This is a genomic window from Nonomuraea sp. NPDC001699 (assembly GCF_053596455.1).
In genome coordinates this window covers 13,726-70,113 of the sequence record NZ_JBSFGF010000014.1, presented here as the reverse complement: position 1 = coordinate 70,113, position 56,388 = coordinate 13,726, and the positions used below count along the sequence as shown (strand labels likewise).

The following is a 56,388-nucleotide window of genomic DNA, read 5'->3' as shown; positions in this document are numbered from 1 at the left end:
AGACCAGGCCGATGGCAGAGAACTTCTCGCGCAGCAGCGCCAGCACCCGATGCGCGCCGTCGCGATCTTGTACCGACGCGGCGGTCACCATCACAGACAGCAGCAGCCCGAGCGTGTCCACCACCACAGGCCGTTTCTGCCCCTTGAGCTTCTTTCCCGCGTCATACCCGCAGGCCGCAGCGCCGACGGTTTCGGCCGGACCGTCTGAGAGTCCATACACCCGGCCGTCGGCAACTCCTCCCGGCCGGCCAGAACCCGCAGCCGGCCGCGCAGCCGGCCGCGCAACCGTCCGGCCAGCCGTTCGGGCAGACGACGCCGCGACCAGCGCACGAAGAACGCATACACCGCCTCGTGCGGCGGGAAATCCACCGGCAGGGGCCGCCACTCGATCCCGTACCGGGTCACATAGTTGACCGCGTCCAGCACCGCGCGCAGGTCATGCACCATCGGCCGGTCCGCGACCGCGACCAGCTCAGCCATCGCGCCCCGCGCCTCAGGCTCCAGCACCGACCACTGAGCATCGGTCAGATCCGACGGGTATGCCGGTTTCCGGCCCCGACATGCACCTCCCGGTGAGGCGCAACCGCCGGCGTTCGCGGCTGCGGGCGTGCAGACGGACTACCACGGGCTCCTGGCCGCTGAGCTGCTTAGAGGCTGAGGACGAAGGGGACGTCGATGCCGTGGGTCGCGCCGGCCGGGCCTCGCCAGGTGAAGTCGTACAGCCAGGTACGGCCACCCGCCCGGGCGTGGGCGCGATCGATGTGGACGGGATCGGCCTCCTTGACGCGATCGCGCACACAACGCGCGGCACACAGAGCGCCGCAGCGACCGCCGTCGCCGCGATCGAACGGTGTCGGCGTCACCGCAGGCGCTCGCTCAGGGTTCACGCATGGCCGTGTTCCCAGGCCCAGGCGGCTATGCCCACGCGGTTGCGCACACCGAGCTTGCGCTGGACGTTGGCCACGTGGGTCCTGGCGGTGCCCGCCGAGATGAACAACTCGGCGGCGATCTCGGGGTTGGATCTCCCTGCGGCGACCAGCTTGACGATCTCCAGCTCGCGGTCGCTCAGCGGCTGTTCACCCGGTACGCCGGTACGAGCGGGTGACGGGGTGAGATGGCGCAGCAGCCGTACGGTCACCGAAGGGCTGATCAAGGCATCGCCGGCGGCTGCCGCTCTGATGCCCTCCACGAGGAGCACCGGCCCCGCGTGTTTGAGCAGAAAACCGCAGGCTCCTGCGCGGAGGGCGGCGTGCACGTACTCATCGAGGTCGTAGGTGGTCACGACGATCACCCGCATCGGCGATGGCGTCTCGGGGCCGGCCAGGCGCCGGGTGAGTTCGAGCCCGTCCATGCGCGGCATGCGGATGTCGGCGACGACCACGTCCGGCCGGAGCTCGCGGGCGAGGTCGAGCGCGGCCACGCCGTCCGCTGCCTCGCCCACCACCTCCAAGTCCGGCTGGGCGGCGAGGATCGTGCGGAAGCTGCGCCGGACGGCCGGCTGATCGTCGGCGATCAGAACCCGGATGGTCATGGGAACACCGCCTTCACGACCCAGCCGCCGCCGACGGCGCGGCCCGAGGTGAACTTGCCGCCCAGCGCCTCCACCCGCTCGGCCAGCCCGGCCAGGCCGACGCCGGCGCGTTCGGCGGACGGCAGGCGCGGCAGGGCCTGGTCGCGTGCATGGTCGGCCACGGTCACGACGACCGGCCCCGTCTCGTCGCTCACCTGAATGGCGACGCTCGACCCGGCCGGCGCGTGCTTCCTGACGTTGGTGAGCGCCTCCACGACGATGCGGTAGGTCGTGGTCGCGACCTCGCGCGGCACCGGGCCGGACGGTTCGACGCGCATCTCGGTGTCGGGGAAGCCCGCGTCGGCGAAACGCCGTACCAGATCGGGCAGGTCGTCGAGGCCAGGCAGCGGCTCGGCGGGGGCGCTGTCGCCCTCCAGCTCGCGCAGCGTGCGTACGGTCCGGTCCATCGACGCCAGCGCCCGCGAGCCGTCCTCCTCGATCGCCCGCAGTGCAGCTACGGCCTCGGACGGATCGCGGTCAAGCAGGATCTGCGCCGCCTGTGCCTGCAGGACCATGGCGCTGACGTCGTGGGCGACGAAATCGTGCAGGTCGCGGGCAAGCTGCAGCCGCTGGGCGCGGCGGGCCTGCCTGACCGCCTCGACCCGGCGCCGATCGAGAGCACGGAGATAGGCGCCGAGGCCGACTGCGCCTGCCGTGCCGATGGACCAGAAGAGAGTGAGGGCGACCGCGTCGAGGCCCGACGGCGGTGGCTGGGTGATCTGCAACGCCAGGAGCGCTTCGGAGATCGCGGCCACCCCCACCGCCGGGACCGCCTGCCGTACGGCGGCCCAGCGCACGGTCAGCGTCATCAATGCGAGCACGGCGACCGTGTGAACGTAGGTCGACGGGCCGCCCGCGGTGCCGGGATCGGCCAACCAGACGAGCGTGCACGCCGCGCCGGTCACACCGGCGGCCGCCGTGATCGCCGCGAGGCGGGGGCGTGCCCTCGGCCACCAGACAAGCCACATGGCTGCGGCCGTGAGCACCGCGGGCACGACGACGAGCGGGCTCGGGAGCGGCCACAGGACGAACGCGAGCGCGAGCGCGCCAGCCGCCACCAGCCCGCCTGCGAGAAGTCTCATGGGCGGCACCTTAGAGCAGCGCCGGTGCCGGCGAATCAGCCGATCGGCAGATGTCTTCCTCGCCGCGCGAGCGCAGTCTGGGTGCTGATTCCAGAGGCCAGGAGGCTGCGATGGTACGGAAACCGATGTCCGGCGTGCTGCTGTCAAGCGCCGTTCACGGAGCACTCGGGCAGGGCGCGGGCCGGCAGAAGCAGACGCGGGAGAGATGGCTGCTGGCCGGTCTCGCCGCCGACGGCCAGATGAATCACCAAGATCGAGCACACGCCGGCCACTCATCCGGACAGTCCTGGAGGTAGAACCATGACGATCAACTTGCTGCACAAAGCTCCGGCCGCCAGCGACACCGAACGGCCCGTCCCGCGCTGGGCGCTGCGTGCCGCCTACGGGCTTCCCTGGCTGGTGCTTCCTTCTTGTTTGTGGAGGCTGCCGTTCGCCTTCAACTTCCCGATGGGCCAAGTCCACGACACGGACATGCCGGCGCTGTGGATCATCAGGCTTCCGTACATCTTCGGGCTCAGCGTGTTGTCGGAGCTGGCGGCCTTGCTGTGCATCGGCCTCGTGCGCCGATGGGGAGAGGTCGTCCCGAACTGGATCCCGTTCCTCGGGGGGCGTCGCGTACGGCCGATGGCCGCGATCATCCCCGCGGTGGCCGGGGGTGCGATCTTGTCGATACTGCCGGTACAGACGGTGTTTCAATGGGTCGGAACCGTTGACCAGGTCGCTTACGAGAACGTCTGGTGGGAAATCCTGGCCGCGGCATGCATCAGCCCGCTGAACCTGTGGGGCCCGATCGTGCTCGCCCTGGCCTACGCCTACTATCGGCGCCGCCGCCACACCTAAGCCTCTGTTGGCAGGCTCTTAGAGCCTGTGCGGAGTTCGGATCTCTAGGCTGGTCGGAGGCTTCGGATCCATAAGACGGCCCCGCGTAGGTGCAAGCCGGCCAGATAGCTTTCGGGCGTTTTGTCGAACCGGAAAGCCAGCCCACGCCACTGTTTGATCCGGTTGATGCAGCGTTCGGCCGTGTTGCGCTGCTTGTAGAGCTCGGGATCATGGGTGACCGGCCGGCCACCGGCAGATCCGCGCTTCTTGCGGTTGGCCGCCTGGTCGGCCTTCTCCGGAATGACCGCCTTGATCCGGCGTCGACGCAGGTAGGCGCGGTTGCCGCGCGAGGAGTACGCCTTGTCCGCGGCCACCGCGCCCGGCCGGGTACGCGGACGGCCGATCGGCAGCCGGACCTTGATGCGCTCCAGCACCGGGCGGAACTGCGGGCTGTCTCCGGCCTGGCCGGCGGTCAGGACGAAGGACAGCGGACGGCATCGGCCATCGGCCGCCAGATGCACCTTGCTGGTCAACCCGCCCCGCGAGCGGCCCAGCTTGGCCGCCTTCAGCCGGAACCGGTGCCGGCGTCGTAGCCGTCGCCGTCCGTTCCCCCCGTCGTCATCGCCGTCATCGCCGGGATCGCTATCGGGGGCGTTTTGCCCCTTTGGCGTAGCCCCCTTTCCCGCTCGACAGCTTCTTCCAGCGCTGCGCTCAGCTCACCGTCCAAGACCATCCCTGCAGCATGATGGTGAGCGCGTGCGGTGGTGGAGTCGACGCTGACCAGGACGAGGTCGGCCTGTCCCCGGGCTGCGGCCTCAGCGATCATGGCCTGCATCAGCTGCTCGAACACGCCGTCCAGTGCCCAGGTGCGGAACCGGTCGTAGGCGGTGGACCATGGCCCGTACTCCTCCGGCAGATCACGCCACGGGCTGCCGGTACGAAACCGCCACATCACCGCATTGAACAACCGCCGCAGATCCGGGATGGGACCCCGCTCACCCAGAGGTAAGTGAGGCTCGATCAAGGACCATTCTTCGTCGGTGAGGTCTCCACGCGCCATGTTCGATGGCCTACCAGGGCGACCGGCCATACCGCAGGCAATCCCTCTGATCTCAACTCCGTACAGTCCCTAGGGACGAGCATCGGTTCGTACAGAACTGCCGACGCTCAGGATCGGCCCGCACGGGCACAGGTGTAGGGGTGGCGCCCGCGCGGGCCGAAGTGGAGGAGCCAGTAGGTGCCCGCGCGGGCAAAATGGAGGGGGTTTCTAAAGTGCCCGCGCGGGTGTCTGTGGGATCCGCTATCGGATCAGTCTCGTCCTACATTGAACGGTTAAGTGTGGCAACCGTTCGTGTTTCGGCTTGCTCAGGGTGAAGATTACTAGCCGGTGGCCTAGTTGTGGGGCCGAATGCTTATGTTGATGCTGGTGGAGTGCTGAGGGTGGACAGTTCGGGGATAGTGGGATAAGCGTCCCATTTTGCGTCCCTCATGGGTGCTCGAGGGCGTGGGGTGGTTGTCCGTTGGTGTTTGTTCCTTTTTGAGGGCCTTGAATGGGGTGTGGTGGAGGGGGGCTGGTTGCCTGGGAAGGGTTGGGATCTTCTCCGGCTTGTGCTTCCTCTAGGACCCTTGCCCACGTTCCGTCTTCGGTCCAGCGTTTGTATCGTTCGTAGCAGGTTTGCCAGGGGCCGTAGCATTTGGGGATTTCTCGCCAGGTCGCTCCAGTCTCGAAGCGCCACAGGATTCCGTTAACTACTTGCCGGTGTCCCCGCCAAGGGCGGCCGGGGCCTGCGGCAACCGGGAGCAGAGGCGCGATCCGCTCCCATGCTTCGTCGGTCAACTCGCTACGTCTTGCCACGGCTCACTATCTAAGCGGGATCGGGGAGCCGTGGTAAGAGGGATATCGGAGCGTTCTTGGGCTGGAAGTGTGTGCGCGGGGCGGGAATGATGAAAATGTGCGGGTATTTGAGCGGTTGGTCATGAGTGGTGACGGTGTGATGGTCCTTTTGGGGGCGATTAAATGCTGGCGGCATTTCAGAGATTGTGTAGCTTTTAGGCGAAATGTTCCCTGGTGGCTTGATTCAAGTGTTGGTGAGTGCAGATCGAGTATGTTGAATGGCGTGTGAGGGAGAGGCGGTTCTGTCGGTTTCCGTTGGTCCTTGCCTCTGGTGAGGGTGTGGCGGCTCGAGTTTCGAGGCGACTCTCTGGCAGAGGGCAGAGCGTACTGGCCTTGAGGGAGCGTGAGGGGTCAGGTTCGTTTTGGGTCGGTTGGGGAGTGTCTGGCGCCTTTCGTTGTTGTTTGCGCTTCGGGGGCTGAGGGTTCGTGGAGCGGTCAGGTTAGTTTCGGTTGAGGTGTGTTGTTGGTCTGCGGGTCAGTCCCATGGGGGCCGTGGCGCTCTTTCGGGTGTGGCCCCTGGTGGCCGGCTCGTTTCGCGGGCTGGTCAGGGGGCCGCCTGCCAAGTCTCGGGTGGCAGTGAGGAGTGGGCTGGGGCTTGTGCTGTGAGGCGTGTCGGATGGTGTTCCGGCATGGTGCGGGAGGGAGGGTAGGTGGAGGGCCTGGGCGGGGTCTGTGGTGGAGGCATGGTCTCGGAGGCATGGTGAAGGGCGGATGCGGAAGGGGGTGGGGCGGCGGCGTATGGGTGCTCGTGGTGGCGGGGGACGAAAAGTAAATTTGTTCTATGAGCGATGTACGGGTGGTGTTTCGGAAGTACGGCGGGGCGTTGCACTGGAACCATCCGGGCAAGGTGCTCGGAGAAGATCAGCATGGGGTGTGGGTTGCCGTGCCTGGAGGGACGGTTGCGCGCAAGGGGGATGGGCCGGCCATCACCTGGGACACTCACGCCATCATGCTCTTTCCGCGAGATGCCTGGTGGACGGCGTCGTTCAACGCGGCACCGCATCGGACCGAGGTCTATGTGGATGTCACCACGGTTCCCGAGTGGCGTGACGACGAGGTCACCATGTTGGACCTCGATCTCGATGTGATCAGGAAGCGGGATGGGCGGCTCATTCTCGACGATGAGGACGAGTTCGCTGAGCATCAGGTGGTGCTGGGGTATCCGCCGGAGTTGATCGCTGCGGCGGAGGAGAGCGCGCGGTGGCTGATGGATGCGGTTGGGGCTCGTAGAGGGCCGTTCGGGGGAGCGCATCTGGGGTGGCTTGCGATGATGGATTAAGTGGCGTCGGTTCGGGGGTGCGTGGTGGCATTGCTCGGGCTGCGACCACCTGACGGTCGGCGCTGGCGGCCGGTGCGGGTTGTGGGGTGCTGAGGTGGTCAAGTCAGGCGACTGAGGCGCTGGCCAAGTGGTTGATCTTTGGCGCTGGGCCGTGATGGCTGATCTGAGGAATGGCTGACCTCAGGCGCTGGTTGCAGCTCTGTCGTTGCTTGGGCTGGTTGGTGGGTGTCTTTCTGTATCTGGGCTTCGTCTTTGGCGGGCGGTGGTGATCGGCGAAGGCAGTCCGTTGCCTTTGCTGGGCTGGTTGATCGTCCTGGAGTGTCGGCTCTTTGGGGGGAGCTCTCCGGGGACTCGGGTGCGCTGGCTGTCATGTGGGCTTGAGTGCCTGCGGCGATGAGTGTCACGTGCATCTTGATGGGTGGCCCGACGGGGCGTCGCCGGCGAGGGAGTGAGCCGCACCGGATGGGTGCCTCTCCTCGCTGGTGCGGTGTGAGGTGGAGGCTCCTGGTGCAGGTCGTTGGGGCGAGGCTATTGGAGGAGGCGGAGAGCGGTCGCGATGGTGGAGAGGCGGTGCCGGGAGGCCAGACCTGCGTGGTACAGGTGGAATTCTGAGGCGCCGGCCTTGGCGTAGGTCTTCAGTTGGCCGGCCAGCGCGGCTGCGTCGGCGGGGCGGGGTGGGAGGGCCAGGACATAGGCGCCTACTCGTTGGCCAGGGGTGCGCAGGTTCGCCAGAGCTGTGAGGCGGGCGGCGTCGGTGGTGGTGTCGCCCCAGCAGTTGCCCACGAGGACGTCCAGGTCTGGGTCGCCGGAGGGGAGGGCGGCGAAGGCGCCGGTGGCCCATGGGTTCGGGTTGGCGTGCAGGGTGATGGGGATGTTGGGGGCTGTTCGGCGGGCGGCCGAGATGAGGCGGCGGCGGAGGGATGCTGACAGGCTCACGCGGGTTGCACGTATCTCGTTCGCCAAGGGGCCGAGGGCGAGCTCTATCGGGTCTGCGTGGTGGCGGAGGGTGGCATGGCCGCCGGTGTTGTCGGGGGCTGTGAGGGTTCGGAGTGCGGCGTCGGGGTCGGCGTCGGGCGAAGCGTTACCAGCAGGGCCTGCGGTCGGGGCTCCTGGCGCTGCTGTGCCTGTGGCTGGGATGCCTGCGGTTGGGGCTCCTGAGGTCAGGGCGCCTGCGGACGATGTTCCAAGGGTCCGTGTTCCTGAGGTCGGGCCTTCCGACGGCGGGCCCTCCGACTCCGGGTCCCCTGAGGTCGCATCCACTGAGGTCGGCGCGTTTGGGGTGGATGTGCTTGAGGGGGCGGTGGGGGCCTCTGTGGGGGTGGTGGTTGCGGCGGTGGTGCCGCTGGCTGGGGTGGTGAGGGGGCCGGGGGTGGGTTGGGGGCGGTCGATGGTGGTGCGGGCTCTTGCGGCGGTTTCTGGTGGGTACTGCGGTGCGCAGGCGGTGCAGAAGCACAGGGAGAGGAGGTCGGCGTCGGTGGGGGTCCAGTCGGCGCCGGAGGTCTTCTCGTGCACGCTCTGGTGCCCGAAGCCCATCGGGCCGCATGCCTCCAGGATCAGGCCGTCCGGTTCGGCCAGGGTGAGGATTTCCGTGACGAGGGTCTCGCAGTACGCCAGGACGTCCTCGTGGGCGGGGCAGAGGGCGTACGGGTACGGGTCGCCGAAGGCGTTGCGCACGGTCAGGTCGGGGAAGCGGGTTCCCAGGTAGGAGTTGTGGGTGAGGACGGTCCAGGCGTGGACCTTCAGGCCGGCCTTCCGCAGGGCCGTCTGGGCCTGGAGGTAGGCGTCCGGCGGGGTCCAGGTGGGGGCGGCGGGGACCAGGCGGGACCAGGCGCGCGGGCGGATCGGCAGGTAGAACGCAGGATGGGGGACGTCCAGTACGCGGTGTTCGGGGTGGTACGGGGTGGCTGCGCGGGTGGAGTGGTAGCTGGCGGCCAGGGCGATCACGTCCACGCCCAGGTCGGCCAGGCGGGCGGGGGCCGACGGGTCGCCGACGATGTCCCAGGGGTAGACGTAGGCGACGTTCACCAGCGGGGTCTCTTCGCGGAGAAGGCGGGTTCGTGGCGCTGCATGTACGTCGTGTCGTCGCGGGCCCGGATGCCGCAGGTCTCGTACTGCTCGTTCATGACCGCCAGCACGTCGCGGTCCAGTTCGACGCCCAGTCCGGGACCGGCGGGCACCGGTACGGCGCCGTCGGTGAAGCGCAGGCTGCCGGGACGCACGACGTCCTGGCCGTCCTGCCAGGGGGTGTGGGTGTCGCAGGCGAAGGTGAGGTTCGGGGTGGCGGCGGCCAGATGGGTCATCGCGGCCAGGCTGATGCCGAGGTGGGAGTTGGAGTGCATGGACAGGTCCAGGCCGAAGGTGCCGCAGAGGGTGGCGATGTGCGCGGATCGTACGAGACCGCCCCAGTAGTGATGGTCCAGGAGGAGCACGCCGATCGCGCGGGCGGAGATGGCGGGGGGCAGGTGTTCGGGGGTGACGACGCACATGTTCGTGGCGAGCGGCATCGGGACGGCCGCGGCCACCTCGGCCATGCCCGCGATGCCCGGCGTGGGGTCCTCCAGGTACTGGAGGGCGCCGTCGAGCTCGCGGCCGACGCGGATGGAGGTCTCGACACTCCAGGCGGCGTTGGGGTCCAGGCGGAGGGGGATGCCGGGGAACGCCTCGTGCAGGGCGCGGATGCCGGCGACCTCCTGGTCGGGTGGGAGGACGCCGCCCTTCAGCTTGATCGAGGAGAAACCGTACTCCTTGATCAGGAGGGCGGCCTGTGCCACCAGGCTCGCCTCGTCGAGGGCCGGGCCGAAGCGGTCGGGGTCCGCGCCGGGGTGGCCCGCCCACTTGTAGAAGAGGTACGCGCTGTAGGGCACTGCGTCGCGGACGCGGCCGCCGAGCAGGTCCACGACGGGTACGCCGGCCGCTTTGCCGCGGATGTCCAGGCAGGCCACCTCGAAGGGGGAGAAGACCCGGTCGACGCTCTTCTCCTTGGTGCCGACGCCGGTCAGGCCGTGCAGGTCGGTGACGACGTCGCCGACGGTGGCGGCGATGCGGGCGTACATTTCGTTGGTGGCGTGGACGTCGAGCCCGAGCAGGACCTGCGCGCACTCGCGGACCTTGGTGAGGTGGCCGAGGTCGCCGTAGGTCTCGCCGAGGCCGGAGATGCCCTCGTCCGTGATGATCTCGACGATGGTGCGGAGGGCCCACGGCTCGTGGACTCCGGCGGCGTTCAGGAGGGGCGGGTCCCGGAAGGCGACGGGGGTGACGTGGATCTGCCGGATAATCAATTCAGAAACCGCCGTCCATATATGTGAACAATTGCCAGATTTGTGGACAGGTTGCCGCAACTGTAAGAATCGGGCCGAGACAGTGTCAAGACTCCGAAGGGCCACTCGATGATCTACGGATACGACCCCAGGACCGGTGAGACCGTGGGCAGCGCACTGCCCGAGACCGACAGCGCCGGGGTCGACCTGATCGTCTCCGCGGCGGTGGCGGCCGGCGCCGCGTGGCGCGCGACCCCGGCGGACGAGCGGGCGGAGGCGCTGGAGGCCGTCGCCGACGCGCTCACCGCACACGTGGACGAACTGTGGCAACTCGCCGATCAGGAGACCGCGCTCGGAGAGGGACGGCTACGCGGCGAGGTCGCGCGTACGGCCGGCCAGTTCCGGCTGTTCGCCCAGGTCGTCAGGGACGGCGGCTACCTGGAGGCCGTCATCGACCACGCCGACCCGGCGCTCACGCCGCCGCGCCCGGACGTGCGGCGGATGAACCATCCGCTGACCGGGGTCGTCGCGGTGTTCGCGGCGAGCAACTTCCCGTTCGCGTTCTCGGTGGCCGGTGGGGACACCGCCTCGGCGCTGGCGGCGGGATGTGCCGTGGTGGTCAAGGCGCATCCGGGGCATCCGAACACGTCCGAGCGGGTGGCGAAGATCGTACGGAATGCCCTGCCTTACCCGGACCTGCTTGGGCTGGTGCAGGGGATGCAGGCGGGAGCCGACCTGGTACGGCACCCTCGGGTGGTCGCGGCCGGGTTCACCGGGTCGGTGGCGGGCGGCAAGGCGATCCAGAAGCTGATCGACGAGCGGGAGACGCCCATCCCCTTCTACGGGGAGCTGGGCAGCGTCAATCCCGTGGTGGTGCTGCCGTCGGCGGAGGTGGGGGAGGTGGCGAGCGGGTTCGCGGCGTCGCTGACGTTGGGGGTCGGGCAGTTCTGTACGAACCCGGGCCTCCTGTTCGTCCCCGAGGACGACGAGTTGCGCAAGGCACTGGTCGCGGCGGTCGAAGCGACCGGCGGAGGGCCCATGCTGGCCGAGCGCATCCGGGACGGGTACCTGGGCGGGCTCGGACGGCTCGGCGAACTGCCGCTGCTGGCGGAGGGGAAGCCGGGGGAGGGGGCCTGGGCGGTGGCGCCCAAGGTGTTCGCGACCGATCTGGAGTCGTTCGGGGAGAGGCTGCCGGGGATCGCGGAGGAGTGTTTCGGGCCGGCGGCTGTTGTGGTGACTTATCGGGAGATTTCGGAGCTGCGGAGGGTGCTGGAGCGGCTGGAAGGGTCGCTCACGGCGACGGTCCATGGCGGTGATCCGGACGAGGCCGAGGAGATCGTCGAGGTGCTCGGGCGGAAGGCGGGGCGGCTGATCTGGAACGGCTGGCCGACCGGGGTGGCCGTCTGCTGGGCGATGCACCACGGTGGGCCTTGGCCTGCTTCGACGTCGGCGTACACGTCGGTGGGGGCGACGGCGATCGGGCGGTGGGTGGCGCCGGTCGCGTACCAGGACTGGCCGGAGGCGCTGCTGCCGGACGAGCTCAAGGACGCCAACCCCCTCGGGATCCCCCGCCGGGTGGACGGCCGCCTGCAGGCGGGCTGACGGACGCGCCCAAGAACGCCAACCCGCTCGGGGCTCCCCGCTGGGCGGATGGGCCCGCCTGCTGCGGACGCGCCTGATGCGCTCTTGAGGGCGGCGAGCATGCCGGGGCTCAGGCGCGTGGGGGAGGGGCGGGCGCGCAGGAGGTGGAGACCTTAGTCAGGGGTCTTGAGCGGGTTCGGGAGAGAAGCGGGGCGTAAGGGGAGGGGGCGGGGCAGGAGGTTGGTCTATGGCCGGTGAGGGAGGGGGCCGGGGAGAGAGCCTTGGGGTTGGTCAGGTGGCGGCGATTCGCAGGCCCTGCGCTGTGATGCGCTCCAAGGCGGCCAGGTGTTCGGGGGACGGGTCCAGCAGGGGCGGGCGGACGCCGCCCACGTCCAGCCCCCGCATCCGTACGCCCGCCTTGACCAGCGACACCGCATACCCCGGCACCAGATCACGCAGCTCCACCAGCGGCAGGTAGAAACCGGTGAGCAGCCGCCGCACGAGCACCTCGTCCCCGCCCGTCACCGCCTTGTGGAAGGCCAGCGCGATCTCGGGCGCGAAGGCGAACACGGCGCTGGAGTACAGGCTCACCCCGAGCCCGCGGTAGGCGGGCACGGTCAGCTCGGCGGTGGGGAGGCCGTTGAAGAACGTGAACTCCCCGCCGGGCGCGGCCGCCCGCACGGTCAGGATGATGCGCTGGAGCAGGTCGAGGTCGCCCAGCCCGTCCTTGAAGCCGATGACGTTCGGCAGGGCGGCGAGCTCGGCCACGGCGGCGGGGGAGAAGCGCGCGTTCGCCCGCTGGTAGATGATGACCGGCAGGTCTGTGGCGGCCGCCACCTCGCGCACGTACCGCACGAGACCGGATGGTGGGGCGCTGACCAGGTACGGCGGCAGCAGCAGCAACCCGTCGGCCCCGCTGTCGGCGGCGGCCAGCGCGACGGCCCTGGCGGTGGGCAGCGGCCCGCCCGCGCCCCCGAAGACGGGCGCCCGCCCCCGGGCCGCGGCCACCGACGTGGTCATGACCTTGGTGTAGTCGGCCAGGTCGAGGGCGTTGAACTCACCGGTTCCGCACGCGGCGAACACTCCTCCCGCCCCGGCCGCGACCCCGGCGGAGACGTGCTCGGCCAGCACCTGCTCCGAGACGGCCCCGTCGCCGTCGAAGGGGGTCACGGGAAAGAAGAGAACACCGTCCAGCCGCATCGGCAGTCCTTCCAATGAGGGGGTCTAGCGGATGCCTTCCCTGCGCAGAGTGGCAGCCAGCTTGCGGGTGTGCTTGATCACCGCTTCGGTGATCCGCTCGATCTCGGCGGGCGGGAGCGCGACCGGCATCGAGCAGCTGATCGCGTCGGTGGCCGGGATGCGGTAGTCGACCGCCACGGCCACGCAGGCCACGCCGGGGGTGCCCTGTTCGCGTTCGAGGGCCCAGCCGCGGGTGCGCACCTGGTCGAGCTCTCCGGTCAGCTTGGTCAGGTCGGTGATGGTGTGCTCGGTCAGCGCCTTCAGCGGGTCGGGCAGCAGGGCCACGACCTCGTCGTCGGTGAGCTGGGCGAGCAGCACCTGGCCGAGCGCGGTCACGTGGGCGGGCAGCCGCCGGCCCACCCTGGGGATCACGTGGCCCGCCTCGCGGGACTCGCGGGTGGCCAGGTAGAGGACGTGGGCATCGTCCCGGCGGGCGAAGTGCACGGTCTGGCCGATCTCGTCCCGCAGGTCCTCCAGGGTCTGCTGGGCGAAGCGTAGTGCCGGGTCCTTGTCGAGGTAGGCGGTGCCGGTCAGCAGGGCGTGCGGCCCGATGCCGAACGCCGACCTGGTCGTGTCGGTCTCCACCCAGTTGAGCTCGACCAGGGTGCGCATGAGGGCGTGCAGGCTGCTGCGTGGGAAGCCGGTGCGCCGCTGGAGCTCCGAGAGCGTCATGTGGTCGGAGGACTCTGCCAGGGTCTCCAGGATGCGTACGGTCCGCTCGGCGGACTTGACCAGCTGTGGCTCCATACTCGTCCCATCTCGGCGGCGGCTTCAGGGTGTCAGGATATGGGATCCCGTCCAGATACATGGACATCAACCCTTGATCGCCCCACTGGTCAGACCTCGCATGAACTGCCGCTGGAAGGCCAGGAACGCGATGATCGACGGCAGCAGCGCCAGCAGTGAGGCCGCGAGCAGCACGCCGAGGCCGACCTCCTCGTCCGAGCGGAGCGAGCGCAGGGCGATGGGCAGGGTCCAGGTGCTGGAGTCCGTCGAGACGATCAGGGGCAGCAGGTACTGGTCCCAGATCATGGTGAAGCCGAAGACGCCGATCACGCCGAGGGCCGGACGGCACAGCGGCACGATGATCGTCGCGAAGATGCGCAACTCGCCCGCGCCGTCGATGCGGGCCGCCTCCTCCAGCTCGACCGGCACCTCCTTCATGAACTCGGTCATCACCAGGATCGAGAAGCCCCAGGCGCCGACGGGCAGAATCATCCCGGCGTACGTGCCGATCAGGTTCAGGTGCAGGACGGGCAGGTCGGCGAGGACCAGCGACAGCGGGATCGCGATGATCTCCTCGGGCAGCATCATCGTGGCCAGCATGAGCAGCATCACGACCGTCATGCCGCGGAACTTCTTGCGTGCCAGCGAGTACGCCGCGAACACGCTCACCAGCAGTTGCATCAGCAGTCCGAACCCCACGACGACGAAGGAGTTGAACAGGTACAGATAGACGTTCTTCTCCCCGGCCTGGACGAAGTTCTCCAGCGTCAGGTCGTCGGGCCACAACGAGAAGGACGTCGGGTCGAGCGTCCTGCTGAACGCGCTGACCAGCAGCCCCACCAGCGGCCCGGTGAAGACCAGGACCATCGCGGAGTAGAGCGCGACCTTGCCCGCGGTGGCCAGCGGCCCCCTGCGCGCCTCCAGGCCCAGGGCGCTGTCGAACCTCATGTCGCCTGCCTCCTGCGCAGTGCCTGCACGACCAGGGTCAGCGCCAGCGTGGCCAGGAACAGCACGATCCCGCCCGCCGAGGCGACCCCCAGCTCGTTCTTCTGGAAGCCGAGCTTGTAGATCAGCGTCATCAGCACCTCCGACGAGCCGTTGGGGCCGCCGTTGGTCAGGACGTACACCTCGACGAACACCCGCAGCCCACGGATGGCGGCCAGTGTGAACAGGATCCAGAACACCGGACGCAACGCCGGCAGCGTGATGTGCCGCAGCCGGTGCCGGGTGGAGGCGCCGTCGACGGCGGCGGCCTCGTACAGGCTGCGGTCCACGCCGACCAGCCCGGCCAGGAAGATCATCATGTCGTACGGCGTCCCGCGCCAGACGCTCATCAGCATGATCGACCAGAGCGAGGAGTCCTCGCTGCCCAGCCACGGCTGAGGGTCGATGCCGACCCACCCGATGACGACGTTGAGCATGCCGGTGTCGCCCGGATGGAACATGATCCGCCACACCTCGGCCACCGCCGCCATCGTGGTGACGACCGGGAGGAAGGCCACGGTCCTGACGAACCACAGATGGCGGGCGGGCCCCTCGACGAGCAACGCGAGCACGAGCCCGAGCAGGAGCGAGCCGAGCGTGGTGCCGAGCGCCAGCACGAGGCTGTGCCAGATGGCCGCGACGAACGCGTCGTCGGCGATGATCGTGCGGTAGTTGTCGAGGCCGACCCATTCGTCCGAGACGTACTGGACCTTGTTGAAGCTCTTCCACAGGCCCAGGACCATCGGGATGAACTTGAAGTACAGGAAGAGCAGCAGGGCGGGCGCGAGGAACAGCCAGGCGACCAGCGTCCCGCGCCGCCGCACCGGCCTGGCGCGGCGGCGCGGGACGGCCGCCGTGGCTGTGGCCGCCGCCCGGGTGACGGCCGGAGTCATGACGCCTTCTGGCTCTGCAGTTCCTGATTGAGCTTGGTGGTCAGCTCGCCCATCCTGGCCTTGACGTCGGCGCCGCAGTCGGCCCACACGGCATTGATGACGTCGGCCGAGTCCTGCCGGATGGGCGCCCAGTTGGGCACCGGCGGCGCGTAGACGGCATGTTCGTAGGACTCCTGGAACACCTTCCAGCGCGGGTCCTGCCGCTCGGCGGCCAGATCGACGCCCTTGTTCACCGGCAGGCGGACGATGGCGCCGTTGGCGTCCTTGTTCATGCCGATCCGCTGGCCGTCGGGAGAGATCGCGAACTCGGCGAACCTCTTCTGGGCGTCCTCCATGCCGGAGCCGGCCATGAGGTACACGTTCTCGCCCTCGCCGAGGGTCCCGGGGCCGCCGGACGGGCCCTTGGGCACCGGCAGCACCTCGATCCTGTCGGTGCCGACGCTCTTGACGAACCGGGCCAGCACGTACGGTCCGACCAGGTAGATGCCGCCCTGCCCCTTCTCGAACACCTCGTGCGTGACGGTGGTGTCGTTGCTGACCGCGCCCGGGTTGACCGTCTTGCTCCGGCAGAACTGGTCCTGGAGGTACTGGACGGCCTCGACGGTCCTGGGGTCGTCCGTCATCGCGGTGAACCTGCCGGGGCCGGTGGGCTTCACGAAGTCGCCGCCGTTGGCGTAGATGAGGGAGGAGGCGTACCAGGAGGCGTAGCCGCGTTTGGTGCCGGCCGGGATCACGAAGCCTGCGGTGTCCTTCTGGCCGTTGCCGTCGGGGTCCTTCTCGGCGAACGCCCGCGCCAGCTCGGCCAGGTCGGCCCAGGTCCGCGGGGGTTGCATGCCGACCTTCTCCCGCCAGTCCTTGCGGACGACGAGCGCGAAGGCCTGGGCGGAGAAGGGCGCGCCGTAGAACTTGCCGTCGGAGCCGGTGGCCGCCTTCCAGGCCAGGTCGGAGAGCTGGTCGCCGCCGGCCAGCTTGCCCTTGTCGATCTCCCGCAGCCAGCCCTGAGAATGCATGTTGCCGAGTTGCGCGGTGTCGTTGATGACGATGTCGGGAAGCGCCTTCTGCGAGGCCTGCTGGTTCAGTTTCGTCTCGAAGTCGTCGAAGAGCGCGACGACTTTGGTCTTGACCCCGCTGGCCTTGGTGAAGGCCCCGGCGAGTTTCACCGCCGTCTTCGCGGCATCGGAGTCGGGCGGTTGCCTGATCCAGATCTCCAGCGTGTCGTCCTTGCTCGATCCTCCGGAACCGCAGCCCGTCAGCGTGGCGGCCAGGGTCGCGGCGAGCGCGAGTCCCAGCAAACGGCGTGACATCAGACCGCCTCCCGTTCACATACATGGACACATGTCGTGTGTCTGAACTGGTTCCTGTGACGGTAACTATGGCGAGACAATGCGGTCAATATTCGAGTATGTGAATTTGAATCAGAATTGTGTACAACGGTTGGCATGCGCATTCTGATGACCGGCGCGGCGGGAAAAGTCGGCACGCTGCTCCGTCCCCGGCTCGCCCGTCCAGGTCGTACGCTGCGGCTCTCCGACCTCCACCCGGTCGAGCCGGGCCCGGCCGAGGAATGGGCGGCCGCCGACCTCGCCGACCCCGCGGCCATGGCCGCGGCCATGAAGGGCGTGGACGCCGTCCTGCACCTGGGCGGCCAGAGCCGCGAACACCCCTGGGACGACATCGTGCACGCCAACGTCAACGGCACCCAGGTCCTCATGGAGGCCGCCAGGAACGAGGGCGTCCGGCATCTGGTGCTCATGGGCAGCCACCACGCGGCCGGCTTCCACACCAGGCCGCGGGACGGCTCCGTCCTGCCCGACTACGCCTTCCCGCGCCCGGACACCTTCTACGGCGTCAGCAAGGTCGTCATGGAGGCCCTGGGCAGCCTGTACCACGACCGGTTCGGCATGAACGTGACCGTGATCCGGCTGGGCACCTGCAACGAGGGCTCGGCCGACACCCGCGGGCTGGCCACCTGGATCTCGCCCGACGACCTCGCCCGGCTGGTCGAGGCCGCGCTCACGGCGCCCGGCTATCACGTCGTCTGGGGCGTCTCCGACAACGCCCGCCGGTGGTGGTCGCTGGCCGAGGCCCGTCGCATCGGCTACGCCTCCCGTGACAACTCCGAGCCCCAGGCCGCCGCGCTCGTCGCGGAACAGGGCGAGCCCGACCTGTCGGACCCTGTGCACGACCGCGCCGGCGGAGTGTTCACGCTGAAGGAACTCGGCGGCTCCTGGTAAGCAAACGGTTGCAGAAACCTTGACGGCTAGACTGCCGAAGGTCAAGGCTTGGCTCTGGCAACCGTTTGCAAGGAGGACGGGCGATGACGGTGACGATCAAAGACGTCGCACGCGCCTGCGGCGTGCACGTGTCGACCGTCTCGCGCACCTTCTCGGCGCCGCACCTGGTCAATCCTGCCACGCGGAACCGGGTGCTGGCCGCCGCCGACGACCTCGGCTACCGGCCCAACAGGGCGGCCAGGGCGCTGACGACCGGGCGCACGTTCAACCTCGGCCTCATCGTGGCCGACATCGCCAACCCCTTCTTCCCGCCGCTGATCAAGGCCGCGCAGGCGCAGGCGCGAGGGCGCGACTACCACGTCTTCGTGGCCGACACCGATGAGGATCCGCGGGTCGAGGAGGAGCTGATCCGCACGTTCGCCAAGCAGGTCGACGGCGTGCTGCTGTGCAGCCCCCGGCTGTCCAACCGGATGATCGAGCGCCTGGCCGAGGACGTGCCGTCCGTGCTGGTCAACCGGCGGATCAAGGGCATGCCCGCGGTGCTGATGGACGTCGGCAGGGGCGCCAGGCTCGCGCTGGAGCACCTGGCCGGGCTCGGCCACCGCAGGATCGCCCTGCTGTCCGGCCCGCCCGGCTCGTGGACCAGCAACGAGATGCAGGCCGCCGCGGCCGAGATGCCCGGCCTCGACCTGCTCTTCTTCGGCCCCAACCAGCCCACCGAGTCGGGCGGCCTGGCGGTGGCGCCCGACGTGGCCGCCTGCGGGGCGACCGGCGTGCTGGCCTACAACGACCTCGTCGCGCTCGGCCTCATCGAGGGGCTGACGGCGATGGACGTCGACGTGCCGGGCCGGATCAGTGTGATCGGGTTCGACGACATCCTGCCCGGGCGGCTCGGCCGGCCCAAGCTCACCACGGTGGCGATGCCCGCCGCCGCGGCCGGGCGGATGGCGGTCGACCTGCTGCTGCAGTCAGAGGGCGAGGGTGCGGTGATCAACCTGGACACCGACCTCATCGTCCGCGAGTCCACGGGAAGGGCCAACACATGATCTTCGGAACGCTGCCGTCCGGCGAGAGCGTCGAGCGCGTGGAGCTGTCGTCCGGACGGTTGCGCGCCGAGGTGCTCACCTACGGCGCCGTCCTGCGCTCGCTGGAGGTCTCCGGCCTCGATGTCGTGCTCGGCCTGGACACGCTGGAGGACTACCTGACCCGCAGCCGCTACTTCGGCGCCGTGGTCGGCCGCTACGGCAACCGCGTGGCCGGCGGCCGTTTCACCCTCGACGGCCGCGAGCACCGCCTGCCGGTCAACAACGGCCCCAACAGCCTGCACGGCGGCACCCGCGGCTTCGACGCCCAGGTCTGGACGATCACCGCCCGCACCCCCTCCTCGGTCACCCTCGAACTGACCAGCCCCGACGGCGACCAGGGCTACCCCGGCACGCTCACCGCCTCGGTCACCTACACCCTTGAGCACGACGCGATCCGCCTCGACTACGCCGCCGAGACCGACGCGCCCACCGTGCTCAACCTCACCAACCACTCCTACTTCAACCTGACCGGCGGCGGCGACGTGCTCGGCCACGTCGTCCGCATGGACGCCGGCCACTACCTCCCCGTGGACGACGGCAAGATCCCCACGGGCGAGCTCGCGCCGGTCAAGGGCACCCCCTTCGACTTCACCGAGCCGCACGCGGTGGGCGAGCGGATGGACGGCGGCTACGACCACTGCTACGTGCTCGACGGCGACATCGAGGTCAGCGCGGGCGGCCTGACCATGCGGGTGACCACCACCGAGCCCGCCGTGCAGTTCTACGCGGGCGGCATGCTCGACGGGGTCGCCACGCCGTACGGGCCCTTCGCCGGGTTGTGCCTGGAGACCCAGCACTTCCCCGACTCGCCGAACCAGCCGCACTTCCCCTCCACCGTGCTGCGGCCCGGCGAGCGCCACACCTCCTCGACCACCTACCGGTTCACGGCCTGACCCCGCGCAGCTCCGTCGCGGCCTTGATGACCAGCAGCGCCACGTCGTCGTGCGACGGCTCCTGGGCGAACGTCTCGACCGCCTGCCGGACGCGTTCGGCCACCGCGTGGGCGCTCAGCCCCCGGCAGGTGGACAGCAGCGCCGACAGGCCGTCGTCGTCGTCGAGCAGCCGGTCGCCGTCGCGCCGCTCGGTCACGCCGTCGGTGACGCACAGCAGCACCTCCTCCGGCGCCAGCTCGAACGTCTCGACGTAGAACCTGGCGCCGGCCTCGACGCCGAGCAGCAGTTGCGGCGCGGCCACCGTGTCCACCACGCCGTCGGCGCGCAGCAGCAGGGGCGGCGGGTGCCCGGCCGACGCGATCGTGCACAGCGCGCCGCCCTGGGGGAGCGGGGTCAGCTCGCCGCACAGCAGGCTCAGGAAGCGGCCGTCGTCGCCCTCCTCCAGCAGGGCCTGGTTGAGCCGGTCGAAGATGTCGGCCACCGTGTAGTGCTCCTTGGCCAGCAGCCGTACGGCGTGCCGGGCCAGGCCGGTCACCGCGGCCGCCTCGGGGCCGCTGCCGCACACGTCGCCGAGGGCGAAGCACCAGTGGTCGGAGACCGTGAACAGGTCGTAGAAGTCGCCGCCCACGTCGGCGCCCTCCTCGGCCGGCTCGTAGACGACCGCCGACTCCAGGCCCGGCATGGGGGCCACGCGCATGGGCAGCAGGCTGCGTTGCAGCACCCGCGAGGTGGTCGCCTGCCGGGTGTACAGCATGGCGGTGTGCAGGTTGAGCGCGACCAGCCGGCACAGGTCGGCCAGCAGGTCGGCCAGCTCCAGCGGCAGGGTCGGCTCGGCGCGGCCGATCACCAGCGCGCCGTGCGACCTGCCCTGCGTGAGCAGCGGGAACGACAGCACCGTCTCGGCGCCGACCGGCCAGCTCACCTCGTTGAGCGCGGTGCGCGGGATCGCCGGCAGCGACCTGCGCAGGTTGGCGTTGTAGCGCTCCTCGCTGTGCCAGACGTGGGCGAGCCTGGTCATGCCCGCCAGATCGGTCAGGTAGACCGCCGCCCACGTCGCGATCTTGGGCACGACGAGCTGCGCGGTCAGCGCGGCGATCAGCTCCTCGTCGTGCACCCCGGCCAGCAGCTCGCCGGCCTCGGCCAGGAACGACAGCCGGCCGCGGTGGGCGCGCTCGCGCTCGGCCAGCCGTTCGCGCTGCACCGGCACGGCCACCTGGTCGGCGATGTGCTGGAGGCTGACCGTGAGCTCCTGGTCGAACCGTCCCTGCTGGGCCGCGGTCACCACGATGTAGCCGGTCACCTCGCCGCCCACGTTCATCGGCGCGCACGCCAGCGACCTGGCCCGCAGCTGCTGGGCCAGCTCGACGTCGCCGGCCAGCAGGTCGTCGATCATCGACGGTGTCCTGCCGTCGGGGCCGAACACGCCCGCGGCCAGCACGCCCACCAGCCCCGCCGTCGCGCCCGCGCCCGCCGCCACGCCGAACCGGTCGCCGCCGTCGGCGGCCAGCAGCACGTACGCCGCGTCGCCGCCGCTGCTCGTCTGGACGATCCGGGCGATGGTGTCCAGCAACTCCGCGAACGGCATGTCCCGGTCGAGCAGGTCCTTGATGCGCCGTCCGGCCTCCCTGCGCGGCGGCGCCGACGGCGGCGTCAGCACGTAGCGGTGGTCGCCGGCCACCATCATCCAGACCGACCGCCGGTCCTCCGGGCCGCCGCGGCTGCGTACGTGGGAGACGTAGACGGGCATCAGCCGGCCGTCACGGTGGCGCATGCGCGCCTCGCCCCGCCAGCGGCCCAGGGACAGCGTCGCGCCCAGCGACATCGCGTACGGGCCGTGGCCGCGCCAGGCCACCAGGTCGGCCAGCGGCCTGCCGACGGCCTGCTCGGACGTCCAGCCCAGCAGGTGCTCGGCCTCGGAGTTCCACGACAGCACGGTCCCGTCGCCGTCGGCGAGCAGCACCCCGACGTGCAGCGCCTCGATGGGCGCGGCCACGGTGGCGGGCGCCAGGCCGGGCGTGCCGACCATGACCTCCTGGTGGTCGGGCCCGTCGGTCAGCTCCAGGCGCACCCACACCCGCTTGGCGGTCCGGGTGTAGGTGACGCCCCAGGCGTCGGCCAGCATGGCGGCCAGCGCGAGCCCACGCCCGGCCGCGGGTCCGGCGGGAGGTGCGGGGAAGGGGCCGGTGGCGGGCCCGGACGTGCGCACGGCGCCGGTGGACGGGCTCCCGGGCGCCGGGACCGTCCTGGCGGGCCGGTGGTCGTCGACCTCGATCTCCAGCCTGGCCGGGCTCGCCGCCGCGTCGAGACGGCAGGTCAGCTCGATGCCGGTGCCCGCGTGCAGCACGGCGTTGGCGACGAGCTCGCCCGCCAGCAGCACCGCGTCCTCCGCCAGGTGGCTGAGGCGCCACTCGGTGAGCACCTGGCGGATGAAGCGGCGCGCGTGCGCCGGGGCGTGGGGAGTGCCGTCGAAGGCTGTGCTCGACACTCTGGTCGTGTCCACTGTGCGTCCTAGAACATCACTCGTTGTGGCAGTTCGGTCACAGTCAGAGTGTCAGATGGGTGCCGTTGATACCTCCGGTTGTGAAGAAGGTGCTCCCGGCTGACGCACGTCCCGGAGCAGGCCGACCAGCGGCGCGGGCGCGGGCGCGACCGCCGACGGCATCCGCTGGATCCACAGCAGGCGGAAGGCGCGCGCGCCCGCGGGCAGCACCACCCAGAGCACGAGCGCGGCGGCCACCGCCAGTTCGCCCAGGTCGGCGACGAGCCGCAGGTCGGCGACGAGCCGGGCGAGCGCCTGCCGACCGAGGACGCGCTCGCCGAGCGCTACGGCGTCCACCGGCTGACCGCCCGCCAGGCGATGGTGGAGCTGCGCAAGGCCGGCCTGGTCGAGACCCGGCAGGGGCTCGGGAGCTTCGTCAGGCGGGCGCCGCGCCGCATCGAGGTCTCCGTCGACCCCGAGACGCGCCGCCACCGCCCGTCGGACATCGCGGGCCTGGCGAGCATGGCGGGCGTGTTCGGCGGCGGTGAGCGGGTCGTGGAGCGCGCCGAGGCGGCCCATCCGGCGGCGGCCGGCCACCTGCGGCTGCCCGGCGGCGTCGTGCACGAGATCACCACCCTGCTCGGGACGGCCGAGCGGCCCTGCGTGCTCAGCCGCTACCGCCTGGCCCCCGAGCTGGCCGGGCTGCGCCTCGACGCCAAGGCGGGCGTGCTCGCCTCCCTGGAGGCCGCCGGCCACCCCTACCGCTACGCCTGGCACGCCATCTCGGCCGAGCCCGCCGACCTGCACGACCAGAGCATGCTGGAGATGCAGGCGGGCGAGGCGGTGCTGGTGCGGGAGGGGCTGCTCACGCACGACGGGCGGCCCCTGTGCCATGTCGAGCGGCGCTGCCGCGGCGACATGATCTCGTTCGTCACCCGATATGACTGAGCAGCACCTCGGTGTCCGGCTCGTAGACCGGCGGCGCGGCCGACAGCGGCACGAGCGTGGCCGGCGCCGCTGAGGGGCCGACCAGCCGCAGGCCGCCTGCCATCGTGACGGCGTCCCACGAGCCCTGCCCGGCGCGCGGGCGGGCGGCGGCCCCTCGGGCACGACGTGGACGTCGGTGAGATGGATCAGCGGGTACGCCACGACCGAACGATGCGCGGCGCCACGAAACGTGATCAGTCATCTACATGAATAGAACAGGACATTTCGGGCGCACGGCGCGTCTCCGCGCGTGCGGCGGCGTCTCCGACGTACCTTTGGCATCATGGCCACCCGTACGCCGAAAAGCGCATCGAAGGGGCCGGCGAAGCGGTCGACCTCGCCTCGATCGACCCCCGCGAAGCGGCCGGCCACGGCGGCGGGGCGACCGAGGGCGAAGGCCGCGAGCTCCGGCCGCAAGTCCTCCGTGACCCATCCCGACCCGATCAGCTGGGTCTTCACGATGGTCGGCAAGCTGATCGTCGGGCTGTGGATGCTGCTCGCCAACGGCATCGGCAGCACCGCCCGCGCGCTCGGCAAGAACGCCCGCGAGCTCGACCCCGCCCACCGGCGCGACGGCGTGGGCCTGTCGGTGCTGGCCGGCGCGATCGTGCTGGCCGCGATGACCTGGCGCAACCCCGAGGGCACCGTCTCGGGCGTCGTGAACACCGTCGTGCACGCCGTGTTCGGCTCGCTGGCCTGGGCGCTGCCGCTGCTGTTCGGCCTGCTGGCCTGGCGCTACCTGCGCCACCCCGACCAGAACGCCGACACCGGCCGCATGGTCATCGGGTGGAGCGCGCTCATGGTCGGCGTGCTCGGCGTCATCCACGTCGCCAACGACACCCCCTACCCGGCGGGTCAGGGTCAGGGCATGGACAAGGTGTCGGCCGCCGGGGGCATGATCGGGTTCATCGTGTCGGCGCCGCCGATGAGCATCCTGCCGTCCTGGATCACGATCCCGCTGCTGCTGCTCCTGTCGGGGTTCGGCGTGCTGGTGATCACCGCCACGCCCGTCCACCGCATCCCCGAGCGGCTGTCGGAGCTGCGGCACATGCTGTTCGAGCGGCACGCCGAGCCGCTCGCGTCCCGGGAGCCGGCCAAGCGCAGGCCGCGGACGAAGAAGGCGGAGACCGAGGTCGCCGAGACGGTCAAGCCGTACGACACGCCGGTCCTCGCCGAGAAGGACAAGCTGGCCGACCACTCGCCGGAGATCGTGCCGGGGCTCGTCGACGGGCCCGCGGACGAGGAACAGTCCGTGCCGGAGCGCAGGCCGGAGCCGCCGGAGCCGACGCCTGCGCCGCGCAAGGTCGAGCAGCTCGTGCTGTCGCCGCAGGCGGGGCCGTACAGCCTGCCCGACCTTCAGTTCCTCAAGCCCGGCACCGCGCCCAAGCCGCAGACCAAGGCCAACACGACCGTGGTCAACGCGCTGACCAGCGTGCTGGAGCAGTTCACCATCGACGCCCAGGTGATCGGCTTCACCCGCGGCCCGACGGTCACGCGCTACGAGATCGAGCTGGGCCCCGCGGTCAAGGTGGAGAAGGTCACCGCCCTCACCAAGAACATCGCCTACGCCGTCAAGTCGGCCGACGTCCGGATCCTGTCCCCGATCCCCGGCAAGTCGGCGATCGGGGTCGAGATCCCGAACGCCGACAAGGACCTGGTGGCGCTCGGCGACGTGCTGCGCTCCCAGGTGGCCCAGGCCGACCACCACCCGATGATCGTGGGCCTGGGCAAGGACGTCGAGGGCCGCACGATCGTGGCGAACCTCGCCAAGATGCCCCACCTGCTCATCGCCGGTGCGACCGGCGCGGGCAAGTCGGTCTGCGTCAACGGCCTCATCACCAGCATCCTCATGCGCTCGACCCCCGACGAGGTGCGCATGGTGCTGGTCGACCCCAAGCGCGTCGAGCTCAGCGTCTACGAGGGCATCCCCCACCTCATCACGCCCATCATCACCAACCCGAAGAAGGCCGCTGAGGCCCTGGAATGGGTCGTGGGCGAGATGGACCGCCGCTACGACGACCTGGCCGCCAGCGGGTTCCGGCACGTCGACGAGTTCAACAAGGCCGTGCGCGCGGGCAAGCTCGTGCCGCCGCCGGGCAGCGAGCGGGTCTACCAGCCGTACCCGTACCTGCTGGTCATCGTGGACGAGCTGGCCGACCTCATGATGGTGGCCCCGCGCGACGTCGAGGACTCGATCGTGCGCATCACGCAGCTCGCCCGCGCGGCCGGCATCCACCTGGTGATCGCCACCCAGCGGCCCTCGGTCGACGTCGTCACCGGCCTGATCAAGGCCAACGTGCCGTCCAGGCTGGCCTTCGCGGTGTCGTCGCTGACCGACTCGCGGGTCATCCTCGACCAGCCCGGCGCCGACAAACTGGTCGGCCAGGGTGACGCGCTGTTCCTGCCGATGGGCGCGAGCAAGCCCATCCGGATCCAGAACGCGTACGTCTCGGAGAAGGAGATCGCCGAGATCGTCACGCACTGCAAGGAGCAGATGCAGGTCGAATACCGCGACGACGTGGCCGCCGCGCCGGTCAAGCGGGAGATCGACGAGGAGATCGGCGACGACCTCGACCTGCTGATCCAGGCCGCCGAGCTGATCGTGACCACCCAGTTCGGCTCGACCTCGATGTTGCAGCGCAAGCTGCGCGTCGGCTTCGCCAAGGCCGGACGGCTGATGGACCTGCTGGAGAGCCGCAACGTGGTCGGCCCCAGCGAGGGCTCCAAGGCCCGAGAAGTCCTGGTGAAACCGGACGATCTGCCTGGCCTGCTGGCCGACCTGCGTGGCGAATGACCCCAATGCACGGGTCCACGGCGATAACTGATTGAATATGAACCACTACGCACTGTCGTGGTGGGGAGGCGTTCGCTGTGCAGGAACAGAGCATCGGGGCCATGCTGGCAGCGGCCAGGCAGGCGGCGGGATTGACGGTCGCGCAGGTCAGCGCGGCCACGCGCATCAGAGAAACGATCATCAACCGCATCGAGCAGGAAGACTACGACCAGTGCGGGGGCGCCTTCTACGCCCGCGGCCACGTCAAGGCCATCGCCAAGGTCGTCGGCCTCGATCCGGAGGCCACCGTCCATTTGTTCGACCAGCAACACGGCGGGGCGCCGCAGCCCGTGCGCGCGGCCGCCGTGTTCCAGGCCGACCGCACGCTCGCCCTGCGCGAGCGCCGGGGGCCCAACTGGACGATGGCGCTCGGCGTGGCGCTGGCCGTCGTGGTGGTGTTCGGCACGGTACGGGTGCTGGGCGGCGCGAGCGACCAGGTGCGCACCGCCGACGTGCACGCCATCACGCCCAGGCCGAGCGTGCCGCCGAACACGCCCATCACCGAAGGGCCCCGCGCGGCGGCGGCCAAGGCCAAACCGGGCAAGAACATGGTGACCTTGAAGATCAAGGCCAGGCGTACGTCGTACGTGAACGTGCGCGACGGTCAGGGACGCATGCTCTTCGCCGGGATGTTGCAGGAAGGCGACAGCTCGACCTGGCAGGCCGCGGACAGGCTGAGCCTGCTCCTCGCCGACGCCGGAGCGGTGTCCTTGCAGGTCAACGGCAAGAAGGTGGACAAACTCGGTGGCCGGGGGGAGATGGTGAGCCGCTCGTTCGGCCTCGCCACGTCGCCTCCGCGGTAGTCCGGCGGGGAGGCCGTGCATCAGGTGGTGGCCAACTCCCGATACCGTAGTGTTCACCATGTCATCCCGCCGAACCGCATCGCTGATCACTCTGGGCTGCGCGCGCAACGAGGTCGACTCCGAGGAGCTGGCCGCGCGACTTGAGGCTGCCGGCTGGCAGCTGGGCGACGACGACCCCGACGTCGTCGTCGTCAACACGTGTGGCTTCATTGACTCGGCCAAGAAAGACTCCATCGACACGCTGCTCGCCGCCGCCGACACCGGGGTCAAGGTGGTGGCCGCGGGCTGCATGGCCGAGCGCTACGGCAACGAGCTGGCCGAGGCCCTGCCCGAGGCGAGCGCCGTCATCTCCTTCGACGACTACACCGAGATCGGCGGCCGGCTCGACGACGTGCTGGCCGGGCGACCGCTCAAGCCGCACACGCCGCGCGACCGCCGCACGCTGCTGCCCATCTCGCCGGTCGAGCGCGGGAGCGCGCCCAAGACCGGCATCCCGGGCCACGGCGAGCTGCCCGACGGGCTCGCGCCCGCCAGCGGCCCGCGCGTGCTGCGCAAGCGCCTCGACGAGAGCCCGGTCGCCTCGCTCAAGCTGGCCTCCGGCTGCGACCGGCGCTGCACGTTCTGCGCCATTCCGGCCTTCCGCGGCGCCTACGTCTCGCGCAACCCCGACGAGCTGCTCGCCGAGGCCGACTGGCTGGCGCACCGGGGCGTGCGCGAGCTCGTCCTGGTCTCCGAGAACTCCACCTCCTACGGCAAGGACCTGGGCGACCTGCGGGCGCTGGAGAAGCTGCTGCCGCAGCTCGCCGCCGTCCCGGGCATCGACCGGGTGCGGGTCAGCTACCTGCAGCCCGCCGAGCTGCGGCCGGGCCTGATCGACGTCATCACCACCACCGAGGGCGTGGCCGACTACTTCGACCTGTCCTTCCAGCACGCGAGTGGGAGCGTCCTGCGCCGGATGCGCCGCTTCGGCGACCCCGAGCGGTTCCTGGGCCTCCTGGAGAGCGTGCGCAAGGGCGCTCCCGAGGCGGGCGTGCGCTCCAACTTCATCGTCGGCTTCCCCGGCGAGACCGAGGAGGAGTTCGGCGAGCTGGTCGGCTTCCTGGAGAAGGCCAGGCTCGACGTGATCGGCGTGTTCGGCTACTCCGACGAAGACGGCACCGAGGCGGCCAACCTGCCCGGCAAGCTCGACCAGGAGGTCATCGACGAGCGCGTGCGCGTGCTCACCGAGCTGGCGGAGGAGCTGACCGCCCAGCGCGCGGAGGAGCGCATCGGCACGGAGGTCGACGTGCTCATCGACGACGACCTGGGCGACGGCGGCTACGAGGGCCGGGCCGCCCACCAGGGCCCGGAGGTCGACGGCTCGGTGACGGTCCAGGGCATCGGCCTGGTCAAGGGGCAGATCGTGCGCGCGGTCGTGGTCGACGCCGAGGGGGTTGACCTGATCGCGCGCATCAAGGCCAGTCCATGACCAGGGACGAGCGCCGCGTGGTAAGCCCGTGGAACATCGCCAACGTCCTCACGGTCCTCCGGTTGGTGCTCGTCCCCTTCTTCGTCGCATGCCTGTTCCTGCCCGGCACCGGCTGGCGGCTGGCCGCGCTGGGGGTGTTCGGGATCGCCTCGATCACCGACCATCTCGACGGCGAGCTGGCCCGGCGCTACGGGCTGATCACCGATTTCGGCAAGATCGCCGACCCGATCGCCGACAAGGCGCTCACCGGGGCGGCGCTGGTGTGCCTGTCGATCCTCGACGAGCTGCCGTGGTGGGTCACGCTCGTGATCCTGGGCCGCGAGCTGGGCATCACCCTGCTCCGGCTGGTCCTGCTGCGGCACGCGGTCATCCCGGCCAGCTACGGTGGCAAGGTCAAGACCGTGCTGCAGATCGCCGCCATCGTGCTCTACATCCTGCCCGGGGTGCCGGAGCCGCTGCGGTGGGTGGTGATGGGCGCGGCGCTGGTCGTGACGGTCGTGACGGGCGGCGACTATCTCGTACGGGCGGTCAAGCTGCGCCAGGTGGCCAGACGGGCGCGTGGGGAGTGATCTGAGCGATGGCGGACGTGGCCGAGGTTCTGGCCCTGCTGGTGCGGCAGGAGGCCACCGTGGCGGTGGCCGAGTCGCTGACGGGCGGGCTCATCGGGGCCGCGTTCACCTCGGTCCCGGGGGCGTCCAAGGCGTTCAGGGGCGGGGTGATCTCCTACGCCACCGATCTCAAGCACGACCTGCTGGGCGTGCCGGACGAGCTGCTTCGGCGCGAGGGGGCCGTGCATCCCGAGGTGGCCGCGGCGATGGCCAGGGGGGTCGCCCGGGTGTGCGGGGCCGGCTACGGGCTGGCCGTGACGGGCGTGGCCGGCCCCGAACCGCAGGACGGAAAGCCCGTGGGGCGGGTGTACGCGGCCGTCCACGGTCCCGGCGGGGAGAACTCGGTGCGGGAGTTGACCTTCGAGGGGTCGCGGGAACGTATCAGGGTAAGGACGGTGCACGAGGCAGTCGATCTCCTCGCAGGTGTGCTGAAGGCTAACAAAGGGGAACATTCCGGATGATTACCGTGTTACGTCCCGAGCGAACATGCGAAGCACGGTCTGACGCGGTGTCGGTGGATACGGGTACGGTGGAGCTGTGAGTGAGGTCCGTGAGCCAACTGCAAGCACCGAGCGCCCGGCAGGCGGGCCTGATGAGTCGCGCGACCAGGCACGAGCGGCAGACCCGGGGCGGCGACGCCCCATGATGACGGCGAGGAGTATGTACGAAGCCAAGAAGACCAATGTGCGGCACGATCCGATCGCGCGGGGCGTGGTGAAGACGTCCACGCCGGGGAGGGAGCGACAGATGATTCTGCTGCGTCAGCTGCTCGGTGACGTGCTGAGGCGGTTGCGGGTGCGTCAGGGGCGCACGCTTCGCGAGGTGTCCACGCTGGCGCGTGTCTCGCTCGGCTATCTGTCCGAGGTCGAGCGTGGCCAGAAGGAAGCCTCGTCCGAGCTGCTCGCGTCCATTTGCGGTGCCCTCGGAGTGCCGCTCTCGCAGGTTTTGCGTGAGGTTTCCGACCAGTTCGCGCTGGCGGAGCTCCAGGCCACTCCTGTTCTGGCCGACGTTCCCGAGCACGAGCGCCTGCCCCTTGCCGAGACGGTTCCCGGGTCGATCGGCGACACCGTGTTCCCCGAGGTCAAGGACATGGTGGCGGCCTAACGCGGCTGGCAGCCACCACACCACAGGATGAGCCTTTCCTGTGGCTGTGCCCCCATCTCCCCGCGGCTGATGCGCGTGCCGCATCGGCGACAGGGTCTCCCTGCCCTGCCATAGACCCAGGTCTGGTTCGCCGGGCGGCGATCACCTGTCGTCACCGTGCCGCCATGCCCCTTGTTGGCCTCCAGCAGCCGGTGGGCCAGCGTGACGAGCCCTTCGAGATCCTCGATCTCCCCGACCTGCTTCCACGGCCAGATCCCGCGCAGGAACAGGGTCTCGGCGCGATAGATCGTGCCGATCCCCGCCAGGTTGCGCTGATCGAGCAGCGCTTCGCCGATCGTCCTGTCCGGCACGCCTCGTAGCCTTCGCACGGCCTCGCCCGGGTCCCAGTCGGCGCCCAGCAGGTCAGGCCCCAGGTGCCCCACCAGCCGCTCCTCGTCGGCGGTCGTGACCAGGTCGACCATGCCGAGCTTGATCCCCACCGCCTGCCACTGCTCGTTGGCCAGGATCAGCCTCACCTGGTCTCCGCCGGCCGTGCGCCGCCCCGCGGGCATGACCCGCCAGCTCCCGTCCATGCGCAGGTGCGTGTGGACCGTCAGGCCGCCCTCGATCCGGGTCAGCAGGTGCTTGCCCCTGGAGGCGGTCGTGAGCACCGTACGGCCGGTCAGGTCGGCGGTGGCGTGCCGCGGGACCCGGAAGTCCGATCTGGTCAGCACGCGACCGTCGAGCGCGCCGCGCAGGCGGGCGGCGGTGCGGTAGACGGCGTCTCCCTCGGGCATCCCTCCAGTCTAGGTACCGCCTCCGGGCCTTCACGATGGCCACGGGCCGAGGGCGCCCGCTGTGCCGCCCGGTGGAGGTCAGTCCCAGGCGGCGGGGTCCGCGGCGAGCTGCCGGACGCGCTCGGGAAGGCTGCCCGTGGCGACCTGTTCGAGCGTGACCTCCTCCAGGATGGCCCGTTCGGTGGCCCGCAACGCGATCCACACCTGCTGCAACGACTCCGCCGGACCTCGGTAGCCGACGTGTTCGGGACGCTCGCCGCGCACGTTCGCCAGCGGCCCGTCAACGGCCCTGATCACGTCGGCGAGCGAGATGTTCGCGGCGGGCCGGGCCAGCACGTAGCCGCCCTCGGGACCCCGTTGGCCGCGCACGAGACCCGCGCGGCGCATCTGGAGCAGGATGTTCTCCAGGTACTTGGGAGGCATGTCCTGTTCCTTGGCGAGTTCACCCACAGTAGTCGGGCCCGTGCCGGCTGCGGCGAGTTCGGCGGCGGCACGGAGGGCGTAGTCGACACGAGCGGAAAGGCGCATGTTCTCGATTATCCCTCCTGGTCAACACTGGTTAGGCGCAAGGTCGTCAGAACGGGCAGGTGATCCGAATAGGGCAAGCGCGGCACCTGCCCGGAAATCGCGGTCAATCCCTTGGTGAGCAGCACGTGGTCGATGCGCTCCTTCGGGGCGTCGGCGGGCGAGGTCGGCGGGTCCCCGAACGCGGTCAGCGGGTCGGTCAGCCCGGCCGCCTTCAGCACCTCCATGGCCGGGTCGGTGGGCCGGGTGTTGAGGTCGCCCGCCAGGATCACCGGCCGCTTGACCTGCTCCCCGGCTCCGGCGGCGCGGTGCCCGGCCTCGTCGGCGTCCCGGCCGACGGCCAGGGCGCGGGCGATCGCGGCCACCTCCGGCGCCTGGCCCTCGGGGGCCTGCAGGTGGGTGTTGACGATGCCCACCTCCTTGCCGCCGACCTCCAGGACGATCGCCTGGGCCTGGGCTCCCGTCGGGTAGTCGTGCGCGCCCAGGGGATAGGAGTGCACCTGCCTGACCGGGAGGTTGGTGAGCAGGGCGTCGCCCCACACGTTGTCGCCGGCCGGGGCGAAGTGGTAGCGCATGCCGAGGCCGCGGGCGATCCTGGCCAGGTCGTCGTGGCCGCCGTTCAGCAGCCAGCCGCGGTCCACCTCGCTGAGCAACACGACGTCGGGCTTCTGGGCCGCGGCCCAGGACGCGATCTTGTCGAGCGACAGGCGGCCGTCCAGGCCGTAGCCCATGCGGATGTTGTAGGTGATCAGGGTGAAGGTGTCGCCCTGCTTGGCCCGTACGGGCGGCGCGGACGGCGCCCCGAGCGTCACGAGCCCCACCAGCAGGACGACGAAGGCCACCGGCAACCAGCCGAGACGGACCGTCGCGACCGGCCGCGGCGAGTGCCGGACCAGGGCCGTGACCACGCTGAGGGCGGCCACCAGCACCGCCACCGCCACGAGGACCAGGCCGTTGGGGAAGCCGAGGTTCATGTCGTAGGCCGCGTAGTAGACGAACAGCCCGACGAAGAAGACCAGCCCGCCGCCGAGCACGGCCACGCCGGGACGCCGTCCGGAGGGATGGTCCGGCCGCGTGGTTCCGGCGAGCAGGGCGCCGAGCCAGCCGATCATCAGCACGGCGAAGTAGGACGCCGTCAGGGTGAGGATCAGCGTGAAGGCCACCAGCACGACCCCGGCGATGAGGTCGAAGACCGGGGACAGCGGCGGATGGGCGGCCTGCACGACGACCATGACCAGGACGACGGCGAGTATCCCGGTGCCCGCCAGCACCTGCCACAGGTCGGTCGGGCTCGCCACGGGCTTGGCCCAGCCGGTGGCGGCCACGCCGGTCAGCAGCATCGCCGGGCCGAGCAGGAACCACGTCAGCGTGGGCGCGCGGTCCACCTCGGCCTCCGGGGGGCGTACGAGGCCGAGGAAGGCGGCGCAGAGGGACAGCGCCGCCAGCCACGGGACCAGGCCGTCGCGCCAGACCAGATCCACGCCGTCCAGCAGCAGATGGACGGTCAGCGACAGGCTCAGGCCGCCCATGACGCCCACGGGGACGGCCCGCCGCGGCACGGTGTGGGCGCAGCCGTACAGGAAGACCAGACCCGCGGTGACGCCGGCGGAGGCGACGTAGAGCTGGCCCACCCCCGCCTGCAGCAGGATCCTGGTGAGGACCAGCGCCGCGGCGCCGCCGAGCAGAGCGTGGCGCGGCTTGGCTAACAGCGCGAGGAAAGGCAGGATGAACCAGGCGGCTGCGTAGAGGCCCATCAGCTCAGGCGGTGTCTCGCCCGCGCGGCCGAACAAGGTGATCAACGACGGGAGGAAGACCCTCAACACGTCCAGCAGCAGCACGAGGCCGAGCGCGAGCATGATCGCCGGGCCGCGGAGGATGGTCATGAGGCATCCTCGTGTTCGGCTCCGATGATATGCAAGAGCACGGGCGCTAAACTTCCAACAACCTTTTCGATTTGACGGTGGGAATCAGCGTGGAGCGTCGTCCTGGTGTGCCCAGACTTCTCCGGGAGATCAACGATCGGGCCGCACTGGAGCTGTTGCTGGCCACCGGCCCCATGACGAGGGGGCAGATCGGCGACCTGACCGGTCTGTCCAAGGTGACCGCCTCCCAGACGCTCGCGCGGCTGGAGGAGCGTGGCCTGGTCGAGGTGGTGGGCGCCCAGGCGGGCGGCAGAGGGCCGAACGCGGCGCTCTACTCGGTCATCCCCTCAAGCGCCTATGTGGCCGGTCTGGAGGTCGGCCCCGAGCTGATCTCGACCGCCGTGGCCGACATCCACGGCCGTACGATCGCCGAGGTCACCGTCGACCCCGGCGGCCACGACGACCCGGTCGCCGCCGTGCACGGCGCGATCGTCAAGGCGTGCCGCAGCGCCAAGGTCAGCCTGGCCAGGCTGCGCGGCGTGGTGATCGGCACCCCTGGCGTGGTCGACCCGCGCAGCGGCGACGTGCGTTTCTCCTTCGACCTGCCCGGCTGGCACGAGGGCATCCACGAGGCGCTCGCCGGCGACCTGCGGCGCGAGGTGACGATCGAGAACGACGTGAACCTCGCCGCCCTCGCCGAGTACGCCGACGGCGCAGCCAAGGGCGTCGACGACTTCGTGCTGGTGTGGGCGAGCCGCGGCCTCGGCATGGCCGTCATGCTGGGTGGCAAGCTCCACCGGGGGCGTTCGGGCAGCGCGGGGGAGATCGGTTACCTGCCGGTGCCGGGCGTTCCGCTGCCGGAGGACATCCGTACCAAGCCGGGCCGGCTGCCCTCGCTGGCGGGCGGCCTGCAGTCGCTGGTCAGCGCCGAGGAAGTGGCCGAGCTGGCCCGTGGCTACGGCTTCACGGCCGAGAGCGCCCGCGAGTGCGTCGAGGTCGCGGTGGCGGCCGGGTCCCGCGGCGAGCCGATGCTCGACGACATCGCCCACCGGCTGGCGCTGGGTGTGGCGGCGGTCTGCGTGATCCTCGACCCGGGGCTGGTCGTGCTGGCCGGGGAGGTGGGCCACGCCGGGGGATCCGCGCTGACCTCCAGGGTGGAGGAGGCCGTGGCGCGGATCTGCCCGGTGCGGCCGCAGGTGGTCACCACGGCGGTGGCCCATGCGAACCCGGTGCTGCGCGGCGCGGTGCTGGCCGCGCTGGACCAGGCGCGCGAGGAGCTCCTCGCGCCCTGATCCGGCGGGGGCGTGGTCGCCCGCCTCAGGCAGTGATCAGTTCCACGGCGGCCTGGGCGTTGGCCCTGGCCGCCCCGTACGTGGCGATGTAGGCGGCGCTGCCGGGCCGCCAGACGGGCAGGCCCATCTCGATCACCGTCGCGTCCTGGCGGGCCGCCACCAGCGCGGAGACCAGTTCCTGGCTCGCCTGGTAGCGGTGGGCGTCCTTCACCACGATGACCAGCGACCGGTTCGCGGCCTTGGCCAGCAGGGCGGGGACGTCGGCGGCCGCGGGCTCGACGCGGACGATCTCGGCGTCCGGCAGCCACGGGCCCACACCCCATGGCACGGTTCCCACGGCGATCGTGGGCGGGGTGTCCACCTCGATCACCAGGGGTTCCACCAGGGGTTCCGTCTCGCCGGTCAGCCGCACGGCGCGGCGGGCGGCCTGCAGGCCGACCCCGTTCTGCGCGGCGGCGACCGTCTCGGACGCGCCGAACCAGGCCCGCAGCGCCCGGACCCGCTCGGCCGCCTGCTCCAGCCTGGCGGCCGGCAGCCGGCCCTCGGTCACCGCGTCCACGATCTCCGCGATGACCCGCTGGACGTCGTCCTCGCCGGGGATCGGGCCGAGGCAGATCAGGTCCGACCCGGCCGCGAGCGTGAGCACGGCGCCCTTGGCGAGGCCCACGCTCTTGGTGATCGCGTGCATGTCCAGCGCGTCGGTGATGACCACGCCGTCGTAGCCGAGCTCGCCCCTGAGGAGCCCGGTCAGCGCGGCGGGCGACAGGGTGGCCGGGGTGTCCCCGGTCACCACCGGCACCGCCACGTGCGCGGTCATCACGGTCTTGGCGCCGGCCTCGATCGCCGCCCGGAACGGCACGAGCTCGCGGGCCCGCAACACGTCCAGGTCGACGTCCACGACGGGCACGGCCAGGTGGGAGTCCACCCGGGTGGCGCCGTGGCCGGGGAAGTGCTTGACGCAGGCGGCCACGTTCACCGACTGCAGGCCGTTGACCGCCGCGACCGTGTGCCTGGCCACCAGCGCCGGGTCGGCGCCGAAGGACCTGGTCCCGATCACCGGGTTGTCGGCCTCGGTGTTGACGTCGGCGCTCGGCGCGAGGTCCAGGTTGATGCCGCACGCGGCCAGCTCCGAACCGATCGCCGCGTAGACCCGGCAGGTCAGGTCCACGTCGTCGACCGCCCCCAGCGCCGCGTTCCCCGGGTACGGGCTGCCGACGTGGTAGGCCAGCCTCGTGACGTCCCCGCCCTCCTCGTCGAGCGAGATGACGGGCTCGGCCGAGGCGCGCAACGTCGTGGTGAGCGACCTGACCTGCTCGGAACCGGCGACGTTGAACCCGAAGAGCGTCACGCCGCCCAGGCCGTTGTCCAGCTCGCGCAGCACCCAGTCGGGCGCCGTGGTGCCCTGGAAGGCGACGAGCAGCGTGCCGGCCGCGAGGCGACGCAGCCCCCGATCACTCTGACTCATGGCTCCTCATCACTTGAATGAAGGCACGACCGGGTACGGCTCGGACGAACCCGAGCCGTACGCGGATCAGTGCCTGTTACCCCTTCACGGCCCCGGCGGTGAGACCGGCGACCATGCGGCGTTGTACCAGCAGGAAGAAGACGACCACCGGAAGGGTCATCAGGGTGGAACCGGCCATGATCGCGCCCCAGTCGACGCCCTTCTGGCCGAAGAAGTACTGCAGGGCGACCGGCATCGTGTATCCCTCGGACCCCGACATCAGGTAGAGGGCGAACACGAGATCGTTCCAGGCGGTGATGAACGAGAAGATGCTCGTGGCCACCAACCCCGGGGCGACCAGCGGGAACAGCACCTTCCAGAACGTGGTCAGCCGGCTCGCGCCGTCGATCCAGGCCGCCTCCTCCAGCGTCCGCGGCACCGCCGCCACGAACGTGCGCAACATCCAGATGCCGAACGGCAGCGTCAGCGCGACCTGGGTGATGATCAGCCCGATGAGCTGGTCACCGAGGCCGACCCGCTTGACCATCATGTACAGCGGGATGAGCAGGCCCTCCGCCGGCAGCATCTGCACGATCAGCAGGACGACCAGGAACGTGCCACGCCCCTTGAAGCGGAAGCGGGCGATGGCCGTGGCCGACAGCAGCGCGAAGACCGAGCCGATGAGCACGGTGCCGAGCGCCACGATCGCGCTGTTGCGCATGTAGAGCCAGATGGAGTTGTTCGCCACGCCCTCGGTCAGCACCCGCGCGAAGTGGTCGAAGGTGAAGTGCGTGGGGAACGGGATGAACTCCGTCGTGAAGATCTGGTCGTTCTCCTTGAAGCCGGTGGAGACCATCCAGTAGACGGGGAAGACCGCGTAGAGGAAGACCAGCACACCGGCCGTGTTCAGGAGGATCTTCCCGAGCTTCTTGCGGGCCAGCGGGTTCACATCTCCTCCTGCTTCACGATCTGCCGGACGTACGCGACGGTGATGATGAGCAGGATGATCGTCAGCACGATGGAGATCGCCGCGCCCGTGCCCAGCTTCTGCGGGGGCTTGAACGCCTCCGCGACCGCGTACATCGACAGGTTGAAACCGTCGCGGTTGGTCGGGCCGTTCATCAGCACGTAGAGCTGGCTGAAGACCTTGAAGTCCCAGATGATCGACAGGATCGTCAGGACGGCGAAGACCGGCTTGAGCAGCGGAAGGGTGATCTTCCTGAACGTCCGCCACGCCCCCGAGCCGTCGACCTTCGCCGCCTCGTACAGCTCGGACGGGATGCCCTTGAGGCCCGCGAGCACCGAGACCGCGATGAACGGGAACCCGGCCCACACCACGCACACGATCAGTGCGACGTAGAGCGGGAAGGTGTCGTTGAGCCAGGGGGTGCCCGTCCAGTCCTGCTGACCCGCGGGCGGCGCGGCCAGCCAGTCGGGCAGCAGGTTGAGCAGCCAGTTGACGATGCCGGACTCGGCGTCGAAGAGCGAGCGCCAGATGACGCCCTGCGCGACCGGCGGCACGGCCCAGGCGAACATGCACCCGATGACCACGAACAGGGACATCTTCTTGCCGAGCTTGTTCAGCAGCACGCCGACCGCGGTGCCCACGATGAGGGTGAGGCTGACGGCGACGAAGGCGAACACCACGGTGTTGCGCAGAGCCGACCAGAAGATGTCGTTGGAGAGGACCTTGTCGAAGTTGCCCAGGCCCACCCATTCGGCCGGCTTGCTTCCCCTGATCTGCGCGAGGCCGACCTTCTGGAAGGCCATCACGCCGAGCTGGAACATCGGGTACAGCAGCAGTCCCGCGATGACCAGCAGCCCGGGGATGAGCAGCACGTACGGGATGCTCCAGGTGGGCATCCCGGTGGCCTTGACGGGCCCGCCGCCCTTCTTACGGCGGCGCCCCGGGGCGGGGGACGAGCCCCTGCCCCGGGTGACCGTAGTCGTGTTCGCCATCGTTACTGGTTCAGGATCTCTTCGAGTTCCTTGTTGGCGTCAGCGAGAGCCGTGGTGGTGTCCTTCTTGCCCTCGATGACGGCGCGCGCCGCGTTCTGCAGCACGGCCTTGGTGGCGTCGGCCTCGGCCCAGTTCGGGTCGGCCGGGAACGCCTTGGCCTTGGCGAAGGCCTGGGCGAACGGGCCCTGCGCCGGGTCCTCGTTCAGCGCCGCCAGGGTGTCGGGGTAGACCGGCAGCAGGCCGCCTTCCTTGGCGTAGCGGTCGGCCCAGGTCTTGCTGGTGGCGAGCTTGATGTACTCCTTGCCGAGGTCGGCCTCCTTGGTGCCGCCCCACAGCGCGATGTCGTTGCCGCCGAAGAAGGAGGGGGCCAGGCCGCCGGTCTTGGCGGGCAGCGGGAAGAAGCCGAGCTTGTCGCCCTTCAGCTTGCCCTTCGAGTCCTCCTCGATGCCGGGCAGGTCCCAGCCGGCGGTGAGGTACATCGCCACCTTGTTGTTGGCGAAGCGCTTGCGGATGTCGACGGTGTTCAGCGTCAGGTTCGCCTTGCTGGACAGGCCGCCGGTGACCAGACCGGTGTAGGTCTCGAAGCCCTTCTGGAAGCCGGGGTCGGTCAGCTTGCCGACCCACTTGTCGCCCTCCTTGACGGCGAACTCGCCGCCCTCGGACCAGGCGAACGCGGCCAGCAGGTGGTTGGCGTCGGAGCCGCCGTTGAAGGCGAAGCCGTCGACGCCGGCGCCCTTCTCCTTCTGGATCTTCTTGGCCGCGGCGACGAGCTCGTCCCAGGTCTTGGGAACCTCGATCTTGAGGTCGGCGAACCAGTCCTTGCGGTAGAGCACCGCGCGGGCGCCGGCGCCCCACGGGATGCCGTAGATCTCGCCGTCAACCGTCTCGTAGCCGTAGAGGTTCTCGGGGATCTGGGCCCGGTCGCCCTCACGCGCGATGTCGGTGATCGGGGTGAGCGCGTCCTGGCTCTGCCACATGGGGACCTGGTCGTTGCCGATCTCGGTCACGTCCGGGCCTGCGCCGGTGGCGGCGGCGGCGAACTTGTCGGCCACCTGCGGCCACGGGATCCACTCAAGCTTGACCTCAGCGCCGGTCTGCTTCGTGAACTCGGCGTTGAGCTCTTCCATGTACTTGGCGGCGGCAGGGTTGCTGTCGCCCAGACGCCACATGCTGAGCGTCTTGCCCGCGAACTTCGGGCCACTGGAAGCGGGGGCGGCCGCGCTGGACGACGGCTTCGGCTCCTCGCTTGACCCACAGGCGGCCAGGCCCAGGGCCAGGGCGGCCGTGGTGACCGTAGTGGCTGTGATCTTCGCGATCCTCACAGGGTTCTCCCTTCCCGGGTGCTGGCCTACGGTCCGCACCAGGCTGATCGTCAAATGCCGAACGACGCTGTTAAACTAACAAGAAACTTTCTTAAAAGAAACGCTCGTTAGCCATTCGTGACGAGAGGGGTGCGGTAATGAGTCGAAGCCCGGGGATCCCCCGGTTGCTGCGCAGGTTGAACGACCGCTCGGCACTTGAACTCCTCCTCGCGGACGGTCCGCTGACCCGCGCCGAACTGGGGGAGCGAACGGGGCTCTCCAAGGTAACCGCAGGTCAGCTGCTGGCTCGCCTGGAAGAGCGGGGCCTGGTGGAGGTCGCGGGCGAGCGCGCCGGCGGCAGGGGTCCGCACGCCGCCCTGTACGCCGTGGTTCCGTCCACCGCGTACGTCGCCGGGCTGGAGGTGCTGCCCGACAGCCTCACCGTCGGTGTGGCGGACATCACAGGTAAAATCGTTGTCGAGGTGACGGTCAACCCGGCCGACTCCCGCGATCCGGTCAAGGCGGTCCACTCGGCCGTCCAGCGGGCCTGCGCCGCGGCCCGCGTCGAGCTCTCCCAGCTTCGCTCCTTCGTCATCGGCACCCGTGGGGTCGTCGATCCCCGCAGCGGCGACGTGCGCTGGTCCTACGACCTGCCCGACTGGCACGTCGGCGTGCTGGCGAGCCTCCGCCGGACCCTGGGCGGCTCGGTCACCATAGAGAACGACGTCAACCTGGTCGCCCTGGCCGAGAGCCGCTACGGCGCCGCCGTCGGCCACGACGACTTCGTGGTCATCTGGGCCGGTGTCGGCCAGGGCCTCGGCGTCATGCTCGGCGGACGGCTGCACCGCGGCATGAGCGGCGGCGCGGGCGAGATCGGCTGGCTGCCGGTGCCGGGCGAGCCGCTGCCCGCCGACGTGTCACAGCCGCAGTCGGGCTCCTTCCAGCGCCTGGTCGGCCACGACGCCCTGCGCGGCCTGGCCGTCGAGCACGGCGTGATCGGCTACACCGTGCCCGACCTGGTCCGCAACGGCGACGAGGACTACCTCGACAAGGTGGCCGGACGACTGGCCGTGGGCGCGGCGGCCGTGGCCGTCGTGCTCGACCCCGAGCTGATCGTGCTCAGCGGCGACGTCGGCCGGGCCGGCGGCGAACGGCTGGCCGCCAAGGTCCAGGAGGCCGTGGCCCGCCTGTGCCCCAGCCAGCCGACCGTGGTAACCACCAAGGTGACCGGCAACGCGGTGCTGCGCGGGGCCCTGGTCGCGGCCCTGGAGCAGGCCCGGGAGCAGGTTTTCTCCGACACTGTGTGAGAATTTCTGCCCATGTGGCAGCTCGACACCGACGTAGTCCTCATCTCCGACCCGCGCGTCTCGGCGGTCCCCGTCCGGGAGTGCGGCGAGCCGCTGGCCGACGTACGCGGGCGGCTGCGGGTCGACACGCGGATGGCCGACGCCGACGGCGCGTACGCGCACCTGCGCGCGGGGCTGCTCGACCGGCTCGAACAGGCCGAGAGCGCCCTTCCCGACGGCTTCCACCTGCTGATCGTCGAGGGCTACCGGCCCATCGCCACCCAGCGGCGCATCTTCGAGGGGTACCGCGCGGAGCTCCTCACCACTTATCCCGATATGACGCCTGACGAGTCCTATATCGCGGCGAGTCGTTATGTGTCCCCTGTCGAGGTCGCCCCCCACACCGCCGGCGCCGCCGTCGACCTGACCCTGTGCGCGCCCGACGGCACCGAGTACGACATGGGCACCGAGGTCAACGACAACCCCGAGGAGAGCGGCGGCGCCTGCTACACGGCCGCCGCGGGCATCCCGGCCGAGGCCCGCGCCCACCGCAAGATCCTGGCCGCCGTCCTGGAGCCCGTGGGTCTGGTCAACTACCCGACCGAGTGGTGGCACTGGTCCTACGGCGACCGCTACTGGGCCATGTCCACCGGCGCCCCCACCGCCCTGTACGGTCCTGCCCCCTTCTAGCCAGGTTTTCTCCCGGCGGCGGTACGGGCACAACCTGTGGCGGAGGCTTTTGGACTCCCCAGCGAGGTGTGCATGGTTCCGTTGATCGGGATCGAAGAGGAATACCTCGTCGTCGATCCCCGCACGCGTCACGTGTCCCCCCGGGCGGCCGAGGTCCTGGCCGCCGCGACGGACATGCTCGACGTGGCCCACGAGATCACCCGTTTCCAGGTGGAGGCCCGTACGCCGCCCTCCGCCGACCTGAGCGAGCTGGGTTCCCAGCTTCGGACAGCACGGAAGGAGGTGGCCGAGGCGGCCCGGTCCTGCGGCCTGGCGGTCGTGGCCAGTGGCATCCCGGTGCTCGGCAACGTCATGCCGCCGCCGCTCACCGACGACCACCGCTATCTGCAGGGCAAGGAGCTCTACCGCGCGTTGCAGGACGAGATCAGCATCTGTGCGCTGCACGTGCACGTCGACGTACCGGACGAGGAGATCGCCGTCTACGTCGGCAACCATCTCAGACCCTGGCTGCCGACGCTGATCGCGCTGGCCGCCAACTCGCCGTTCTTCGTGGGCCGCGACACCGGCTACGCGTCCTGGCGGGTCATCAGCTGGGGGCGGTGGCCGGTGTCCGGGGCGCCGCCGTACTTCCCGACGTTCGGCGACTACGAGCTGGCGCTGCGCGCGCTGTCGGAGTCGGGAGCGCTGATGGACCCCAAGACGGTCTTCTGGGACACCCGCCCGTCGCCGCGGCTGCCGACGGTCGAGATCAGGGTGGCCGACGTGCCGCTCGACGTGAGCGACAGCCTGACGATCATCGGCCTGATCCGGGCCCTGGTCGTGACCGCGTTGCGGGAGGTGGCGCGCGGCGACCGCGGGCTGCCGATCCCGTCGGAGGTGCTGCGGGCCGCCTATTGGAGGGCGGCCCGGGACGGCCTGGTCGGCGACAGCCTCGACGTGCGGCACGGAACGCTCGTGCCCGCCACGGTGATGGCCCGCCGGCTGTTCGGCCACGTACGCGCCGCGCTGGCCGAGGCCGGCGACCTGACCTTCATCGAAGAGGGTCTGGAACGGCTGCTGAGCAAGGGCTCCGGCGCGGTACGCCAGCGGCGCGTGCACGCCCGGGGCAACGACCTGACCGACGTGGTGGACGACCTGATCGAGGCCACCGTCGCCTGAACCGCCCGTTCAACGCAGCGCGAGCACCGCCGCCACGCCGAGGCCCGAAGGTCACGACGACGCCGCGCAGCACGTCAGGCGGCATGAGCCGGGCCACGCGGGTGCCGAGGAAGCCACCCGCCAGGCCGGCCGGCGCCACCACCGCCACGGCCTGCCACTCCACCGGCCCGAACAGCGAGCACGCCACCACCGAGACCGTGCTGACGACCGGCGCCAACGCGGCCCGTACGGCGTTGACCCGGTGCAGGTCGTCGTGCAGGAACATGCCGGGCCACCGCGTTGGTCACCGACGCCGTGACGCCCGGGTACCCGAAGGCCACCAGCGCCGGGAAGGAGACCAGCGTGCCGCCCCGGCCGGCGCGTTGACCACCCCGGCCACCAGCCCGACCGCGCCCAGGAACACGAACTCCCCACCCGTCATCGCCCCACCCCCGACCGGGACGAGAGGTCGGCGCTGGTCATCGGGGCGGCCGGAAGCGCGAGGTCGGCGCTGGTCATCGGGACGGCCGGAAGCGCGAGGTCGGTGCTTGTCATCGGCCCGCCGCGTAGCCCTGGGCGCCGCGGGGGTTGGCGGCGGCCTTCAGGAAGGCGCCGTCGCGGGCCACCGCGCTCAGCCTGCCGAGCGACCACGGCCCCTCGACCTCGACCTCGTGCCCGCGCCGCCGCAGCTCGGCCACCACCCCCGGGTCGAGCCGCTCCTCGACGTGCAGCACCCCGGGACGCGAGCCGCGCGGGAAGAACGAGCTGGGGAAGTGCGCCGAATGGAACATGGGAGCCTCGATCGCCTCCTGGAGGTTCAGCCGCCCGTGCACGACGGCCAGGAAGAAGTTCACGCTCCACTGGTCCTGCTGGTCGCCGCCCGGGGTGCCGAACGCCAGCCACGGCCTGCCGTCCCTGGTGGCGAACGACGGCGAGAGCGTGGTGCGCGGGCGCGCGCCGGGCCGCAGCGAGGCGGGCAGCCCCTCCTGGAGCCAGAACATCTGCGCCCGGGTGCCCAGGCAGAAGCCCAGCTCGGGGATGGTGGGCGAGCTCTGCAACCATCCGCCGCTGGGCGTCGCCGAGACCATGTTGCCGAACCGGTCCACGACGTCCACGTGGCAGGTGTCGCCCCGCACCGCGCCGTCCGACGTCACCGTCTGCTCGCCGATGCCCGGCCGCGCGGGGGCGGGGATCGTGGAGGTGACGGCCGCCCTGCCGGGCGGGAAGGCCGGGAGGCGCGGCTCCCGGCCGCCGGGGGCGCCCGGCCGCAGCTCCAGGCTGGCCTCGGCCCCCACCAGCCGCCGCCGTTCGTCGTTGTACGCCGAGCCCAGCAGGTCGGACATGGGCACGTCCGCGTCGCCGTACCAGGCTTCGCGGTCGGCGAAGGCGAGCTTGGCCGCCTCGGTCACCAGGTGCACGTAGTCCGCGCCGAGGAGGTCGACGGCGTCGAGGTCGAACCCGGACAACAACGCGAGCTGCTGGAGGAAGACCGGCCCCTGTCCCCAAGGTCCCGTCTTGTACACGGTGTGCCCGCGGTAGTCGAAGCTCACCGGCTCCTCGACCGAGGCCGACCAGCGGGCCAGGTCGTCCCCGGTGAGCAGGCCTCCGTGGACCTCGCCCGAGCTGTCCCGCCAGGCGGTGCCGGAGCTGAAGCCGGCGACGGCCTCGGCGACGAAACCCTCGTACCAGGCATGTCGGGCGGCGGCGAGCCGGCCTTCGCGGGTGGCCGACGCGGCCTCGGCCTCGGCGACCAGCCTGCGGTAGGTCGCCGCGAGCACCGGGTTGGCCAGCTTCGACCCCGGCGCGGGCACCCGGCCGTCCGGCAGCCAGGTGGCCGCCGACGTGGGCCAGTCGCGGGTGAACAGCTCCTCGACCGTGCCGATCGTGGCGGCGATCCGGTCGAGCACCGGAACGCCGTGCTCGGCGTAGTGGATCGCCGGGGCCAGCACCTCGGCCAGCGACCAGGTGCCCCAGCGCTCCAGCAGCGACATCCAGCCGCCGAACGCGCCCGGCACCGTCGCCGCCAGCAGACCCGTGCCGGGGACGACGTCCAGGCCCATCGCGGCGAAGCGCTCGACGGTCGCGGCGGCGGGGGCCACGCCCTGGCCGCACACCGCCGACACCTTCTGCTCCTCCTCGCTCCACAGCAGGATCGGCACCTCGCCGCCGGGGCCGTTCAGATGCGGCTCGGCGACCTGGAGCACGAACCCGGCCGTCACCGCCGCGTCGAAGGCGTTGCCGCCGCGTTCCAGGACGCCCATCCCGGCCGCCGAGGCCAGCCAGTGCGTGCTGGCGACCATGCCGAAGTCGCCTGTCAGTTCGGGCCGGGTGGTGAACAACGGTCTCTCCTCCGGGGGGACGGTTCAGGAGACTGTATACAATCCTGGCGCCTCAGCCGTGGCCCAAGGGCGGTTCACCTGGGCGTCCCGTCGTCCGGGGGCTCGTCGTACGGGCCACGGCCGCGAGGAACGACCGGCGCGCGGCGGCGACGTGCGCGACCGCCCTGGCCTGGGCCTCGTCCTCGTCGCCCGCCGCGATGGCCTCGCACAGGCTCAGGTGCTCGGTCCACGAGTGCGGCGCCCGGACGGCGGCGGTCCGGCTGAAGATCCACTGCGCCCGCTGCACCATCGGCTTCATCATCAGGTTGAGGTAGGAGTTGCCCGCCGCCTCGCCCACGGCCAGGTGGAAGGCGGTGTTGAGCTCGGCCACCTCCGCCGGGCGACCGGCCTCGACGGCCTCCCCGGCCGCGCCGGCGCGCCGGCGAGTATGCGGCGGCGCAGTTCCTCGGTGACCTCGTCCCGCAGGGTCGTGCGGGCGGCGCCCGCCGTCGGTTCAGCCATATGACGGCCAATCGTATACAGGCTCGGTCAGTCGCCGAGGCCGTCCGCGGCGGTGGCGGGTCTGGCCACCTCCCACATGCGGTCGAACTCGGCCAGGAAGTGCTCGTACCAGACGTGGTCGCGGCGCGGGGTCAGCGTGAAGACGGGGTCGCGGCCCGCGGTGCTGTGGGTGCCCAGCTCGACGTGGATGACGCCGTCGTCGTCGCCGGGATCCAGCAGGACCAGCCCGAACGCGGGCACGAACGGCAGGAAGCGCACCTCGACGCGGTCCCGGTGGGGCAGGTCGCGCAGCAGGTAGAGGGTGGACTTCACGCGATGGGTGAAGATGTCGGTCTGCTCCGGGATCGTGCTTCGCCTGGCCGCCTCCTCGGGCGCGGTGCCCGCCGGGTCGATCACCAGGACCTTGAGCGACGCGCCGCGTTCCAGGGCTTTGTGCAGGTCGCCGACATGGGCGCGGATCGTGCGGCTCAGCGTCACCCCGGCGAAGCGCAGGTCATCGGTGCGGGCGACCCGCTGATCCAGGCCGTCCTTGCGGGTGGTCAGGAACGCCTCCCCGGCCAGACGGTCGCGGACGAGGGCGTTGAGCTCGGCCACGCGCGCCTCCAGGTCGGCCACCTGGTGCTTGGGGCCGAGCGCGGACGCCGCCAGCAGGGCGAGCGTGGCCAGCGTCGCCGCCGCCAGGATCTCACCCTTGACGACGCCGAGGACGCCGAGCACTCCCACCACGAGCGCGATGACCGTCGTGACGTAGATCTCCAGGTTCTTGCCGGAGCCGAGGTCGGAACGTAAGCGTTGCAGAGGCGGCATGCCCTCATCCTCCAGCCTTTCCGGCCGCCACGCTCCTCAGGCGCGCAGGCGCAACCCCCTCGGGGTCGGATGGAACCCGGCCGCCTCCAGCGCGGCGGCCAGCGGCGACTCCACGATGGACGTACCGTCGGCCCGCTCCACGGTCAGCTTCCCGAGCGCCCCGTCGCGCACGGCCAGCGCCAGGGCGTCGACGGCCGGTTGCAGCCGCTCGTCGTCGGCGAACGACAACAACGTCTTGCCGCCCCGCTCCACATAGAGGACGAGAAAACCGTCCACGAGCACGACCAGCGAGCCCGCCTTCCTGCCCGGCTTGTGCCCGACATCGCCGGCGCGTTGCGGCCAGGGGAGCGCGGCGCCGTACGGGCTGGCCGGATCGGCCGCGGCCAGCACCACGGCCCGCCGCCCCGGCGTCACCCGCCCGCCGCTCTCCCGGACGGGGGCCTCGGAAGGAGGACCGGAGCTCTCATGCGGCCCGCCCCCGGTCGGCGCGATGCCCGGAGCCATGGCCCGCATGCGGTCGACGGCGCCCGGCAACGCGAACTGCGCACCGCCCAGCCCCTCCACGAAGTACCCCCGGCGGCACCGGCCGCTCTCCTCGTAGGCGCGAAGCACCTGGTAGACGGGCGTGAACCCGCCGGGCAGCCGTTCGGAGGTGACCGCGCCCCGCGTCACCACCCCGTGCCGTTCGAGCAGCACCTCGGCCTGCGCGTGCGCCCGCTGCGTCGTGTCGTCGGCGGGCCCGGGCAGCAGCCACCACCGCCCGGCCACGGTCGGCGGCCCGCTTCTCGACGGCAGCACGGCCCGCCGCCGCCGCGTCGTGGCCGGCCGGTGCGAGGGACGCCCGGTGCCCAGCGTCGCCCGCAGCGGCGCGAGCGTGTCGCCGGAGACCCGGCCCGACCACACCAGATCCCACAGCGCGGAGACCAGCGCCGCGTCGTCGAGCGCACCGCCCTGGGCGCCGAGCTGGTCGGAGATGCCCCGGAAGAACAGCGCGCCGCCGCCGCCCAGCAGGTCGAGCACGCGTTCGTGCAGCGGTGTCATCGTGATCTCGGCGGGCTCGGGCAGCAGCAGCGGCGCGGTGTCGGCGAAGTAGAGCGACACCCACCCGTCGCCGCCGGGCAACGACCCCTGCCCCACCCACATCACCTCGCCCGAGGAGGTCAGCTCGTCGAGCAGCGCCGGATGGTAGCCGGGCACCCGCGAGGGCAGCACCAGCGTCTCCAGCGCCGACGCCGGCACCGCGGCCCCCTGGAGCTGCTCGACGGAACGCACCAGCGCGTCCATGGCCCGGGCCGCCCCGGCCCGCGAGCCGTCGGACGACGACGAGCCCGAACCGGTGATGCCGTGCCAGGCGGGCAGGAAACGGGCCAGCGTCTCGGGCGCGACCGGCTCGACCTCCTTGCGCAGCCGGGCCAGCGACCTGCGGCGCAACATCCGCAGCACCCCGGCGTCGCACCACTCCTCGCCCCGGCCGCCCGGACGGAACTCCCCGTTCACGACCCGCCCCGAGGCGGCCAGCCGCCGCAGCGCGTCGGTGACCACGGCCACGCCGAGCCCGAACCTGGCGGCGGCGGTGCCGGCGTGGAACGGGCCACGGGTGCGGGCGTGCCGGGCCACCAGGTCGGCCAGCGGGTCGGGCACCGGCTCCAGGAACACGTGCGGCACCCCCACGGGCAGCGGCACGCCGAGCGCGTCGCGCAGCCGGGCGGCGTCCTCGACGGCGGCCCACTGCTCCTCGCCCGCGACGCGCACGCGGATGGCCCGGCGCGCGCGTTCGAGCTCCTCCAGCCAGGACGGGTCGCCGCCGCGCACGCTCACGTCGGGCCTCAGCAGCGGCCCGTGCGAGCGCAGCAGGTCGGCCAGGTCCTCGGCGTCGCGCAGCGGCCGGTCGAGCCGGGCCAGCTCGCGCTCGCTGGTCACGATCACGTCGGGGTCGAGCAGCTCGCGCAGGTCGGCCTGGCCGAGCAGCTCGGCCAGCAGCGTGGTGTCCAGCGCCAGGGCCTGCGCGCGGCGTTCGGCCAGCGGCGCGTCGCCCTCGTACATGAACGCGCCGATGTAGTGGAACAGCAGCGACGCGGCGAACGGCGAGGCCTGCGAGGTCTCCACCTCCACCACCCGGATCCGGCGCGCCGCGATGTCGCGCATGAGCTGGACCAGCCCCGGCACGTCGAACACGTCCTGGAGGCACTCGCGCATCGTCTCCAGCACGATCGGGAACGAGGCGTACTGGGAGGCCACGCCCAGCAGGTGGGCGGCCCGCTGGCGCTGCTGCCACAGCGGGCTGCGCCGGCCCGGCACGCGGCGCGGCAGCAGCAGCGCCCGCCCCGCGCACTCCCTGAAGCGGGAGGCGAACATGGCCGACCCGCCCAGCTCCTCGGTGACGATCTGCTCGATCTCCTCGGCGTCGAACGCCGCCACGTCGGTGGGCGGCTCGGCCAGCGTGTCGGGGATGCGCAGCACGATGCCGTCGTCGGAGTGCACGGCCTGCACGTCGATGCCGTAACGCTCGCGCAGCCGCCGGTTGATCGCCAGCGCCCAGGGGGCGTGCACCCGCGCGCCGTAGGGGGAGTGGATCACCACCCGCCAGTCGCCCAGCTCGTCGTGGAAGCGCTCGACCAGCAGAGTACGGTCGTCGGGCACGTAGCCGGTGGCCTCGCGCTGCTCGTTGAGGTAGGCCAGCAGGTTGCCGGCGGCGAACTCGTCGAGCCCCGCCTCCCGCATGCGGTCGGTGGAACCGTGCTTGGCCTGCTCCCGCAGGAACTGCCCGATCGCCCGGCCCAGCTCGGCCGGCCGCCCGGCCGTGTCGCCGTGCCAGAACGGCAGCTTCCCCGGCTGACCGGGGGCGGGGGAGACCAGCACCCGGTCGGCCGTGATGTCCTCGATCCGCCACGACGTCGCGCCCAGGACGAACACGTCGCCGACGCGCGACTCGTAGACCATCTCCTCGTCCAGCTCGCCCACCCGGGACGCCTTCTCGCCCACGAGGAACACGCCGAACAGGCCCCGGTCGGGGATCGTGCCGCCGTTGGTCACGGCCAGCCGTTGCGCGCCGGGCCGCCCCTGGAGCGTGCCGGAGACGCGGTCCCAGACGATGCGCGGCCGCAGCTCGGCGAACTCCTCGCTCGGGTAGCGGCCGGCCAGCATGTCGAGGGTCGCCTCCAGCGCGCTGCGCGGCAGGGTGGCGTAGGGGGCGGCCCGCTTGACCACGGTCTCCAGCTCGTCGACCGTCCACTCGTCGAGCGCGGTCATCGCCACGATCTGCTGGGCCAGCACGTCGAGCGGGTTACGCGGGTAGCGCAGCTCCTCGATCTGCCCGCCGCGCATGCGCTCGGCCACCACGGCCGTCTGGACCAGGTCGCCCCGGTACTTGGGGAAGATCACCCCACGGGACACCGCGCCCACCTGGTGTCCGGCCCGGCCGATGCGCTGCAGCCCGCTGGCCACGCTCGGCGGGGCCTCCACGCACGCCACCAGGTCGACCGCGCCCATGTCGATGCCCAGCTCCAGGCTGGAGGTGGCGACCACGGCGGGCAGCCGCCCCGACTTGAGCGCCTCCTCGATCTGGGCCCGCTCCTCCTTCGACACCGAGCCGTGGTGGGCCCGGACGATCTCCGTCACCACCCCCTTGCTCGCCCCCGCCTGCGCCATCGTCTCGGCCGGCATGCGCCTGGGCGGGGCCGGGGCCTCGTGGTCCTGCGGCGGCGTCTCCCAGATCGACAGGTCGATCGCCTCCAGCCCCTGCCGCCGCGTGTAGGCCAGCTCGTTGAGGCGGGTGCACAGCCGCTCGGCCAGCCGCCTGGAGTTGGCGAACACGATCGTCGAGCTGTGGGCCTCGATCAGGTCGAACAGGCGATCCTCCACATGGGGCCAGATCGACCGGCCGGACGACGGCTCGACCTGCTCGGGATCGGGCGCCCCCTCCATCTCCGTCATGTCCTCGACCGGGACGACGACCTCGATCTCGATGCGCTTGTCGGACGGCGGCTGCACCACCGTGGCCGGACGCGTGCCACCGAGGAAGGCCGCCACCTCGCTCACCGGCCGCACGGTCGCCGACAGCCCCACCCGCTGCGCCGGACGCTCCAGCAGCGCGTCGAGCCGCTCCAGGCTGAGCGCCAGATGGGCGCCGCGCTTGGTGGCCGCGACCGCGTGCACCTCGTCGACGATCACCGTCTCGACGTCGCGCAGCGCGTCGCGCGCCTGGCTGGTGAGCAGCAGGAACAGCGACTCGGGGGTGGTGATCAGGATGTCGGACGGCTTGGCGGCGAACCGCCTGCGCTCCTCGGCCGGGGTGTCGCCGGAGCGGATCGCCACCGAGATCTCCGGCACGGGCAGCCCGAGCCGGCGCGCCGTCTGCCTGAGCCCGGCCAGCGGCGCGCGCAGGTTGCGCTCGACGTCGACGGCCAGCGCCTTGAGCGGCGACACGTAGAGCACGCGGGTGCCCGGTTTGGGGGCCTTCGCCGTTGTCTCGCCGGGGAGCTGCCCGGCCGCCCGCGCGGCGAGCCTGTCGAGCGACCACAGGAACGCCGCCAGCGTCTTGCCCGACCCCGTGGGGGCCACGACCAGCGTGTTGTCACCGCGCGCGATCGACTCCCACGCGCCCTCCTGGGCCGCCGTGGGCGCCTGGAAGGCGCCGGCGAACCATTGCCTGGTCACCTGGGTGAAGTGGTCTAGCGAGCTCACCTGCACATACTGCCTCGCGCCACCGACAGAAAACGCATTGGAGCGGCGACGGGCGATTGAGCGGGGGGCAAGACGGACATACAGCGACCGTGACCATTGATTATGCCGCCGTCGAGAGCCGACGCGCCCAGTTGCGAGACCGGTACGCCTTAACGCACCGGCCGTCGAGCAGCGCCCGTGGCCTGCACCACGTGGCCCTGCTGTCGTCCGATGTGGAACGGACCATCAAGTTCTACCAGGAACTTCTGGAGTTCCCGCTGACGGAGATCATCGAGAACCGCGACTACAAGGGTTCGAGCCACTTCTTCTTCGACATCGGCAACGGCAACCTGCTCGCCTTCTTCGACTTCCCGGGGCTCGACCTCGGCCCGTACCAGGAGGTGCTCGGCGGGCTGCACCACGTGGCGATCTCCGTCGACCCCGCCACCTGGGAACGGTTGCGCGGCAAGCTGGAGATGGCCGGCGTGCCGCACCAGATCGAGAGCGGCGCCTCCATCTACTTCAAGGACCCCGACGGCGCCCGCCTGGAGCTGCTCGCCGACCATCTCGGTGAGATGTACGGCACGCGGGTGTTGTGACCGTGCGTCCCGGCTCAGCGCCGTGACGCCCTGCGCGTACGCGGTACGCCCGCGCGGGGCTCCTGCCTGATTCCGGCGTGCCGCTCCGAGCGCTGTCCCTTCTCCTTCTGCACGGCCTGCCGCATCGCGAGTAACAGCCGGCGGCGGCGCGCTCTGTTGGCCTTGGTCCTGGCGCTCTTCGGGGGTGAGGACTTGGGGGTCTTCGGCATGCGGATGTCCTACCCACACCTGACGCGCTTCCATACTTGGTTCATGCGCCTGACCGAGTTCTGGAGACGGATGAACGCCCATTTCGGCGAGACCTATGCCGACTCGTGGGCCCGCGACTACGTGATCGCCCCGCTGGGCGGCCGTACCGTGACGCAGGCGCTGGCCGACGGCGAGAGCGCCAAGACCGTGTGGCGGGCCGTGTGCCAGGTGGAGGACGTCTCACCCCGGCTGCGCTGAGCCGAGCGCACGGCGGAGCGCGTCCGCCGTGCCCTCCAGGTCGTCCGCGTCGCCCTGCCCGCCCGGCGACCACAACAACGTCCAGCCTCCGCTGGAGGGGGTGGCGAAGACGATCGTCTGGCGGCGCGTGCGCGGATGCCACACCCACAGCACCGGGTCGTCGCCGCCGACCATGCGGCTGACCAGCCCCCGGTCGGGCAGCAACTCGGCGAGCTCCTCCAGAAGGGTGCGTCGTTCCCCGGTGTAGCCACTCGCCACTTCGCCGCCTCCAAGCCAGTACCCTGCAAGTGAGTCTCCCCAGCTCACGGCGTATGACAACACGTCGGCGGCAACCCGCGCGGAAGATCGGGAACGTTCCGCTCCGCGCGCCTCACCCGTCACTGCGGTCCCATGACCACGCTCTCCGGACCGGTGGGGAGAACGTCCGTGACGTCTCCCCGCGCGGCGATCCACGTTCCCCGGGCCTGGTTCACATGTCCCCCGTCCGCAGGGGACAGGTGTTCGTCCGGCCCGGACCCCTGCAAGCGCCCGTCCCCCAGGGCAGACCCCACGGCCGATCCGTCAGCCGGCAACCACCATGAACGCGAGCGGCATCCGGGCACGGCCTCGCCCTTTCCTGAGCGGCCCGCGCCGGCGAAGGCGTCACTGGCCCGATGGCGGACGGAGGTCCAGGATCATGTCGAACGACCGTGTGCCGTCCCTCCCGGTGAAGGAGCCGACCAGTTGGAAGCCGTGCTTCCTGTAGGAGCGAAGGGCGCGTGGGTTGTCGGCGAGAACGCCGCCGAACAGGATGATTCTCCTCCTGCCGAAATGCCGTGCGACGTCCGCGACGAGCGGGAAGATCTGCGTTCCCACCCCCCTCCCCTGGTGGTCGTCGGCCAGGGTGGGGCCGAAGCGGCAGTCCGTCGCCGCCAGGTGGATGCCGGCCTCCCGGTAGCGGGCGATGTCCGCCGGGTGAGGATCGAGACTGAACTCGACAAGGCCGACGATCCTGCCGGACAGCACGTCCTCAAGCACCAGCCTGAGCTTGTCGTGACGCGCGATCGCGTCACACAGCTTCCGGGCGGCCTTGAGGTCGTACCCGTCGAAGGCGCTCAGTCGCCTCGATTCGGCGGACAGCCCCTCAAGGAAGGCCGCAAGACGCTCCGCGTCAGTGTGCATGAGCGGTCGGAAGGCGACCTCCGAACCGTCACTCAGGTTCAGGCGCCACGTCAGGACAAGCGGGTCTTCGGCGACCGCCTTCAGTGTGAGCACCTCGGCAATCCCTCCCCGCTCAGACCTCGGTGGCGCGAACCTCCTGGTCATCCACCTTCGGCGGCAACGCACATTGTTCGCTGTCACAGGACACCCAGCGAATGCTGATCATCGTCACGAAGGTTGATGACCATCGGTCTCGTGACACCGAAGATCGAGTGACGCGTCGCCAACACGCTCGACCTTCGCTGTCACGGGACACTGAACACGCCGCATGCAGCCCAGCAGCGTGTTCGTGATGTGATCGAACAGTCGTTCGGCTACGATGAACCTTGCCGAACTCGGCCACGCCTTCTCCGACCGTCGCAGAAAATGTCGGTGGCAGGCCGTAGCTTTCACTCGACTGATCGGACCACGACCCTCCAGAGGGAGCTCCCATGGCTATCAACGACCGCGAGAAGGCCCTCGAGACCGCGCTCGCTCAGATCGAGCGGCAGTTCGGCAAGGGCTCCGTCATGCGACTGGGTGACGACGCCCGAGCCCCCATCGAGGTGATCCCCACCGGGTCGATCTCCCTTGACGTGGCCCTCGGCATCGGCGGCCTCCCGCGTGGGCGCATCGTCGAGATCTACGGCCCCGAGTCCTCGGGCAAGACCACGGTCGCCCTGCACGCGGTGGCCAACGCCCAGCGGGCCGGCGGCATCGCGGCGTTCATCGACGCCGAACACGCCCTTGACCCCGAATACGCCAAGAAGCTCGGCGTCGACACCGACGCCCTGCTGGTCTCCCAGCCCGACACCGGTGAGCAGGCGCTGGAGATCGCCGACATGCTGATCAGGTCCGGCGCGGTCGACATCATCGTCATCGACTCGGTGGCCGCCCTGGTGCCCAAGGCCGAGATCGAGGGCGAGATGGGCGACAGCCACGTCGGCCTCCAGGCACGTCTGATGTCCCAGGCCCTGCGCAAGGTCGCCGGCGCCCTCAACAGCACCGGCACCACCGCGATCTTCATCAACCAGCTCCGCGAGAAGATCGGCGTCATGTTCGGCAGCCCCGAGACCACGACCGGTGGTAAGGCGCTCAAGTTCTACGCCTCGGTCCGCATGGACATCCGCCGCATCGAGACCCTGAAGGACGGCACGGAGGCGGTCGGCAACCGCACCCGGGTCAAGGTCGTCAAGAACAAGATGGCCCCGCCCTTCCGCGTCGCCGACTTCGACATCCTCTACGGCGTGGGCATCTCCCGCGAGGGCGGCCTCATCGACATGGGCGTCGAGCACGGCTTCGTCCGCAAGTCGGGCGCCTGGTACACGTACGAGGGCGACCAGCTGGGCCAGGGCAAGGAGAACGCGCGCAACTTCCTGAAGAACCACCCCGACATGGCCAACGAGATCGAGAAGAAGATCAAGGACAAGCTCGGGGTCGGTCCGAAGCTCGACACGCCCGCCGAGCCCGCCGCCGCCGTCCCGGCTCCCGCCGCCGCGCCCTCGGGTCGTGGCTCGAAGTCCACCCCCAAGCCTGGTGACGTCTGATCGGTCGGCGCATGAGTGACAGGGATCCGTCGCAGGCGCCCCGTTCCCAGGACTGGGGCGCATGGCCCGACCTCCCCGCCTCGGGGGAGCGCAAGAAGCGCGGACCCCGCGGCCCCCGGGCCACCACCCCCGAGTCGACGACCCGGGCCGCTGTTCCCGAGCCGATGCCCACCTCCGAGCCGGTGACCCGGGCGACCGGTCGCCGGGCCTCCGGTGGGGGCTCGCGTGGCGCCGACCTGGCCCGGTCGGCCACGGACGGCTGGCCATCGGTAGACGAATGGCACGAACAACGCGCCCGCCTCCGAGCCACCGCCTCCCAGACCCCCACCCCGGACGACGACCACTCCTCCTCCGCCGACACGGGGGCGGAGGACACGGCTGCCCGCGCCGGGCTGGATGACATGACCGGCCAAGCCGGGGCTCACGACGCGGACGTCCAAACTGAGGCGGACGACGCAGCCGTCGTGGCTGACGTCGTCGTCCCCGACGAGGTGATCGTTCATGCTCAGGTGGAGGACGAGGGCACGTCCGGCGGGCGGACCGTCGACGTGCCTCCGGCGTGGGGCCCGGGCCGGCAGATGGCGGCGCCGACCTTCCATTGGCCGGGTGACCAGCGCAGTCAGGCCGACGGGGATGCCGAGGGGCAGGCTGGTGAAGCCGACGCGAGCTTGAGTGATGCCTCGGGCACCGGGCTCAGTGATGAGGCGCGTGCTGGGCTGGGTGATGCCGCGGGTGTTGGGCCCGGTGGCGAAGCGGGCACGGCGTGGTGGGTCGCTGACCGTGGTGACCTGCCGGACCAGCTCGGTCCTGATGGGCGTCACTCGGCCGATCAGCCCGTCCCGGGCGAAGAAGCCGCACCCGACGGCCGCAGCTCAGGCGGTCGTGGACGAACCGGAGGGCGGGCGTCCCGGGGGCGGTCGGAGGAGAGTGCCGACGCGCCGATCTTCGTCTGGCCGGGAGAGCGCAAGGCCTCTGCCGACAGTGACACCGTTACAGGCGAGTCTCCCGAGAACGCCCGCCGGGGACGAGCCCGCGAGGCCGGTTCTGGAAGGCGTAAGCGGAAGGTCCAGTCCGACGAGGATCTCTCCGGAAGCCCCTTGGGCGAGCAGAGCGGCCATGAGGGCGCGGACACTGCTGGGCGGCGTACGAGCAGGCGGAGAGCTCAGGATGGTGAGGGCCTCTCCGGACGGCGTCCGGCTGGGCTGAGCGGTGAGGGCGGCGGCGATGTCCCTGTGGATGTCCCTGTGGAGGAGCGCCTGCCCGAGCCGGAGGTTCCGCACGAGCCCGACGGCGTTGAGGAAGCGGCGGCGGGTGCGGCTGCTCCCGCGGAGAAGCACGGCGCCGATGAGTGGCATTCTGAGGTACTGGCCGGAAGCAGCTGGTTCGGCGACGAGCAGGACGCGGGTGGGAAGAAGCGTTCGAGCAAAGGACGTCGTGCAGGCGGCCGGGGAACCGGCTGGGGGAGCGGCAGAGGGAGTGGACGTTCCGGGAGAGGCGCGGCGGGCCGTGGCGGGCCGCTGCCCGACGGCCCGGACGCCGACAGTCCCGCCGCGGCGGCACCCGAGGCGGACCCGGAATCCGTGGCACGGGCCATCTGCCTGCGGTTGCTCACCATGGCTCCCAAGACCCGGGCACAACTCGCCGAGGCCCTTCGCAAGCGGGACGTGCCGGATGAGGCGGCCGGAAAGGTGCTTGACCGGTTCGTCGAGCTCGGGTTGATCAATGACGAGGCGTTCGCGGAGGCCTGGGTCGACTCCCGGCACCATGGTCGCGGCCTGGCGAAACGTGCGCTCGCGGCCGAGTTGCGCCATCGGGGCGTGGACACCGACACCGTGAAGGACGCCGTGGAGCGCCTCGACTCCGACCAGGAGGCCGAGACGGCCCGGCGACTGGTGGACCGCAAGCTCTCCTCCACCCGGTCCCTCGACCCGCAGACCCGTACGCGGCGTCTGGCCGGCATGCTGGCGCGCAAGGGGTATTCGTCGGGGCTCGCGTACCGGGTGATCCGGGAGGCTCTTGAACAGGAGGGCATCGACCTGGACGACGACTTCTCCTGATCCCCAGAACCACACCTGACCCGCCCCGACCTCCCTAGACTCCCAACCCCTTCGGGCCCAGAGCCCCTTCGGGCCCAGAGCCCCTTCGGGCCCAGAGCCCCTTCGGGCCCAGAGCCCCTTCGGGCCCAGAGCCCCTTCGGGCCCAGAGCCCCTTCGGGCG

The 56,388-nt window shown here is 70.8% G+C and carries 48 protein-coding genes and 4 pseudogenes; 21 read left to right on the top strand and 31 right to left on the bottom strand.

Features of this window, described 5'->3' with window-relative positions:
• Positions 1-46 precede the first annotated feature (46 nt).
• The 5 genes and pseudogenes from ACWCSU_RS34105 to ACWCSU_RS34085 all read right to left on the bottom strand — a co-directional run.
• Positions 47-121 (bottom strand): annotated as a pseudogene (locus tag ACWCSU_RS34105) (hypothetical protein); the annotation flags it as partial.
• Positions 91-528, bottom strand: a complete 438-nt coding sequence (locus tag ACWCSU_RS34100; RefSeq protein WP_449940723.1) for a transposase — start codon at positions 526-528, stop codon at positions 91-93. The gene ACWCSU_RS34100 and the pseudogene ACWCSU_RS34105, both read right to left, overlap by 31 nt.
• Positions 529-647: 119 nt before the next feature.
• Positions 648-797, bottom strand: coding sequence for a hypothetical protein (locus tag ACWCSU_RS34095; RefSeq protein ID WP_449940506.1), 150 nt, complete (start codon positions 795-797; stop codon positions 648-650).
• Positions 798-883: 86 nt separating this feature from the next.
• Positions 884-1,531, bottom strand: coding sequence for a response regulator (locus ACWCSU_RS34090; RefSeq protein ID WP_449940505.1), 648 nt, complete (start codon positions 1,529-1,531; stop codon positions 884-886).
• Entirely contained in the window at positions 1,528-2,652 is a 1,125-nt protein-coding gene (locus tag ACWCSU_RS34085) for a sensor histidine kinase (protein ID WP_449940503.1), read from the bottom strand. The genes ACWCSU_RS34090 and ACWCSU_RS34085 overlap by 4 nt, the downstream gene beginning before the upstream one ends.
• Before the next feature lie 300 nt (positions 2,653-2,952).
• Here ACWCSU_RS34085 and ACWCSU_RS34080 point away from each other — a divergent pair, with 300 nt between their 5' ends.
• On the top strand, positions 2,953-3,492 hold the full coding sequence (locus ACWCSU_RS34080; protein WP_449940502.1) for a hypothetical protein: 540 nt from the start codon (positions 2,953-2,955) through the stop codon (positions 3,490-3,492).
• Between the two features lie 44 nt (positions 3,493-3,536).
• On the opposite strand, the pseudogene ACWCSU_RS34075 reads toward ACWCSU_RS34080, so the two are convergent.
• Positions 3,537-4,531, bottom strand: a pseudogene (locus ACWCSU_RS34075) (IS5 family transposase).
• 426 nt (positions 4,532-4,957) lie between these two features.
• The gene (locus ACWCSU_RS34070) at positions 4,958-5,326 is read right to left on the bottom strand and encodes a transposase (RefSeq protein WP_449940500.1); all 369 of its coding nucleotides are present in this window, start codon (positions 5,324-5,326) and stop codon (positions 4,958-4,960) included.
• A gap of 820 nt (positions 5,327-6,146) precedes the next feature.
• Here ACWCSU_RS34070 and ACWCSU_RS34065 point away from each other — a divergent pair.
• Complete coding sequence (locus tag ACWCSU_RS34065; RefSeq protein ID WP_357694330.1) at positions 6,147-6,644, top strand: DUF402 domain-containing protein; 498 nt, start codon at positions 6,147-6,149, stop codon at positions 6,642-6,644.
• Between the two features lie 528 nt (positions 6,645-7,172).
• On the opposite strand, the gene ACWCSU_RS34060 is transcribed toward ACWCSU_RS34065, so the two are convergent.
• Both ACWCSU_RS34060 and ACWCSU_RS34055 read right to left on the bottom strand, forming a co-directional pair.
• Positions 7,173-8,669 carry a hypothetical protein gene (locus ACWCSU_RS34060; protein ID WP_449940496.1) on the bottom strand — a complete coding sequence of 499 codons (1,497 nt, stop codon included), beginning with the start codon at positions 8,667-8,669 and terminating at the stop codon, positions 7,173-7,175.
• Positions 8,666-9,922 carry a glucarate dehydratase family protein gene (locus ACWCSU_RS34055; RefSeq protein WP_449940494.1) on the bottom strand — a complete coding sequence of 419 codons (1,257 nt, stop codon included), beginning with the start codon at positions 9,920-9,922 and terminating at the stop codon, positions 8,666-8,668. The genes ACWCSU_RS34060 and ACWCSU_RS34055 overlap by 4 nt, the downstream gene beginning before the upstream one ends.
• Before the next feature lie 108 nt (positions 9,923-10,030).
• Between ACWCSU_RS34055 and ACWCSU_RS34050 the strand changes: the two genes are divergently transcribed.
• A complete protein-coding gene (locus tag ACWCSU_RS34050; protein ID WP_449940492.1) occupies positions 10,031-11,503 on the top strand; it encodes an aldehyde dehydrogenase (NADP(+)) in 1,473 nt (490 codons plus the stop codon).
• A 270-nt stretch (positions 11,504-11,773) separates the two neighbouring features.
• Here ACWCSU_RS34050 and ACWCSU_RS34045 read toward each other — a convergent pair whose 3' ends face one another.
• The 5 genes from ACWCSU_RS34045 to ACWCSU_RS34025 form a co-directional block, all read right to left on the bottom strand.
• Entirely contained in the window at positions 11,774-12,682 is a 909-nt protein-coding gene (locus ACWCSU_RS34045) for a 5-dehydro-4-deoxyglucarate dehydratase (RefSeq protein ID WP_449940491.1), read from the bottom strand.
• Positions 12,683-12,706: 24 nt separating this feature from the next.
• Positions 12,707-13,468, bottom strand: a complete 762-nt coding sequence (locus ACWCSU_RS34040; protein ID WP_449940490.1) for an IclR family transcriptional regulator — start codon at positions 13,466-13,468, stop codon at positions 12,707-12,709.
• Between the two features lie 66 nt (positions 13,469-13,534).
• Positions 13,535-14,395, bottom strand: coding sequence for a carbohydrate ABC transporter permease (locus ACWCSU_RS34035; RefSeq protein WP_449940488.1), 861 nt, complete (start codon positions 14,393-14,395; stop codon positions 13,535-13,537).
• On the bottom strand, positions 14,392-15,324 hold the full coding sequence (locus tag ACWCSU_RS34030) for a carbohydrate ABC transporter permease (RefSeq protein ID WP_449940487.1): 933 nt from the start codon (positions 15,322-15,324) through the stop codon (positions 14,392-14,394). The genes ACWCSU_RS34035 and ACWCSU_RS34030 overlap by 4 nt, the downstream gene beginning before the upstream one ends.
• Positions 15,321-16,628 carry a sugar ABC transporter substrate-binding protein gene (locus ACWCSU_RS34025; protein WP_449940485.1) on the bottom strand — a complete coding sequence of 436 codons (1,308 nt, stop codon included), beginning with the start codon at positions 16,626-16,628 and terminating at the stop codon, positions 15,321-15,323. Before ACWCSU_RS34025 ends, ACWCSU_RS34030 begins: the two co-directional genes overlap by 4 nt.
• A gap of 135 nt (positions 16,629-16,763) precedes the next feature.
• On the opposite strand from ACWCSU_RS34025, the gene ACWCSU_RS34020 reads away from it, so the two are divergent.
• The 3 genes from ACWCSU_RS34020 to ACWCSU_RS34010 all read left to right on the top strand — a co-directional run bounded on the left by ACWCSU_RS34020 (position 16,764) and on the right by ACWCSU_RS34010 (position 19,536).
• A complete protein-coding gene (locus ACWCSU_RS34020) occupies positions 16,764-17,558 on the top strand; it encodes an NAD-dependent epimerase/dehydratase family protein (RefSeq protein WP_449940483.1) in 795 nt (264 codons plus the stop codon).
• An 83-nt stretch (positions 17,559-17,641) separates the two neighbouring features.
• The gene (locus ACWCSU_RS34015) at positions 17,642-18,604 is read left to right on the top strand and encodes a LacI family DNA-binding transcriptional regulator (RefSeq protein WP_357694311.1); all 963 of its coding nucleotides are present in this window, start codon (positions 17,642-17,644) and stop codon (positions 18,602-18,604) included.
• The gene (locus tag ACWCSU_RS34010; RefSeq protein WP_357694309.1) at positions 18,601-19,536 is read left to right on the top strand and encodes an aldose epimerase family protein; all 936 of its coding nucleotides are present in this window, start codon (positions 18,601-18,603) and stop codon (positions 19,534-19,536) included. The genes ACWCSU_RS34015 and ACWCSU_RS34010 overlap by 4 nt, the downstream gene beginning before the upstream one ends.
• Here ACWCSU_RS34010 and ACWCSU_RS34005 read toward each other — a convergent pair.
• Positions 19,526-22,036, bottom strand: a complete 2,511-nt coding sequence (locus ACWCSU_RS34005) for a SpoIIE family protein phosphatase (RefSeq protein WP_449940481.1) — start codon at positions 22,034-22,036, stop codon at positions 19,526-19,528. The genes ACWCSU_RS34010 and ACWCSU_RS34005 overlap by 11 nt on opposite strands.
• A 51-nt stretch (positions 22,037-22,087) precedes the next feature.
• On the bottom strand, positions 22,088-22,372 hold the full coding sequence (locus ACWCSU_RS34000; RefSeq protein ID WP_449940478.1) for a hypothetical protein: 285 nt from the start codon (positions 22,370-22,372) through the stop codon (positions 22,088-22,090).
• A gap of 21 nt (positions 22,373-22,393) precedes the next feature.
• Here ACWCSU_RS34000 and ACWCSU_RS33995 point away from each other — a divergent pair, with 21 nt between their 5' ends.
• The 7 genes from ACWCSU_RS33995 (at position 22,394) to ACWCSU_RS33965 (ending at position 29,818) form a co-directional block, all read left to right on the top strand.
• Positions 22,394-22,963, top strand: a complete 570-nt coding sequence (locus ACWCSU_RS33995) for a UTRA domain-containing protein (protein ID WP_449940476.1) — start codon at positions 22,394-22,396, stop codon at positions 22,961-22,963.
• 322 nt (positions 22,964-23,285) lie between these two features.
• Positions 23,286-25,796 carry a DNA translocase FtsK 4TM domain-containing protein gene (locus tag ACWCSU_RS33990; protein WP_449940474.1) on the top strand — a complete coding sequence of 837 codons (2,511 nt, stop codon included), beginning with the start codon at positions 23,286-23,288 and terminating at the stop codon, positions 25,794-25,796.
• 77 nt (positions 25,797-25,873) lie between these two features.
• Positions 25,874-26,638: a helix-turn-helix domain-containing protein gene (locus ACWCSU_RS33985; RefSeq protein ID WP_364094211.1), complete on the top strand. Its 765-nt coding sequence runs from the start codon at positions 25,874-25,876 to the stop codon at positions 26,636-26,638.
• Between the two features lie 58 nt (positions 26,639-26,696).
• Positions 26,697-28,106: a 30S ribosomal protein S12 methylthiotransferase RimO gene (gene rimO, locus ACWCSU_RS33980; protein WP_357694298.1), complete on the top strand. Its 1,410-nt coding sequence runs from the start codon at positions 26,697-26,699 to the stop codon at positions 28,104-28,106.
• Positions 28,103-28,675 carry a CDP-diacylglycerol--glycerol-3-phosphate 3-phosphatidyltransferase gene (gene pgsA, locus ACWCSU_RS33975; protein WP_357694296.1) on the top strand — a complete coding sequence of 191 codons (573 nt, stop codon included), beginning with the start codon at positions 28,103-28,105 and terminating at the stop codon, positions 28,673-28,675. Before rimO ends, pgsA begins: the two co-directional genes overlap by 4 nt.
• 8 nt (positions 28,676-28,683) lie before the next feature.
• Positions 28,684-29,175, top strand: a complete 492-nt coding sequence (locus ACWCSU_RS33970) for a CinA family protein (protein ID WP_364094215.1) — start codon at positions 28,684-28,686, stop codon at positions 29,173-29,175.
• Positions 29,176-29,461: 286 nt separating this feature from the next.
• The gene (locus tag ACWCSU_RS33965; RefSeq protein WP_357694659.1) at positions 29,462-29,818 is read left to right on the top strand and encodes a helix-turn-helix domain-containing protein; all 357 of its coding nucleotides are present in this window, start codon (positions 29,462-29,464) and stop codon (positions 29,816-29,818) included.
• Here the strand turns inward: ACWCSU_RS33965 and ACWCSU_RS33960 are convergent.
• The 3 genes from ACWCSU_RS33960 to ACWCSU_RS33950 form a co-directional block, all read right to left on the bottom strand.
• Entirely contained in the window at positions 29,815-30,594 is a 780-nt protein-coding gene (locus tag ACWCSU_RS33960; RefSeq protein WP_357694292.1) for a DNA-formamidopyrimidine glycosylase family protein, read from the bottom strand. The two genes, ACWCSU_RS33965 and ACWCSU_RS33960, sit on opposite strands and share 4 nt — an antisense overlap.
• A gap of 78 nt (positions 30,595-30,672) precedes the next feature.
• Positions 30,673-31,122: an RrF2 family transcriptional regulator gene (locus tag ACWCSU_RS33955; protein WP_357694290.1), complete on the bottom strand. Its 450-nt coding sequence runs from the start codon at positions 31,120-31,122 to the stop codon at positions 30,673-30,675.
• An 8-nt stretch (positions 31,123-31,130) separates the two neighbouring features.
• A complete protein-coding gene (locus ACWCSU_RS33950; protein ID WP_449940469.1) occupies positions 31,131-33,002 on the bottom strand; it encodes an endonuclease/exonuclease/phosphatase family protein in 1,872 nt (623 codons plus the stop codon).
• Between the two features lie 89 nt (positions 33,003-33,091).
• On the opposite strand from ACWCSU_RS33950, the gene ACWCSU_RS33945 reads away from it, so the two are divergent.
• Complete coding sequence (locus ACWCSU_RS33945) at positions 33,092-34,273, top strand: ROK family transcriptional regulator (RefSeq protein ID WP_357694286.1); 1,182 nt, start codon at positions 33,092-33,094, stop codon at positions 34,271-34,273.
• A 25-nt stretch (positions 34,274-34,298) separates the two neighbouring features.
• Here the strand turns inward: ACWCSU_RS33945 and ACWCSU_RS33940 are convergent, their stop codons facing one another.
• The 4 genes from ACWCSU_RS33940 to ACWCSU_RS33925 all read right to left on the bottom strand — a co-directional run bounded on the left by ACWCSU_RS33940 (position 34,299) and on the right by ACWCSU_RS33925 (position 38,998).
• Positions 34,299-35,738 (bottom strand): glycoside hydrolase family 3 protein, encoded by a 1,440-nt coding sequence (locus tag ACWCSU_RS33940; protein WP_449940467.1) that lies wholly within the window; start codon positions 35,736-35,738, stop codon positions 34,299-34,301.
• Between the two features lie 76 nt (positions 35,739-35,814).
• Positions 35,815-36,666 (bottom strand): carbohydrate ABC transporter permease, encoded by an 852-nt coding sequence (locus ACWCSU_RS33935; RefSeq protein ID WP_357694282.1) that lies wholly within the window; start codon positions 36,664-36,666, stop codon positions 35,815-35,817.
• Positions 36,663-37,676 carry a carbohydrate ABC transporter permease gene (locus ACWCSU_RS33930; protein ID WP_357694280.1) on the bottom strand — a complete coding sequence of 338 codons (1,014 nt, stop codon included), beginning with the start codon at positions 37,674-37,676 and terminating at the stop codon, positions 36,663-36,665. Before ACWCSU_RS33930 ends, ACWCSU_RS33935 begins: the two co-directional genes overlap by 4 nt.
• Positions 37,677-37,678: 2 nt before the next feature.
• Positions 37,679-38,998, bottom strand: coding sequence for an extracellular solute-binding protein (locus tag ACWCSU_RS33925; RefSeq protein ID WP_357694278.1), 1,320 nt, complete (start codon positions 38,996-38,998; stop codon positions 37,679-37,681).
• A gap of 137 nt (positions 38,999-39,135) precedes the next feature.
• Here ACWCSU_RS33925 and ACWCSU_RS33920 point away from each other — a divergent pair, with 137 nt between their 5' ends.
• From ACWCSU_RS33920 to ACWCSU_RS33910, 3 genes are all read left to right on the top strand, one after another.
• Positions 39,136-40,284, top strand: coding sequence for an ROK family transcriptional regulator (locus tag ACWCSU_RS33920; protein WP_357694276.1), 1,149 nt, complete (start codon positions 39,136-39,138; stop codon positions 40,282-40,284).
• Between the two features lie 12 nt (positions 40,285-40,296).
• A complete protein-coding gene (locus ACWCSU_RS33915) occupies positions 40,297-40,953 on the top strand; it encodes a M15 family metallopeptidase (protein WP_449940462.1) in 657 nt (218 codons plus the stop codon).
• A gap of 72 nt (positions 40,954-41,025) precedes the next feature.
• A complete protein-coding gene (locus tag ACWCSU_RS33910; protein WP_357694273.1) occupies positions 41,026-42,111 on the top strand; it encodes a carboxylate-amine ligase in 1,086 nt (361 codons plus the stop codon).
• Between the two features lie 58 nt (positions 42,112-42,169).
• On the opposite strand, the pseudogene ACWCSU_RS33905 reads toward ACWCSU_RS33910, so the two are convergent.
• From ACWCSU_RS33905 to ACWCSU_RS33885, 5 genes and pseudogenes are all read right to left on the bottom strand, one after another.
• Positions 42,170-42,376, bottom strand: a pseudogene (locus tag ACWCSU_RS33905) (TSUP family transporter); the annotation flags it as partial.
• 265 nt (positions 42,377-42,641) lie between these two features.
• The gene (locus ACWCSU_RS33900; RefSeq protein WP_449940721.1) at positions 42,642-44,390 is read right to left on the bottom strand and encodes a gamma-glutamyltransferase family protein; all 1,749 of its coding nucleotides are present in this window, start codon (positions 44,388-44,390) and stop codon (positions 42,642-42,644) included.
• A 91-nt stretch (positions 44,391-44,481) separates the two neighbouring features.
• Positions 44,482-44,826: pseudogene (locus tag ACWCSU_RS33895) on the bottom strand (FCD domain-containing protein); the annotation flags it as partial.
• A gap of 131 nt (positions 44,827-44,957) precedes the next feature.
• Positions 44,958-45,737, bottom strand: coding sequence for a hypothetical protein (locus ACWCSU_RS33890; protein ID WP_449940461.1), 780 nt, complete (start codon positions 45,735-45,737; stop codon positions 44,958-44,960).
• A gap of 36 nt (positions 45,738-45,773) precedes the next feature.
• The gene (locus ACWCSU_RS33885; RefSeq protein ID WP_449940458.1) at positions 45,774-50,420 is read right to left on the bottom strand and encodes an ATP-dependent helicase; all 4,647 of its coding nucleotides are present in this window, start codon (positions 50,418-50,420) and stop codon (positions 45,774-45,776) included.
• Between the two features lie 89 nt (positions 50,421-50,509).
• Between ACWCSU_RS33885 and ACWCSU_RS33880 the strand changes: the two genes are divergently transcribed.
• On the top strand, positions 50,510-50,998 hold the full coding sequence (locus ACWCSU_RS33880; protein WP_357694263.1) for a VOC family protein: 489 nt from the start codon (positions 50,510-50,512) through the stop codon (positions 50,996-50,998).
• Positions 50,999-51,012: 14 nt separating this feature from the next.
• Here the strand turns inward: ACWCSU_RS33880 and ACWCSU_RS33875 are convergent, their stop codons facing one another.
• Positions 51,013-51,207, bottom strand: a complete 195-nt coding sequence (locus ACWCSU_RS33875; protein ID WP_357694261.1) for a hypothetical protein — start codon at positions 51,205-51,207, stop codon at positions 51,013-51,015.
• Positions 51,208-51,250: 43 nt separating this feature from the next.
• On the opposite strand from ACWCSU_RS33875, the gene ACWCSU_RS33870 reads away from it, so the two are divergent.
• The gene (locus ACWCSU_RS33870) at positions 51,251-51,445 is read left to right on the top strand and encodes a DUF3046 domain-containing protein (protein WP_357694260.1); all 195 of its coding nucleotides are present in this window, start codon (positions 51,251-51,253) and stop codon (positions 51,443-51,445) included.
• Here ACWCSU_RS33870 and ACWCSU_RS33865 read toward each other — a convergent pair.
• Both ACWCSU_RS33865 and ACWCSU_RS33860 read right to left on the bottom strand, forming a co-directional pair.
• Positions 51,428-51,703 (bottom strand): hypothetical protein, encoded by a 276-nt coding sequence (locus ACWCSU_RS33865; RefSeq protein ID WP_357694258.1) that lies wholly within the window; start codon positions 51,701-51,703, stop codon positions 51,428-51,430. The genes ACWCSU_RS33870 and ACWCSU_RS33865 overlap by 18 nt on opposite strands.
• Positions 51,704-52,087: 384 nt before the next feature.
• Positions 52,088-52,750, bottom strand: a complete 663-nt coding sequence (locus ACWCSU_RS33860) for a GNAT family N-acetyltransferase (RefSeq protein ID WP_449940454.1) — start codon at positions 52,748-52,750, stop codon at positions 52,088-52,090.
• A gap of 326 nt (positions 52,751-53,076) precedes the next feature.
• Between ACWCSU_RS33860 and recA the strand changes: the two genes are divergently transcribed.
• Entirely contained in the window at positions 53,077-54,171 is a 1,095-nt protein-coding gene (gene recA, locus ACWCSU_RS33855) for a recombinase RecA (protein WP_352323144.1), read from the top strand.
• Between the two features lie 1,517 nt (positions 54,172-55,688).
• Positions 55,689-56,228, top strand: coding sequence for a recombination regulator RecX (gene recX, locus ACWCSU_RS33850; RefSeq protein ID WP_449940718.1), 540 nt, complete (start codon positions 55,689-55,691; stop codon positions 56,226-56,228).
• Positions 56,229-56,388 lie beyond the last annotated feature (160 nt).

Excerpts from the sequence above, each read along its gene's own strand:
- ACWCSU_RS34020 (WP_449940483.1), top strand. The coding sequence starts at position 16,764 with ATGCGCATTCTGATGACCGGCGCGGCGGGAAAAGTCGGCACGCTGCTC.
- ACWCSU_RS33995 (WP_449940476.1), top strand. The coding sequence starts at position 22,394 with ATGGTGGAGCTGCGCAAGGCCGGCCTGGTCGAGACCCGGCAGGGGCTC.
- ACWCSU_RS33950 (WP_449940469.1), bottom strand. The coding sequence starts at position 33,002 with ATGACCATCCTCCGCGGCCCGGCGATCATGCTCGCGCTCGGCCTCGTG.
- ACWCSU_RS34030 (WP_449940487.1), bottom strand. The coding sequence starts at position 15,324 with ATGACTCCGGCCGTCACCCGGGCGGCGGCCACAGCCACGGCGGCCGTC.
- ACWCSU_RS34025 (WP_449940485.1), bottom strand. The coding sequence starts at position 16,628 with ATGTCACGCCGTTTGCTGGGACTCGCGCTCGCCGCGACCCTGGCCGCC.
- ACWCSU_RS33910 (WP_357694273.1), top strand. The coding sequence starts at position 41,026 with ATGGTTCCGTTGATCGGGATCGAAGAGGAATACCTCGTCGTCGATCCC.
- ACWCSU_RS33970 (WP_364094215.1), top strand. The coding sequence starts at position 28,684 with ATGGCGGACGTGGCCGAGGTTCTGGCCCTGCTGGTGCGGCAGGAGGCC.
- ACWCSU_RS34050 (WP_449940492.1), top strand. The coding sequence starts at position 10,031 with ATGATCTACGGATACGACCCCAGGACCGGTGAGACCGTGGGCAGCGCA.
- ACWCSU_RS34045 (WP_449940491.1), bottom strand. The coding sequence starts at position 12,682 with ATGCGGCTGGACGGTGTTCTCTTCTTTCCCGTGACCCCCTTCGACGGC.
- ACWCSU_RS33940 (WP_449940467.1), bottom strand. The coding sequence starts at position 35,738 with ATGAGTCAGAGTGATCGGGGGCTGCGTCGCCTCGCGGCCGGCACGCTG.
- ACWCSU_RS33920 (WP_357694276.1), top strand. The coding sequence starts at position 39,136 with ATGAGTCGAAGCCCGGGGATCCCCCGGTTGCTGCGCAGGTTGAACGAC.
- ACWCSU_RS34035 (WP_449940488.1), bottom strand. The coding sequence starts at position 14,395 with ATGAGGTTCGACAGCGCCCTGGGCCTGGAGGCGCGCAGGGGGCCGCTG.
- ACWCSU_RS33875 (WP_357694261.1), bottom strand. The coding sequence starts at position 51,207 with ATGCCGAAGACCCCCAAGTCCTCACCCCCGAAGAGCGCCAGGACCAAG.
- ACWCSU_RS33870 (WP_357694260.1), top strand. The coding sequence starts at position 51,251 with ATGCGCCTGACCGAGTTCTGGAGACGGATGAACGCCCATTTCGGCGAG.
- recA (WP_352323144.1), top strand. The coding sequence starts at position 53,077 with ATGGCTATCAACGACCGCGAGAAGGCCCTCGAGACCGCGCTCGCTCAG.
- ACWCSU_RS33965 (WP_357694659.1), top strand. The coding sequence starts at position 29,462 with ATGATTCTGCTGCGTCAGCTGCTCGGTGACGTGCTGAGGCGGTTGCGG.
- ACWCSU_RS34010 (WP_357694309.1), top strand. The coding sequence starts at position 18,601 with ATGATCTTCGGAACGCTGCCGTCCGGCGAGAGCGTCGAGCGCGTGGAG.
- rimO (WP_357694298.1), top strand. The coding sequence starts at position 26,697 with ATGTCATCCCGCCGAACCGCATCGCTGATCACTCTGGGCTGCGCGCGC.
- ACWCSU_RS34065 (WP_357694330.1), top strand. The coding sequence starts at position 6,147 with ATGAGCGATGTACGGGTGGTGTTTCGGAAGTACGGCGGGGCGTTGCAC.
- ACWCSU_RS34085 (WP_449940503.1), bottom strand. The coding sequence starts at position 2,652 with ATGAGACTTCTCGCAGGCGGGCTGGTGGCGGCTGGCGCGCTCGCGCTC.
- ACWCSU_RS33955 (WP_357694290.1), bottom strand. The coding sequence starts at position 31,122 with ATGCGCCTTTCCGCTCGTGTCGACTACGCCCTCCGTGCCGCCGCCGAA.
- ACWCSU_RS33890 (WP_449940461.1), bottom strand. The coding sequence starts at position 45,737 with ATGCCGCCTCTGCAACGCTTACGTTCCGACCTCGGCTCCGGCAAGAAC.
- ACWCSU_RS33860 (WP_449940454.1), bottom strand. The coding sequence starts at position 52,750 with ATGACCAGGAGGTTCGCGCCACCGAGGTCTGAGCGGGGAGGGATTGCC.
- ACWCSU_RS34040 (WP_449940490.1), bottom strand. The coding sequence starts at position 13,468 with ATGGAGCCACAGCTGGTCAAGTCCGCCGAGCGGACCGTACGCATCCTG.
- ACWCSU_RS33915 (WP_449940462.1), top strand. The coding sequence starts at position 40,297 with ATGTGGCAGCTCGACACCGACGTAGTCCTCATCTCCGACCCGCGCGTC.
- ACWCSU_RS34090 (WP_449940505.1), bottom strand. The coding sequence starts at position 1,531 with ATGACCATCCGGGTTCTGATCGCCGACGATCAGCCGGCCGTCCGGCGC.
- pgsA (WP_357694296.1), top strand. The coding sequence starts at position 28,103 with ATGACCAGGGACGAGCGCCGCGTGGTAAGCCCGTGGAACATCGCCAAC.
- ACWCSU_RS33930 (WP_357694280.1), bottom strand. The coding sequence starts at position 37,676 with ATGGCGAACACGACTACGGTCACCCGGGGCAGGGGCTCGTCCCCCGCC.
- ACWCSU_RS33960 (WP_357694292.1), bottom strand. The coding sequence starts at position 30,594 with ATGCCCGAGGGAGACGCCGTCTACCGCACCGCCGCCCGCCTGCGCGGC.
- ACWCSU_RS34015 (WP_357694311.1), top strand. The coding sequence starts at position 17,642 with ATGACGGTGACGATCAAAGACGTCGCACGCGCCTGCGGCGTGCACGTG.
- ACWCSU_RS33900 (WP_449940721.1), bottom strand. The coding sequence starts at position 44,390 with ATGGTCGCCAGCACGCACTGGCTGGCCTCGGCGGCCGGGATGGGCGTC.
- ACWCSU_RS33990 (WP_449940474.1), top strand. The coding sequence starts at position 23,286 with ATGGCCACCCGTACGCCGAAAAGCGCATCGAAGGGGCCGGCGAAGCGG.
- ACWCSU_RS34080 (WP_449940502.1), top strand. The coding sequence starts at position 2,953 with ATGACGATCAACTTGCTGCACAAAGCTCCGGCCGCCAGCGACACCGAA.